We start from the raw sequence: 45,493 nt of genomic DNA on the forward strand, positions 1-45,493 counted from the left end.
CGTGCGTCCGGGCCCGGGACGCCGGCCCCCTCCGGCGGCGCCGATCCCTCAGGTCGCGTCCTCCGCGGCCGAACAGCAGGGGAGACACACACCAACGTGGACGGTGCGGGCCCTGCAGGACCGCAGCCGGGAGAGGTCGACGATGCAGCTGCACGCCGTGGTGGCGGCGCCCGAGGACGTGGTCCGGGCGACCGCGTTCGAGGTCGCTCCGGCCCTCGTCGCAGCGACCGTCCCCGACGTCCCCGAGCAGACCGGGGGCGGCCTGCTGTCGCGCTGGCGACGTCGGCCCGTCGAGCAGCCGGGTCCGGTGGCGTCGTTCGTCGCCGCCACACCGGAGTCGGTGTTCGTGAAGATCGCCAAGTTCGGCAACGTGACCGCCGACGTCGCGGCCGACCTGAGGTCCGACCTCGAGGCGGCGGCCGCCGAGTGGCGCGCTCCCGTGCTCCGCGTCAGCAAGGTCGTGGTCGCCGAGGCCGCGCCGTACGACGTCACGGCCGAGCTCGAGGGCGACGTCGACGCGCTGCGTGACATCTACCGCAACGTCATCGAGGTCGCGGCCCTGCACCGCTTCTACCTCGACCGCCGCAGCTTCCGCCCCGAGGTGGTCCTCGGCCGGCTCGACGTTCCGGACGGCGAGGTGCTGCCCGACGCGGTGGCCGGCCTCGAGGTCCCCCACGTCGGTCCCTGGTGGACGGCCCCGCACCTCACCCTGCTCCGCGCGTCCTTCTCCGGTGGCGCGGGCTTCGCCGAGGTCGCCCGCATCGGCCTCGACGACGACGCCGGCGAGGCCGAGATCCGCATCCTGGCCTGACCGCGGCCGCTTGACCGGCCCGCCGGGCGCGGGTCAGGGTGCGCGCATGCCCTCGACGCCTGCGCCGTTCGACCTCACCGGACGGGTCGCCTGGGTGACCGGCGCGGGAGCGCCGGACGGGATCGGCTTCGCCACGGCCGCGCTGCTCGGCGAGCTGGGCGCGGCCGTCGCCGTGGGCGCCACCACCGACCGGGCGCACCACCGCGCCGAGGAGCTGGCGGCCCGGGGCGTCCGCGCGGTCGGCGTGGTCGCCGACCTGGCCGACGAGGCGGCGGTCGCCGAGGCGCACGCCCGCGTCGTGCGGGAGCTCGGCGCGCCGACCGTGCTGGTCAACAACGCGGGCATGACGAGCACCAGCGCGCCCGCCGTCGACGTGGCAGCGAGTGGGGGCGCGGAGTCCGGCACGCCGGAGGAGCTCACCTACCCGCAGTGGCGGGCCGCGCTCGCCCGCAACCTCGACACCGCCTTCCTGGCCACGCGCGCGGCCCTGCCCGCCATGCGCGAGGGGCGGTGGGGGCGGGTGGTGATGGTCGCCTCGGTGACCGGCCCGGTGATGGCGATGCGCGGCGAGGCGGCCTACGCCGCGGCCAAGGCCGGCATGGTCGGGCTGGCCCGCGCGACCGCCGTCGACCACGGCCGCGACGGCATCACCGCCAACGCGGTCGCCCCCGGGTGGATCGCCACCGGCAGCCAGACCGACGACGAGGTGCGCCAGGGCCGCCGCACCCCGCTCGGCCGCAGCGCGAGGCCCGAGGAGGTGGCGGCTGCCGTCGCGTTCCTCTGCTCACCCGGCGCGTCCTACGTCACGGGCCAGTGCCTCGTCGTCGACGGGGGCAACGGCGTCGCCGAGGAACGGGCCTGAGCCGATAACCGCGTGACGTGCGCCGCGAGGGGTGCCTAGCCTGCCCCCATGGCTGCCCGGCTGCACGCCCTCGTCGTCCGCTCGACCGCGCCCGAGGCGGCCGCCCGCTTCTGGGCCGACCTGCTGGGGCGCGAGCGCGACGGCACGTGGGTGCCGCCCGGCGACTCCCCGCTCGGGCTCCGGTTCGAGGCCACCGACGCACCGCGGCAGGGCCCCAACCCGTTCCACGTGCACCTGACCAGCAACGACCGCACCCAGGCCGAGACCGTGGAGCGAGCGCTCGCCCTCGGCGCGATCCACCTCGACGTCGGCCAGCTGCCCGACGAGCCGCACGTCGTCCTCGCGGACCCGGGCGGCGACGAGCTGTGCGTCATCCCCGAGGGCAACCGCTGGCTGGCCGGCACCGGGTTCCTCGGCGAGCTCGCCGCCGACGGCACCCGCGACCTCGGCGTGTTCTGGAGCCGCGCACTCGGCTGGCCGCTGGTCCACGACGAGGACGGCGAGACCGCGATCTCACCGCCCGGCGGCGGGTTCACGATCGCCTGGGGCGGCGAGCCGCTCAACGCCAAGCACCGCCCCGACCGGACGTACCTCGAGCTCGAGGTCGACGACCTCGACGCCGACGTCGAGGACCTCGTCGCCCTCGGCGCGAGCGTCGTACGCCGCCGTGCCGGTGAGGTCCAGCTCGCCGACCCGGACGGCAACGAGGTGCGGGTGCGCGTCGGGGGGCAGGCCTAGCGCTGCAGCTCGACGGCCTCGGGGGTGTGCAGGCGCACCATGAAGCGACCGGTGTGGGCGGGCACCGTGCCCCGGGTGGCCCGGGAGACCACGATCATCGCCAGCACCGAGGCCGGCACCGACCAGGCGGCGGGCTGGCCGAGGAGGGCCGCGAGCCAGGTGTCGGCGGGAGGCGCGGCGAGGGTCCAGGCGACGGCGGTGCCGGAGCCGAGCCCGCCGACGAGCAGGCCGGTCACCGCCCCGGCGGGCGTCAGCCCGCGCCACCAGATGCCGAGCATCAGCAGCGGGGCGAAGGTGGAGGCCGTCACCGCGAAGGCCAGGCCGACGGTGCGGGCGAGCGCGACGTCCTGCGCCGGGAGCGATGCCAGCAGCGGCACGACGACCGCGAGGGCGGCCGCGACGCGGAAGGCCGCGACGCCGCCGAGGCGGAAGGACCCCCACCGCCGACCGGTGACGTCCTGCGACAGCACGCCCGCGACCGCGATCGTCAGCCCCGAGCTCGTCGACAGGAAGGCCGCGAACGCCCCCGCGGTCACCAGCCCGGTCAGCACCGCGCCGAGCGGGCCGCCGACCACGAGGCTCGGGAGCTCGAGCACCAGGACGTCGGAGCCGGCCGCCACGAGGTCGGGCGCGTAGACCCGGCCGAGGGCGGCGTAGACCGGCGGCAGCACGTAGAAGATGCCGAGCAGCACGAGCACGGCGAGCGTGGTGCGGCGGGCCGCGCGGCCGTCGGGGTTGGTGTAGAACCGCACGACCACGTGCGGCAGGCCCATCGTGCCGAGGAACGTGGCGATGATGAGCGAGTACGTCGTGTAGAGCCCGATGCCGCCGCCGGGGGAGGCCAGCGGCACCGACCACGACGTCGGCGCCGAGGCCGTCGGGTCCGCCGCGCCGTCGGAGGCCCAGACCGCGAGCAGCACGAAGACCGGCACCAGCAGGGCGGTGAGCTTGAGCCAGAACTGGAACGCCTGCACGAAGGTGATCGACCGCATCCCGCCCGGGCTCACCGAGGCCAGCACCACCAGCGCGACCACCAGCGAGCCCGCCCACGGCGGCGCGCCGATCGTGGCGCGCAGCGTCACCCCGGCTCCCTGGAACTGCGGCAGCAGGTAGAGCCAGCCGATGCCGACGACCAGCACCGAGCAGAGGGTGCGGACGGTGCGCGAGCCGAGCCGCGCCTCCGCGAAGTCGGGCAGCGTGTAGGCCCCCGACCTGCGCAGCGGCGCGGCGACCAGCACGAGCAGCACGAGGTAGCCCGCGGTCCAGCCGATCGGGTACCAGAGCATCTCCGCGCCGAAGGTGAGCAGCAGCCCGGCGACGCCGAGGAAGGACGCTGCCGACAGGTACTCCCCGCCGATCGCGCTCGCGTTGAGCCGCGGCCGCACGGTGCGGGAGGCGACGAAGAAGTCGCTGGTGGTGCGGGAGATCCGCAGGCCCCACGTGCCGATGGCGAGGGTGGCCAGCGAGACGAGCACGACCGCGACCACGCCGGGCACGACGTCGGTGCCCACGTCTCAGTCCTCCTCGGGCAGCACGGTGCCCACCAGCTCGGCGAAGTCGCGCTCGTTGGACTCCGAGCGACGGACGTACCACCAGCCGAGCAGCACCAACCACGGGTACGCCAGCACCCCCAGCAGCACCCACGCCAGCGGCATCTGCCCGACCCGCGCCCCGTCGAGCGCCGGCACCAGGTGGAACAGCAGCGGCAGCGAGCCCAGCGTCACGCCGAGCACCAGCAGCACCCGCAGCGCGAGCGCGAGCTGCTCGCGCAGCAGCGAGCGCATGAAGACCTCGCCGAGCTCGGTCTCCGCGTCGATCTCCGAGGCCCGCCCGGTGCGTACGACGTGGGCGCGCCGGCGCGGCGGCCCGGTGACCCGCACCCGGGGCGGGGGCGGCTGGCTCACGGTCCCCTCCTCGTCAGCAGCGCGCGCAGGTCGCGCGTGTGGCGCCGGCTGACCAGCAGCTCGACGCCGCCGACCACGACGCTCACGCGCCCGGCCTCGCTGCGCACCTCCTCCACGTGGGGCAGCGCGACCAGCACCGAGCGGTGGATCCGCACGAAGCCCGCGTCGGCCCACTGCTCGGCGAGGGAGGACAGCGGGGTGCGGACGAGGTGGGAGCCCTCGGAGGTGTGGAGGCGGGCGTAGTCGCCCTGCGCCTCGACGTGGGTGATGTCGGACCGGTTGACGAAGCGGGTCACGCCGCCTCGCTCGACCGGGATCTGCACGTCGCCCGACGGCGCCGGGCCGCCGGCCTCGACCACACGGCGCACGGCCTCGGCGAGGCGCTCCTCGCGGACCGGCTTGAGGACGTAGTCGACCGCGCGCAGCTCGAACGCGGCCACCGCGTGCTCCTCGTGCGCGGTGACGAAGACGACGGGCGGGGGAGTGCGGAAGCGGGAGAGGACCTGGGCCAGGTCGAGGCCGGTGAGCCCGGGCATCTGGATGTCGAGGAAGACCGCGTCGACCTCCTCGGCCTGGAGCACCCGCAGCGCCTCCGTGGCGGAGTCGGTGCCGCGCACCTCGCCGATGCGCGGGTCGCGGCCGAGCAGGAAGGTGAGCTCGTCGAGCGCGGGGCGCTCGTCGTCGATGGCGAGGACTCTCAATGGGCTCATCTCGGGGTCCCTGTGCGGGCCGCAGCGGAGCGAGGACTCGCATGGGGTGTTTTCATACCTGCACTCCGGGGGCGAACTTCGGCACCCGGACGACCACCTTGGTGCCGGCGCCGGGTGCGGTCTCGACGACCAGACCGTAGTCGTCGCCGTAGGCGTTGCGCAGCCGCGCGTCGACGTTGCCGAGCCCGACCGAGTCCATCGACGCGTCACCGGCCAGGGCCCGGCGGACCCGCTCGGGGTCCTCGCCGGTGCCGTCGTCCTCGACCTCGATCACGCACTCCTGACCGACGTCGCGCGCGGTGATCGAGAGCCGCCCGACGCCGTCGTCCTTGTCGGCGCTGGCCTCGAGGCCGTGGCGCACCGCGTTCTCCACCAGCGGCTGGATGCAGAGGAACGGCACGGCCACGGGCAGCACCTCGGGCGCCACCTGCAGGGTCACCTGCAGCCGGTCGCCGAAGCGGGCCTGCTCGAGCAGGAGGTAGCGCTCCACCGAGCGCAGCTCCTCGGCCAGCGTCGTGTAGTCGCCGTGGCGGCGGAAGGAGTAGCGGGTGAAGTCGGCGAACTCGAGCAGCAGCTCGCGCGCCCGGTCGGGGTCGGTGCGCACGAAGCTGGCGATGGCGCCGAGCGAGTTGTAGATGAAGTGGGGGCTGATCTGCGCCCGCAGCGCGCGCACCTCGGCCTCCATCAGCCGGGTGCGCGAGGCGTCGAGCTCGGCGAGCTCGAGCTGTCCGCTGACCCACGAGGCCACCTCGTCGGCCGCCCGCACGAGCCCGCCGGTGGTGTGCGGCGCCCCCACGACCAGCGCCCCGACGAGCGTGTCCTCGACGACCAAGGGGCTGACCACCGCCTGCCGCACCTGGCAGCCACCGTCGTCGCAGCGCAGCGTCCGCTCGTCGACGATCATCGTGCGCCCGGTCTCCGCGACCTGCGCGATCGTGGCCGGGAGCTGGCTGCGGTGGTGGCTGCCGAGCCCGTCCCAGGCCAGCAGCCCGCTGGTGTCGCCGAGACCCGCGGCCGGGGTGTCGAGCAGCGCCCGCAGGTGCCGGACGCTGCGCTCGGCGCTGGCGACGGTCAGGCCCTCGCGCAGCGCCGGGCTGGCCAGCGAGGCGTGGTGCAGCGTGCGGAACGCGGCCCGGTCGGCCTCGCCGCCCAGCGACGTACGCCGCCACCTCCACCTCGCCACGCACCAGACCCTAGGTGCCGCAGGGGCTCAGCGCTCGCAGCCCCGCTCGCGCTCGGCGACGCAGCGGTCGCGACCGGTCGACCCGTCGGCGGCGTCGTTGCCGGCACCCCCGACCAGGGTGTCGTCGCCGGTCCGGCCGGCGAGGGAGTCGCGCCCGCCGTCGCCGCGGACGTGGTCGCGGCCCTCGCCGCCGTCCAGGGCGTCCTGGCCGTCGCCACCGCGGATCCGGTCCGGGCCGCCGCGACCCTCGATGGTGTCGTTGCCGCCGTCGCCGGAGAGGCGGTCGCCCGCCTGGCCGCCGCGGAGGCGGTCGGCACCGGGGCCGCCCACCATCGTGGTACGGGCGCGGCAGTCGAAGACGTAGGACTCGAAGAAGCTGTCGTAGACGTTGAGAAGCCGGTCGCGGCCGCGACCGCCGACCAGGTCGCCCACGCACCCGGAGAAGGCGAGGTTGTTGCCGCGGGCGTCCCCGACCATCGACACCCAGGGCACGTAGAACGTGGCGTCCTGGATGCCCGCCACGGTGCTGCGCTGGCCGTCGATCGCGAAGGTGCCCTGCTCGAGGTCGAGGTCCATCGACCCCGACCGGTTGGCCGCGGTGAGCGTGTTGCGCCCGATGCCGCCGTCGATCCGGCTGCCCGGTGCGATGGTCGCGGGCTCGACGACGATCGCGTCCTGCCCGGCTCCGGTCTCGATGTCCAGCGTGGGCGTGCCCCCCGCGGGGCTGACGTCGACCGTGTCGTTGCCCGGGGTGCCGCGGTAGGTCACCCGGCTCGTGCCGGCGGTGAGGGCGACGGTCTCGACGCCCGTGGCCCGCCCGGTGCCGGCCGGCGTGGTGAAGGTGCCTGCCGCCATGTCGAGGGTGATGTCGCTGTCGCCGGCGTCGAGGTACATCCGGTCCACGCCGTCGCCGGCGTCGAACGAGGCTTCCGCGCCCACCTGCACCGATCCCAGCGAGACGCCGTCGTCACCGAGCCCGAGGGAGACGACGTCGCGGTTGACGGTGCCGGCCGACCCGGTGTGCACGAAGTCGCCGGCCTCGCCCGTGTCGACGGTGTCCCGGTCGGTGTCGGGCCCCGGCGCCGTGGACCCGCCGGGCTGCGTGGTGCGCTCGCCGGCGAACACGGTCTCGTCGGACCGCCCGCCGGCGAACACGTCGGCCCCGGAGCCCAGGACCACCGTGACGTAGTAGCCGGGCGTGAGGGCGGTGGCGTCGACGACGTCGTCGCCGCTGCCCGCATCGATGCTCAGCAGGTTCGCGTTGCCCGGTCCGCCGCTCACGCAGACGAGGTCGTCGCCGCCGAGCGCGTCGACGACGCCCGCCGGTCCCGTCACGATGACGTCACGCCCTGCCGTACCGGTGACGGTCGTCCCGGTGCCCACGATGGTCGCCGCCTCCCCGCGGCAGGTCTCGCCGGCGGCGCTCGCCGTCGCGGGCGTGAGCAGCGCCACGCCCAGCAGCGCTGCAGTCGTCAGTGGCGTCGTGCGGCGCACGGGTCCCCCAGGTGGTCGGTCAGCGGAAGTCGATGAGCAGCATGTCGGCGTCGGTGCCGTCGCTCACGACAGGTCCCCCCTGTGACGGCGCGTCGCCCTCGGAAGTTGTCGACTCGTCCCTGTCGACGACGACCGCGCGGTAGCAGCGCGTCACGTAGGGGATCCGCATCCCGTCCATGCCGCGGCCGTAGTCGTCGTAGAAGGCCAGCACCTCGGCGAGGTGGTCCTCGCGCTCCGCCGGGTCCATGACGGCGAAGCTGGAGCGGGAGCGCGCCATGTCGATGATCGACTCGCGGTCGATCTCCTGCCAGTGCTTGAACGTCGCCTCCTCGACGAAGCCGAAGAGGTCGCTGTGCACGACGTGCTCCGACGACGAGGTGTCGAGGTCCTGGCGGCCCAGCAGGTCGCCCATCCGTCGCACCCACGGGATCCGCTCGTCGCGGCTGTTCCACACGAGCGCGAGGTGGCCGCCCGGCTTCAGCACGCGCGCGATCTCGGGGAGCGCGCGCTCGGGGTCGAACCAGTGGAACGCCTGCGCCACGACCACCACGTCGACCGAGCGGTCGTTGGCGGGGATCTCCTCGGCCGTCGCCGGCTTGGCGCTCACCTCCGGGACCCGCTCGCGCAGCACGGCGAGCATCTGCTCGTCGGGCTCGGTCGCGAAGACCGCGTGGCCCTGGTCGACGAGCTCGCGGGTGAGCTTGCCCGTGCCGGCGGCGAGCTCGAGCACGACCTTCGCCTCGCCGCCGACCAGCCACGCGGCCGCCTCGGCGGGGTACGTCGGCCGGCCCCGGTCGTACGCCTCGGCGACGGCGCCGAACGACCGGGCGCGGTCGGTGGTGGCTGGGGTCTCGGGGTGCTGGTCGCTCATCGGGGTCAGGCTACCGACGTCGCCGCGCCCCCCACGTCAGCGCCGGCGCTCGCAGCCGGAGACCCGCTCGCCGCTGCACGTGTCGCGGCCGCTCGCGCCGACGACGCGGTCGCGGCCGGACCCGCCGAGCAGCGTGTCGTCACCGCGACCTCCCCAGAGCCGGTCGTCGCCGGCGCCGCCCAGCAGCACGTCGCTGCCCGCGTGCTGCGCGACGAGGCTGTCGTCGCCCGCGCCGCCCACCATGCGCACCCGGGTGCGCGAGGAGCAGTCGACCTCGTCCACCAGGCTCGGGTAGCCGTAGACGGTGAACAGCTTGTCGGCGCCGCCGCGGCCGTCCACGGCCGTGCGGCACGCCACGACCTCCACCCGGTTGGCCCGGCCGTCGCCCCGCACGTCCACCGAGCGCGCGGCCGCCCACACGTCCTCAAAGCCCCGCGCCGCGAGGTCGCCCGCGCGGTGCCGGGCGAGGTCGACCCGCAGCCGGCCGGTCGACTCGGCAGCGAGCCGGTCGTGGCCGACGCCCCCGTCGACCGCGCTGCCCGGTGCTGCCGCGGTGGTGGTCCGCAGCACGTCGTCACCGTCGCCCAGGGAGACGTCGAGGCGCACGGCCGGCGAGAGGTCGCGCAGCGCCACGTCGTCGCGGCCCGCGGTGCCGACGACCCCGACACGCGTGGTCGCCGCGCTCGCCACGAGGTCGAACGTCGTGAAGCCGGTGAAGCGCAGCGTGCCGCCACCTGCTGACGTCAGGGTGCCAGCGGCCAGGTCGGCGTCGACCTCGCCCCCGGGGAGCTGCGTCCACAGCTGGCCGTCGCCGTCGGAGCCGAGCGCGGTGGACGTGGTCGGCACCCCGGACCACAGCACCTCGGCGCCAGCCGACACCCGGACGACGTCCGCGTTGGCCACGCCGGGCTGCCCCGTGGTGACGCTCGGCGCGAAGTCGCCGGGCGACGCGGGCTCCACGTCGACGGCGTCACCCTCGGCGTCGACCTGGGTGCCGGACGGGGTCGGCTCGCCGGTGTCGACGTGGGACGCGCGTCCGGAGAACGTGTCGCTGCCCGAGCCGAGGCCCACCACGATGGTGCCCGTGGGCAGCCCCTCGCTCGACACGACGTCGTTGCCCGCCCCCGCAAGCACGCTCACCGACAGCGGGGTCGTGGACGACCCGCTGGTGGCCTGCCCACCCGGGCCGGCGGTGACGCAGACCAGGTCGTCGCCGGCGCCGGTCGCGACCTGCGCCGCGCCGTTGGTCACCACGACGTCCCGGCCGTCGGTCCCGGTGATGGTCGAGTCGAGGCTGCCGACCGCCGTGGCGGCCTGCCCCTGGCAGGTCTCACCCGCCGCCGTGGCGGTGGTGGGCGCCGCGAGCAGGACGCCCGCGATCAGGACGCTTGCAGCGGCCACGGACGTACGCATGTGTCTCCCCCTGACGGAGGGGCCGGCTGCCGCGCTCCGGGCGCCATCCTCGACATCCACGACGCGCCCGGTCAATGGTGCCCGCCCCACCGTCGAGGAGGTCCGACGCGGAGCCGGTGGCCCTACGCTGCCCGCGTGAGCTCGTTCGACCGCCTCGACGCGGCGCCGGTGCAGGACACCGTCGCCCGCCTGGAGTCCCGCGTGCGGGCGCGGTTCCCCGACCGTGGTCTCCTCGCGGTCGTCGGCGAGCTGGGGGTGCTGACGGCCGACGTGGCCGCCGGGTCCGCCACGGTGCGGGTGCGGCTGCGGTGGGTGCGACTGGCGTCCCGCCTGGCCGCGGCCGTCGTGCTGCTGGCGAGCGTCGTGGTCTTCGTGCTCGCGTCCCGCGACGCGGTGAGCGCCGGCCCCGACCGGTCGTTCGAGTGGGTGCCGCTGATCGAGTCGACGATCAACGACCTCGTGTTCGCCGGCCTGGCCCTGTGGTTCCTCTACGCGCTGCCGCAGCGGCTCGAGCGCGGCCACCTGCTCGACCTCCTCCACCGGCTCCGTTCGCTGGCGCACATCGTCGACATGCACCAGCTGACCAAGGACCCCGAGCGGTTGCGCCCCGACTTCGTCCGGACCGGTGCGTCGGTGCGCTCGGACCTCACGCGCAGCGAGATGGAGCACTACCTCGACTACTGCTCGGAGACGCTGTCGCTCATCGGCAAGGTCGCCGCGCTCTGCGCGGAGGAGTCGCGCGACGCGCTGGTGCTGACGACCGTCAGCGACCTCGAGATGCTCACCACCGGCATGTCGCGCAAGATCTGGCAGAAGATCTCGCTGCTGCCCCGGCTACCGTCCTCCCCATGACCGACCCGCTCGCCTGGCTCACCGACCTCGAGGGCGTCCGCTCGGCCTACGCGGGCACCCGCGACGGGATCGACGTGATGCTGCGCGACCGCGGCCTGCGTCGTACGTCGCCCGAGACGACCGCCGAGTCGCTGCTGCGCGGCGCGCACGCGAGCGCGGTCCTCGAGGGCTCGGCCTCCACGCTGGAGGAGGTCCGCGCCGGCGAGGGTGACGAGATCGCGACCGACGCCGTGCGGCTCTCGGCCTCGATGCTCGCGCTCGCGCCGCTGCTCAAGACCGCACCGCTGCAGGCGATCGCCCGGCTGCACGCCGTCGTCGGTGCCTCGTCGCTTCCCGAGGACCAGCTCGGGCGCCCGCGCGACGCCGCGTCGGCCGACCGCCTGCGCGGGGTCGCGGAGCTGCTGTTGTCCGGCACCGGGGCGCCGGCCCTGCTCGTCGCCGCGGTGGCGCACGCCGACGTCGCGACGGCCGCACCCTTCGCCTCCCACAACGGCATCGTGGCCCGGGCGCTGGAGCGGCTCGTGCTGGTCGCCCGCGGGGTCGACGCCAAGTCGCTGCTGGTGCCCGAGTCCGGGCACCTGGCCCACCGGGCGGCCTACGAGTCCAACCTGCGCGCGTACAGCAGCGGCGGGCCGTCAGGCGTGCACGCGTGGGCGCTCTACGGCGCCGAGGCGTTCTCGGCGGGCGCGGAGGCCTCGCCGCTGCGGGGCTGAGCGACAGGCGTGGAGACGGCGTGCGAACGGCACCCGTTCACGTGGACCGGGTGCCGTCGCTGACACGTGTAGGCCATGGCTACCAAGCGTGCTGTCGCAATCGCTGCCTCGGGCAAGTCCCGAGTGGCCAGCACCCCATCGGATGGGTGGATCGCCGCGTGGGTACCCGGCACACGTGCTGCTCTGTGGAGTTCTTCCTCCAGTTGTAGCCCGCCCGCGGGGCACCTTCAAGCCTTGACTTTGCCGAGCGCCGGTGGGTCGCCGGTGGGTCGCGCTCAGGCCTCGTGCCCGCGCCTGCGGCGGTTGGCCCACACCACGCCGCCGGCTGCGACGGCGCCCCCGACGGCCAGTGCGGCGAGCGTCGGCCGGGCCGCAGGCACCGGGATCCGGCGTCGCAGCGCGACCGGGCGCACGAAGCTGAGGACCGGCCAGTCGTGGGCCACGGCGATGCGGCGCAGCTCCTTGTCGGGGTTGACCGCGAAGGGGTGGCCCACGACCTGCAGCATGTGCACGTCGGTGACCGAGTCGCTGTAGGCGTAGCACTGCGACAGGTCGTAACCGACCTGCTCGGCGAGCTGCTCGATCGCCCGCGCCTTCTCCTCGGCGTAGGCGTAGTAGTCGATGTTGCCGGTGTAGCGGCCGTCGGCGATCTCCATCCGCGTCGCGATCACGCGGTCGACGCCGAGCATCTCGCCGATCGGCTCGACCACCTCGACGCCGCTGGCCGAGACGATGACGACGTCGCGGCCGGCCGCGCGGTGCTCCTCGAAGAGGGTGACCGCCTCGTCGTAGACCAGGGGCTCGACGATGGTGGTGAGGGTCTCGTGGACGATGTCGCGGACCGTGGCGACGTCCCAGCCGGCGCACAGCTGCGACATGAACTTGCGCATCTTGTCCATCTGGTCGTGGTCGGCGCCGCCGGTGAAGAAGACGAACTGGGCGTACGCCGAGCGCAGCATCGCGCGCCGTGAGATGAGCCCGCCCGCCTGGAACTCGCGGCTGAAGGCCAGCGTGCTCGACTTGGCGATGATCGTCTTGTCGAGGTCGAAGAAGGCCGCGGTGGGGCGGGTCATGCCGCCATCGTAGGCGCGCGGCGAGGGCCGGCAGGCCCGGATCGCGGACCACCTTCCGTCCACAGGGTGCCGTCATGGGCGCTCCTCCACATGCGACGGCAGCGACAGGTGCCGGGCGTCGGTGCCGGCGGTGAGGGTCGCTGCCATGGCCGTCCTCCTGCTCACCTCGTCCGCCGCCGTCCACGACTCCGTCGTCCCGCTGTGCGCCGCCGCCGGCGTCGAGGCCTCGGTGTGCCGTGAGCCGGTCCTCGCGCTCGCCGCCTGGGGCGCTGCCGAGCTCGTGCTGGTCGGCGACGACCTCGCCGCGGCCGTGGCCGAGCTCGGTCCCGCGCGCCGCGAGGGGGTCCACGTCGTCGGAGCGGCGCCCCCCGATGCCGCCTTCCGGGCCGCCGTGCGGCTGGGGGCGGGGTCCGTCCTCGACCTGGCGGTGGGTCCCGGCGCGCTCGTCGGGCTGCTGTCCGACCTCGGCGAGCAGGGTGCGCCCGGCCGCGTCGTCGGCGTGGTCGGCGGGGCGGGCGGCAGCGGCAGCACCACCCTGGCGTGCGCGCTCGCGCAGTGGTACGCCGCCCGCAGCCCGTCGCTCCTCGTCGACGCCGACCCGCTCGGCCCCGGGCTCGACCGGCTCGTCGGCATCGAGGACGCCCCCGGCGTGCGGTGGGAGGCGCTCGAGGACACCGCCGGACGCCTCGGTGCGCGCGAGCTCCGCGAGGGCGTGCCGCGCCGCGACCACCTCGGCGTGCTGACGTGGTCGGGCCTGCGCCGCCGGCTCGACCTGCCCACGGTGCGCCGGGTGCTGCCCGCCGCCGCGCGTGGGCACGCGCTCGTGGTGGTCGACCTGGCCCGCCAGTCGGCGGTGCTGGGCGAGCTCGCCGACCGCTGCGACGACCTGCTGGTGGTGACGCCGGCGACGGTGCAGGGACTGGCGGCCACCGCGCGCCTCGTCACCGACCTCGGGCGCCGCGACCGCGCGGGGCTGGTGGTACGTCCCGGAGGACTGTCCGACGCCGACGCCGAGCAGGTCACCGGCCTGCCGGTGGTGGCGGTGCTCGGTGACCAGCGCGGCGTCGCCGGAGCCGTCGACCGCGGTCACGGGCCGCTCACCGCCCGCGGGCCGCTGGCCCGGGTCGCCCGCGACCTGCTCGGGCGCCGGCTCGCGGAGGCGGCGTGAGCGCCCCGGTGCCGGCCGCGGTCGTCGACGACGTACGCCGCCGGCTGGCGGCGGGCCCGGGTGAGCTGACGCCCCACCGCGTCGCCGAGGCGCTGCGGGCGTCGGGGGCACCGGTCGGTGACGCGACCGTCCTCGCGGTGCACGACCTGCTGCGGCGCGACGTGCTGGGTGCGGGCCCGCTCGAGGAGCTGGTGCGGCTGCCTGGCGTGACCGACGTGCTGGTCAACGGGCCCGACGAGGTCTGGATCGACCGCGGGCGCGGCCTCGAACGGTCAGCGGTCGGCTTCCCCGACGACGCCGCGGTGCGCCGCCTCGCCCAGCGGCTCGCCGCCTCCGCCGGAAGGCGGCTCGACGACGCCTCGCCCCACGCCGACGTCCGCCTCGCCGACGGCACCCGCTTCCACGCGGTGCTGGCTCCGGTGGCCCGCGGCGGGACGGCCCTGTCCCTGCGGGTGCCGCGCGGCCGGGTCTGGACGCTGCCCGAGCTGGTCGCGGAGGGTGCGCTGCCGCCCGAGGGCGCCTTCCTGCTGGAGGAGGTCGTCGACGCGCGATGCGCCTTCCTCGTCACCGGCGGCACCGGCACCGGCAAGACCTCGGTCCTCTCGGCCCTGCTCTCGCTCGTCGACCACGGCGAACGCATCGTGCTCGTCGAGGACGCGAGCGAGCTGCGCCCCGACCACCCGCACGTCGTCGCGCTGGAGGGCCGTCCGCCCAACATCGAGGGGGCCGGGGAGATCACCCTCCAGACCCTCGTGCGCCAGGCCCTGCGGATGCGGCCCGACCGCCTGGTGGTGGGGGAGGTGCGCGGCGCCGAGGTCGTCGACCTGCTCGCCGCGCTCAACACCGGCCACGGTGGCGGGTGCGGGACCCTCCACGCCAACTCCGCGGCCGACGTCCCTGCGCGGGTCGAGGCGCTGGCGCTGGCGGCGGGGCTCCCGCGCGAGGCCGCCCACAGCCAGCTCGCGGCGGCGCTCGACGTGGTCGTCCACCTGGGCCGCGGCCGCGACGGGAGGCGCCGGGTGCTCGAGCTCGCGGTGCCCGAGCGCGGTCCCGACGGCCTCGTGGTGATGCGTGCCGCGGCCCGGCTCGAGACCGACCGCGTGGTGCCCGGGCCCGGGTCGGAGGCACTCGCCGAGCGACTCGGCTCGGTGGCGTGGTGAGCGCTGTGGTGGCCGCTGTGGTCGCCGCTGTGCTGCTGGGAGCGGCCGTCGTGGTGCTGCTCCCGGCACGACCGACGCTGCCCCCGGTCGCACGGCCTCGGCGCGGCCGGTCGCGGGCACGGTCGTCACGTCGCGGGGCCGCCGCCGACCGCGCCGCGGTGCTGGAGGTCTGCGACGTGCTCGCCGCGGAGCTCGCCGCCGGCCTTCCCCCGGCGACCGCCCTCGCCACTGCGCAGGAGCGCTGGGAACCCCTCTCCGTCGTGGTGGAGGCGAGCCGCCTGGGAGCCGACGTCCCCGAGGCGCTCCGGGCGCTGGCCCGGCAGCGGCCGGGGTCCGACGACCTCGTCCGGGTGGCCGGTGCGTGGCAGGTCGCCCAGCAGTCGGGCCACGGGTTGGGCGCCGCGCTCGAGCGCACCGCGACCGGCCTGCGGGCGCGCCGTCGCACCCGTCGCCTCGTCGACTCCGAGCTCGCCTCCGCCCGGGCCACGGCACGGCTGGTGGCCTGCCTGCCCGTCGCGGTGCTGGTGATGGGGTCGGGTGCGGGGTCCGACCCGTGGGCCTTCCTCCTGCGCGAACCGGTCGGGTGGGGCTGCCTGGTGCTCGGTGTCGGGCTGGTCGGCCTCGGCCTGTGGTGGATCGAGCGCCTCGCCGACCGGGTCGTGGCGCCGTGACCTGGCTGTGCGTCGGGCTGGGCCTCGCTGCGACGTGGCTCTGGCTGCCTGCAGGACCGCCGGGACCACCGCTTCCTCGCCCACGCGCCCGTGGCCGGGCGGGGATCGTCCGCCCCGCCGTGGTCGTGGGCGCAGGCGCCTGCGCGTGGGCGTTCGTCGGGGGTGCGCTCGGTCCGGTCGCCGGCGCGGCGGGAGCCCTCACCGCCGGGTGGGTCCTCGCGCACGCCGAGCCGTCGTCGGTGCGCCGCGAGCGGGAGGAGGTCGAACGCACCCTCCCGCACCTGGTCGACCTGCTGGCCTCGACCCTGCGCGGCGGCGCCGATCCCGTCGCCGGCCTGGCCGTGGTCTGCCAGGCGGCCCCGGGCGCGGCAGCCGACCGGCTGGGCGTCGTGGTCGAGCACGCGCGGTGGGGTGCGGCGGGTGCGGAGGCGTGGTCGGCGGTGCTCGACGACGACGCCCTGGCGCCGCTGGCGCGGGCGATGGTCCGCGCCCAGTCGTCGGGGTCGTCGGTGGTGACCGCCGTCGAGCGGCTCGCCGACGAGCTCGAGCGAGAGGGCCTGATGCGTGCCGAGGACGCCGCCCGCCGGGTGGGCGTGGCCGCAGCGGTCCCGCTCGGCACCTGCCTGCTGCCGGCCTTCCTGCTGCTCGGCGTCGTGCCGACGGTGGCGTCGCTCTTCGGTCAGATGGCGCCGTGACGGCCCACCGGACGTCCACAGACCCCGCCTCGCGGCCCTCCTCCACAGCTCGTCGCGCACCCGGGTGCGCGCGACGCCCGGCCGCCCGAGGCTCGTCGTGTGAGGCCCACCGGGGGCCCTCGGACGATGGGGAGACAGATGACCGGACAGATGACCAGGCAGACCGCCACCACCACCCGCACGCACGTGACCCGCGACGAGCGCGGCATCACCACCGCGGAGTACGCCGTCGGCACCGCAGCCGGCGCGGGTTTCGCAGCCCTTCTCTACAAGCTGCTGACCGGCAGCTTCGGCGACCAGCTGCTCCACCGGCTCTTCGACCACGTCATGGGCCTGCTGGGGATCGGCTGATGGGTGCGCGGGCCCGGCGCGATCGCGGTGCCGCCACCGCCGAGCTCGCGCTCGGGATCCCGCTGCTGGTCGCGCTGACCGCCGGCTTGGTCTGGATGCTCGCGGTCGGCGCGGCCCAGGTGCGGGTCGTCGACGCCGCCCGTGAGGCCGCGCGCGCCGTGGCGCGGGGCGACGACGAGGCAGCGGCCCGCGCCGTCGCGCTGCGCATCGCCCCCGAGGGCGGCCACGTCGAGATCGCGATCGCCGACGGGCGGGTCCAGGCCACCGCGACGGCGCGCGTCGTGGGCCCCGGCGGGCTGCTGGGCGCCCTGCCCGGCGTCACCGTGCAGGCCGAGGCCGTCGCGCTCGTCGAAGAGGAGGCGGGCGCCCCGTGAGCACCCGCAGCCGCTGCGACAGGGGCGGGGCCACGGTCCTGGTCGTGGCGATGGCGGGGGTGCTGCTCTTCGTGATGACGGGTCTTGCCGCAGCCGGTGGACTCGTCGTCGCCCAGCGCCGGGCGCAGGCGGCGGCCGACCTCGCCGCGCTGGCGGCTGCGGGCCGCCCGGAGGAGTCGTGCGCCGCCGCGCTGTCGGTGGCCGTGGCGAGTGGCGCGCGCCTCGACGGATGCGTCGCGAAGGGGAGGCAGGTGCGGGTGGTCCTTTCCGTGGCCGGCCCCGCCGTGCCATGGCGCGAGGTGCGGGTCACCGCCGAGGCGAGGGCCGCTCCGTCCTGACACCTGACCAGGACGGACCGGCCCGACGGATCAGCCCTGCCAGTAGCCGGTGCGCCAGCCGTAGCCGTTGTCGGCCTCCGGCTGCGCGGCCGCCTGGCCGCCCGGGCTGAACACGATGCAGGCGTCCGCGCCCCGCGTGGCCGAGGTCGTCCAGACGGTGCCGTTGGCCTCGCGGTTGTTGAACCGGTAGCGGTCCACCCGGCCCGAGGGGTGGAACACCCGGACGGCGCGGGCGCCGTCGCTCGCGCGGACGCCGAGCTGCTGCTTCCAGTCCGAGGGACCGAAGGTGCGGGTGGCGATGACGTCGAAGGTGCCGTAGCACCAGAACGAGTCGGCCTTGCGTGCCTGCTTCGGCGCCTCAGCGGCGGCACCAGCAGGGGTGTGGACGGCGACGAGCGAGATGACGGCCGAACCGACGGCCACCGCGCTTCTCTGACGGATGCTCATGTCTTCCCCCGAGGGATCACGCCTCCGCGGGTTGCGGGGGCTCTGTCGGGGTCGGAGGCTAGTGCACGCCGCTCAGACGGTGCCGCGCTCCGGGTGGTCCTCGTCGCGGCGCTCGGCCTCGACGCGGTCGAGCTTCTCGTTGAGCCGGCTCAGCTCCTTGTGCTCCTTGCGCCGCGCGATGCCGCGCCGGGTGCCCCACTTGAGGATGGAGAAGCCCCACAGGATGGCCGCGCCGGCGGCGACGCCGACGAGGAAGCTCTCCAGCGTGGTGACGTCGAAGCCGAGCAGCTCGCCTCCGGTGCCGGGCTCGCTGACGAAGACGGCGGAGAGGATCGCGATGCCGCCGAGGATCATGAGGGCCAGACCGAGGAACACCATGACGCGAATCTAGCGCTCCGCCCCCTCAGCGCGGGGCACCCGAGAGGAGGGCATCGAGCAGCTGGATCGCACCGACCTTGTCGAGGGGGTTGTTCTGGTTGCCGCACTTCGGCGACTGGATGCACGAGGGGCACCCCGAGGCGCACTCGCAGCTCGCGATCGCCTCGCGGGTCGCCGAGAGCCACGCGACCGCGGTGTGGAAGCCGCGCTCGGCGAAGCCCGCACCGCCGGGGTGCCCGTCGTAGACGAACACCGTGAGCAGACCGGTGTCGGCGTGCCGGGCGGTGGAGACCCCGCCGATGTCCCAGCGGTCGCAGGTCGCGAAGAGCGGGAGCAGGCCGATCGAGCAGTGCTCGGCGGCGTGCGCGGCCCCCGGCACGTCGAGGGAGGCGAGCCCGGCCTCCGCGACGACGTCGTCCGGCACGGTCCACCACACCGCGGAGGTGCGCAGCGTGCGCTCGGGCAGGTCGAGCGGCTCCTCGGCGAGCACCTCGCCGCCGGGCTGGCGGCGCTTGAGGAACGACACCACCTGGTGGGACACGTCGACCTCGCCCAGCGACAGCTCGCACCCGGCCCAGGACCGGCGCTCGCGCGTGGACACGATGGAGATGTCGGTGACCTCGCGTGCGGTCGTGCTGTAGGTGGGGTCGTCGCGTCGCATCACCGCGACGTGGTGCTCGAGGTCGAGGTCCTCCACCAGCCAGGTCTCGCCCTGGTGGACGTAGACCGCGCCGGGGTGGGCCTGGTTGTGGGCGCCGGAGGAGTCGACCGTGCCGACCACGCGGCCGGTGTCGGCCTCGATGAGCTGCACGGCCGACCCGCCGGCGGACCGGATGTCGGCGAGGTCGGCGGCCCGTCCGCGGTCGGTCCAGAACCAGCCGCGCGGCCGCTTGCGCAGGAGCTGGAGCGCGACGAGATCGTCGACGACCTCCCGCGCGGACGTGCCGAAGAGGGGGAGGTCGGCCTCGGTCAGCGGCTGCTCCTGCGCCGCGGCGCACAGGTGGGGGCCCATCACGTGGGGGTTGTCGGGGTCGAAGACCGACGCCTCCACCGGTGCGCCGATGAGGGTCTCGGGGTGGGTGACGAGGTAGGTGTCGAGCGGGTCGTCCTTGGCCACCAGCACGCCGAGCGCGTCCTGCGCGCCGCGACCGGCCCGTCCGACCTGCTGCCAGAACGCCGCACGGGTGCCGGGGAAGCCTGCGATCAGCACGGCGTCGAGGCCGCTCACGTCGATGCCGAGCTCGAGGGCGTTGGTGGCAGCGAGGCCCATCAGGTCGCCGCGTCGCAGGGAGGCCTCGAGCGCGCGGCGCTCCTCGGGGAGGTAGCCGCCGCGGTAGGCCGCGACCCGGCCGGGCAGCGACGGGTCGACCTCGGCCAGCAGCTCGGCCGCGGTGAGCGCCACCTGCTCGGCGCCGCGCCGCGAGCGGATGAAGGCGAGCGTGCGGACGTCCTCGGCCACCAGGTCGGCCAGCAGGTCGGCGACCTCGGAGGAGGCGGCGCGCCGCACCGGGGCGCCGTTCTCGCCGCCGTGGGAGGTGAACGGCGGCTCCCACAGCAGCAGCGACACCGCGCCGCGGGGACTGTCGTCCTGCGTCAGGGCGACGACGTCGAGCCCGGTGAGCCGCGACGCCGTGACCTCCGGCTGCGCGACGGTGGCGGAGGCGAGCACGAACGTGGGGTGCGCGCCGTACATCGCGCACACCCGCCGCAGCCGCCGCAGCACGTGGGAGACGTGGGCACCGAACACGCCGCGGTAGTGGTGGCACTCGTCGACGACGACGTACTGCAGCGACCCGAGCAGCCGCGACCAGCGGTGGTGGGCGGGCAGCAGCGAGCGGTGGAGCATGTCGGGGTTGGTGAGGACGTACTCGCCGAAGTCGCGCGTCCAGTCGCGCTCCTCGCGCGAGCTGTCGCCGTCGTGGGCGGAGAACCGGACGTCGAGGCCGAGCGAGGTGAGGCTCGCCAGCTGGTCGTGGGCCAGGGCCTTGGTGGGTGCGAGGTAGAGCACCGACGCCCCGCGCTCGCCCCGGGGACCCCGGGCCGCGCGGACCGCCGAGAGGGCGGGCAGCTGGTAGGCCAGCGACTTCCCGGACGCGGTGCCGGTGGCGACGATGACGTGGTCGCCGGCGTGGGCCACGTCGGCGGCCACCACCTGGTGCCGCCACGGGCGCGCGACGCCGTGGGCCGCGAACGCACCGCGGACGTCGTCGGGGACCCAGGCCGGCCAGTCGGCGTGGACCGCCTCCCGCGGGGGCAGCACCTCGAGGTGGCGCAGCCGGTCCTCCCGGCCCGGGACCGCGGACAGGCGGCGCACCAGGGCGTCGACGCCGTGGGGGGCGCGGGGCAGGGCGGACGTCACCCGACGAGTCTGGCAAACGCCACCGACGCCGGGGCCGCCACGCCTGCGACGGCAACTGTTGGGGACACCTGCGCGACGGGAGGGACTCGTGGTTTGATACGACCCGATAGAAACTCAGGGGCACGCCCGCGTGCCTCGTAGACGCACTGTCCGCACACACTCCGGGGGCCCAGTCGTGGATCTCACCCTTGCTACTCGCGAGGTGGACGGCCGCGCCGTCGTGTCGGTCGGCGGCGAGATCGACGTCTACACCGCGCCCAAGCTGCGCGACTGCATCACCGAGCTCGTCGGTGCCGGCACCTACGACATCGTGGTCGACCTGGAGGCCGTCGAGTTCCTCGACTCCACCGGCCTCGGCGTGCTGGTCGGCGGCCTCAAGAAGGTCCGCGCCCACGACGGCTCGCTCGACCTGGTCTGCACCCAGGAGCGCCTGCTCAAGATCTTCCGGATCACCGGCCTGGCCAAGGTGTTCGTCATCCACGACTCCGCCGGCCTCGCACCTGGCGCCTGACGGCGCCCCGCCAGCAGCACCTCACACCCCTCCGGACAGGTCCAGAGGGGTTTTTCGCGTCCCGCTCCCAGGTGCCCGGTGTGGCGTGGATCACCCTGCCCCGTGATCTGGGTCACGTCTGCGTAGACTCCGGCGCACTCACGATCCAATTCTCAGGAGGACGCGCACATGGCCGGGATCATGCCCGCAGTCGTTGGTCCGGACCTCGCAGGCGGCAACCTCGTCCTGGTCGTCATCGTCGCCCTGATCGCGCTCGGCGCGCTCGGGATGGCGGCGATGTTCCGGTCGCAGGTGCTCGCCGCAGGCGAGGGCACGGACAACATGAAGACCATCGCCCAGGCGGTCCAGGAGGGCGCGGACGCCTACCTCCAGCGGCAGTTCCGCACGCTGGCGGTCTTCGCCGCGATCGCGTTCTTCGCCCTTCTGGCCCTGCCCGCAGACGACACCACCGTCCGGATCTTCCGCTCCGTGTTCTTCCTCGTCGGCGCCGGCTTCTCCGCCGCCGTCGGCTACCTCGGCATGTCGCTGGCCGTCCGCGCCAACCTGCGCGTCGCCGCGGCCGCCGAGACCGAGGGCCGCGAGCGGGCGATGAACATCGGCCTGCGCACCGGCGCCACGGTCGGCATGCTCACCGTCGGCCTCGGGCTCCTCGGCGCCAGCGTCGTCGTGCTGCTGTTCAAGGACGAGGCGCCGTCGGTGCTCGAGGGCTTCGGCTTCGGTGCGGCGCTGCTCGCCATGTTCATGCGCGTCGGCGGCGGCATCTTCACCAAGGCCGCCGACGTCGGCGCCGACCTGGTCGGCAAGGTCGAGCAGAACATCCCCGAGGACGACCCGCGCAACGCCGCCACCATCGCCGACAACGTGGGCGACAACGTGGGCGACTGCGCCGGCATGGCCGCCGACCTGTTCGAGTCGTACGCCGTCACGCTCGTCGCCGCGCTGATCCTCGGCTCGCAGGCGTTCGGCGACAAGGGCCTGGTCTACCCGCTGCTGATCCCGGCCATCGGTGCCCTCACCGCCGTCCTCGGTGTCTTCATCACCACGCCGAAGGCGGGCGTCAGCGGCCTGGCCACCATCAACCGCGGCTTCTACGTCTCCGCCGCGATCGGCGCGGTCGCCAGCGTGATCCTGTCGTTCGTCTACTTGCCCACCGACTTCGCGGACCTCACCGGCGTCGGCGCCAGCGTGCTCGACCAGATCTCCGCCGAGACGCCCGACGGCAGCCCCGCGCTCATCGCGTCGGTCGCCGTCGTCATCGGCATCGTGCTCGCCGCGGCGATCCTCGCCCTCACCGGCTACTTCACCGGGACCGAGTTCCGCCCCGTCAAGGACGTCGGCAAGACCTCGCTCACCGGCCCCGCCACCGTGATCCTGTCGGGCCTGTCGGTCGGCTTCGAGTCAGCCGTGTACACGACCGTCGTGCTCGGTGCGGCCGTGTTCGGCGCGTTCCTCCTCGGCACCGGCTCCCTGACGATCTCGCTCTTCGCGGTGGCGCTGGCCGGCTGCGGCCTGCTCACCACCGTCGGCTCGATCGTCGCGATGGACACCTTCGGTCCCGTCTCCGACAACGCCCAGGGCGTCGCGGAGATGTCCGGCGACGTCAGTGAGAACGGCGCGCAGATCCTCACCGACCTCGACGCCGTCGGCAACACCACCAAGGCGATCACCAAGGGGATCGCGATCGCGACGGCCGTGCTGGCCGCGACCGCGCTGTTCGGCTCGTACGCCTCGACGGCGCTGGAGGAGCTGGAGAAGTCCAACGCCGACGGCACCGAGCTGTTCAGCCTCTTCGTGTTCGACCCGTCGGTCCTGGTCGGCATCCTGCTCGGCTCGGCCGTCGTGTTCCTCTTCTCCGGCCTCGCCATCAACGCGGTCGCCCGCGCCGCCGGTGCGGTCGTGATGGAGGTGCGCCGCCAGTTCCGCGAGATCCCCGGGATCATGGAGGGCACCGGCCGACCGGAGTACGGCAAGGTCGTCGACATCGTCACCCGCGACTCCCTGCGCGAGCTGGTCACGCCCGGCGTCCTCGCCGTGATGGCCCCCATCGCCGTGGGCTTCGGCCTCGGGTTCACCGCCCTCGCCGGCTTCCTGGCCGGCGCGATCGGCACCGGCACGCTGATGGCGGTCTTCCTCGCCAACGCCGGTGGTGCGTGGGACAACGCCAAGAAGCTGGTCGAGGACGGCCACCACGGCGGCAAGGGCTCCGACGCGCACGCCGCGACCGTCATCGGCGACACCGTCGGCGACCCGTTCAAGGACACCGCCGGCCCGGCCATCAACCCGCTGATCAAGGTGATGAACCTGGTCTCGCTGCTCATCGCGAGCGCGGTCGTCTCGCTCAGCGTCGGCGACGACCAGAACGACGCCCTGCGCATCGTCATCGCCCTCGTCGCCGCGGCGATCATCGTCGGCGTCGTCTACATGTCGAAGCAGCGCGAGTCGTCGATCACCGACGAGGCACCCGCCTCGACGACCGTCTGACCGCACACCCGGGTCCACGGCCCGTCGCTCCTCCCCGGAGCGGCGGGCCGTGGCGCGTCTCAGCCCCCGCCGAAGTGCGGACGCGACAGCTCGTGGGTCAGCCCGCCCAGCGCGGTGCGGTCGTCCGCGTCGCCGGCGTGCGGGCCCTGCAGCCACTGGGCGAACGACCAGATCTCCGACAGTCGCCACTCGAGGTCGAAGAGCCGGACCAGCCGGACCATCTCCCGGTCGTGCGGCACGTCGCGGCCCTCGTGCACCAAGGTGGCGAGGTCGCGCTCGCGCGGGGCCAGCACCAGTGACTCCCAGTCGATGAGCCACGTCCGCCCGCGCGCCAGCCACTGGTTGCGCACGTGGGGCTCGCCGTGCGTGACGACGTACGCCGCCGGGTCGGCGAGGTCGAGCAGCCGCGCGTGCTCGCGCACCCAGCCGCCGACCTGCGTGAGGTGCTCGACGAGGAGCGTGCGCGCCGCCGGACCGAGGGGTCCCGTCCACTCGTGCTGCAGCAGGTCACGCAGCAGAGCGGGCAGGTCGGGGTCGAGCTCGGTGCGCCAGGTGCGGGCCGTGGCCGGTGCCGGGCACGCGTGCAGGCGGGCCAGCAGGTCGGGCAGCTCGGCCACCGACGCGCGGGGTCGCTCACCGTCGAGCCAGCCCGTGACGCTGGCGGTCCGCCGGCCGACGGGCACGGTGAGACCGCCCGCCGCGTGCGGGAGCGACGGCCACACGAAGTCGAGGTCGAGGGCCGCGGCCGAGGCGTACGCCGCCTCCAGGCTCGCCGGGGTGTGGCGCGGCAGGGGCGGGTCCAGGGTGGCGAACAGGGTCGGCTCGCCGGCGACGTCGACGCGCCAGTGGTGCGCGCCCCACCCGACCGGCAGGTGCTCGACGGCGTCGGCACGGGGTTCCCAGTGGGCCCGCACGACCTCGAGGACGTCGGCGTCGGACACGTCGGGAGGCGGCTCCAGCACGTCGCCATCCTGCCGGTCCGCGGTGGGCTCAGCCCAGGGGAGGCGCGAACCGGAACAGCGCGCCCCCGGTGGGCTCGGTCGCGGCGACCACCTCGCCCCCATGCGGCGCACGAGTCCCGCGACGATCGCCAGGCGAGCCCGTGACCGCCGGTGGCGCGACGCCCGCGGCAGCGCTCGTGGAGCACGCCGGGCTCGAAGGCCACCGCGCGGCCGGGTCTGGGAGGCTGGGGGCATGTCGTCCGACCTCGACCTGATGGCCCCGCTGCGCGAGGCGCTGCTCGCCGCCGACTTCACCTACGACCGGGTCGCCGAGGCGATCGGCGAGGACGCCCACCGCGCTCTCGGACGCAACGAGACGCGCCCCGCCCTGCGGCGTACGACGTCGGGGTCGGCGCTCGACACGCTGGTCCGGCTGTTCCTGCTGCAGACGACCGTGCCGCGCGAGGACGCCGACGCGGCGCTCCCTGGGCTCGTCGACCGGCTGTGCGCCACCGGGCTGCTCGAGCAGAGCATCAGCGAGGTCGCCGCGCGCACCGACTGCCGGCCCTACGCGGTCGACGACCGCGACCTCTGGATCGTCTCCGACCTGACCCCCGGCCTCGACGGAGCGCCGGTCGCGGTCGGTCCCGACCACGTCCTCGGCATCTCCAGCGCCTCCACGAGCCTGGCGCAGCTGACCATCCGGGAGCCGGTCGGCAGCGCCCTCGACCTCGGCACCGGGTGCGGCGTGCAGGCGCTGCACCTCGCCGGGCACGCCGGGCGCGTGGTGGCCACCGACGTCAACGCCCGTGCGCTCTGGATGACCCGGCTCAACGCGGCGCTCAACGAGGTGGAGGTCGACGTGCGCGACGGCTCGTTCTTCGAGCCGGTCGCGGGGGAGCGGTTCGACCTGGTCGCCACCAACCCGCCGTTCGTGATCTCGCCGGCGACCGGCGAGCGCCTGGTCTACCGCGACTCCGGGCTGCCCGGCGACCGCGTCGTCGAGCACATCGTGCGCACCGGCCCCGACCACCTCACCGACGGCGGCTGGCTCCAGGTGCTGGCCAACTGGGCGATCGTCGACGGCACGCCGTGGGACGAGCGGCTGGCCTCGTGGCTGCGCCCCGACTGCGACGCCCTGGTGGTGCAGCGCGAGACCCTCGACCCGGCCTCCTACGTCGAGCTGTGGCTCAAGGACTCCGGCCACCACGGCGGGCGCGACTACGCCGAGCGCTACGACACCTGGCTGTCGTGGCTGGAGCAGGCCGGCATCGAGGGCGTCGGCTTCGGCTGGATCAACGTCCGCCTCGGCGGCACCGGTCGCCACGACCTGCAGGAGTGGCCCTACGACGTCGAGCAGCCGATCGCGCCCGCGATCCGCGACTGGGGCACGGCCGCGGGCGACCTGGCCGGGCTCACCGACGCCGACCTGCTCGGGCTCCACCTGCGCGCCCGCGAGGACGTCCAGCAGGAGACCGTCGGCCGGCCCGGCGCGGAGGACCCCGAGGCGATCGTGCTGCGCCAGCAGCGCGGCTTCCGCCGGGCCCGCACCGCCGACACGGTCGAGGCCGCGCTCGTCGGCGCCTGCGACGGCGACCTGTCGGTCGGCCAGCTCCTCGGCGCCCTCGGGTCGCTGCTCGAGCGCGACGCCGACGACCTCGCGGCGACGTACGTCCCGGTCGTGCGCGACCTGCTGGCCGAGGGCTTCCTGGAGGCCTGAGACCGGGGTGGCCACGCCGCCCGGGGTGGCCATCTGGCGATGTGGCGCTACCGTTGCCGCGCCGAGCCTCATCTCGGCGGCAACAAGAGGGAGCAGTGAAGAAGTGGCAAAGCTCGTCATCGTCGAGTCTCCGGCCAAGGCCCGCACCATCGGCGGGTACCTCGGGTCGGACTACGTCGTCGAGTCCTCGATCGGTCACATCCGTGACCTGCCCAACAACGCCGCGGACACGCCCGCCAAGATCAAGGACAAGCCGTGGGGGCGCCTCGCGGTCGACGTGGACAACGGCTTCGAGCCCTACTACGTCGTGCCGCGCGACAAGAAGAGCCACATCGCCAAGCTGAAGAAGCTGGTCAAGGACGCCGACGCCCTCTACCTCGCCACCGACGAGGACCGCGAGGGCGAGGCCATCGCGTGGCACCTCCTCGACGAGCTGAAGCCGCCGAAGGGCCTGCCGGTCCACCGGATGGTCTTCCACGAGATCACCAAGCCCGCGATCCTCGCCGCGGTCGAGAACCCGCGCGAGATCAACGACGACCTCGTCGAGGCCCAGGAGGCGCGCCGCATCCTCGACCGCCTCTACGGCTACGAGGTCTCCCCGGTGCTGTGGAAGAAGGTCATGTCCGGCCTGTCCGCCGGCCGGGTGCAGTCGGTGGCGACCCGCCTCGTGGTCGACCGCGAGCGGGAGCGGATGCGCTTCAAGGTCGCCTCCTACTGGGACCTCGACGCCACCTTCGACGCCGGCACCGGCCACGAGCCGCGGATGTTCCCGGCCAAGCTGCACAGCATCGACGACGTCCGCGTGGCGCGGGGCGCCGACTTCGACAACACCGGCGTGCTCAAGAGCAGGGGTGAGCGGGTCCACCTCAGCCGCGCCGACGCCGAGGCGCTGGCGACCGGCCTGGCCGACACGTCGTACGCCGTGCGCTCGGTGGAGTCCAAGCCCTACCGCCGCTCGCCGTACCCGCCGTTCCGCACCACCACCCTCCAGCAGGAGGCCAGCCGCAAGCTCGGGATGAGCGCCAGCGTGACGATGTCGGTCGCGCAGCGCCTCTACGAGAACGGCTTCATCACCTACATGCGTACCGACTCCACGACGCTCTCGGGCGCGGCGGTCGGCGCGGCGCGCGACCAGGTGCGCGAGCTCTACGGCGCGGAGTACGTCCCCGACTCGCCGCGCACCTACACCTCCAAGGTGAAGAACGCCCAGGAGGCGCACGAGGCGATCCGCCCCGCCGGCGACACCTTCCGCACGCCGGCGCAGACCGGCCTGTCCGGCGAGCAGTTCCGGCTCTACGAGCTGATCTGGATGCGCACCGTCGCCTCGCAGATGAAGGACGCGGTGGGCAACTCGGTGACCATCCGCCTCGGCGGTGCGGCCGCCGACGGGCGCGACGTCGTGTTCAGCGCGAGCGGCCGCACGATCACCTTCCACGGCTTCCTCAAGGCCTACGTCGAGGACATCGACGACGCGTCCAAGCGCCGCGACGACGCCGAGACCCGCCTGCCCAACCTCACCGAGGGCGCGGCCGTGTCGGCGGCGACGCTCAGCCCTGAGGGCCACGAGACCAAGCCGCCGGCGCGCTACACCGAGGCCACGCTGATCAAGGAGCTCGAGGACCGCGAGATCGGGCGCCCGTCGACGTACGCCTCGATCATCGGCACCATCCTCAACCGCGGCTACGTCTACAAGAAGGGCACCGCGCTGGTCCCGGCGTGGCTCGCCTTCTCGGTCGTGCGGCTGCTGGAGGAGCACTTCCCCCGCCAGGTCTCCTACGAGTTCACCGCCTCGATGGAGGACGTGCTCGACGACATCGCGGGCGGTCGCCGCGACCGGGTCACCGAGCTCGGCGAGTTCTACTACGGCGCCGGCGACGTGACCGGCCTCAAGACGCTCGTCACCGAGCTCGGCGACATCGACGCCAAGGAGATGGCGACCTTCCCCATCGGGGAGGGCATCGACCTGCGCGTGGGCCGCTACGGCCCCTACGTCGAGGGCCCGGGTCCCGACGGTGGCGACGCGGCGCCGGTGCGCGCCAACGTGCCCGACGACCTGCCGCCCGACGAGCTCACCGTCGCCAAGGCCAAGGAGCTGCTGGCCAACCCGGCCGGCGAGGAGCAGGTCGTGGGCGAGCACCCCGACACCGGCCTGCAGATCGTGGCCAAGAACGGCCGCTTCGGCCCCTACGTCACCGAGGTGCTCCCCGAGGACGCGCCCAAGTCGGCCAAGCCGCGCACCGGCTCGCTGTTCAAGTCGATGACCCTCGACACGGTCACCCTCGAGGAGGCCGTCAAGCTCCTCGACCTGCCGCGCATCGTGGGCACCGACGAGGACGGCACTGAGATCACGGCGCAGAACGGCCGCTACGGGCCGTACCTGAAGAAGGGCACCGACTCGCGCAGCCTGACGTCGGAGGACCAGATCTTCGACATCACCCTCGACCAGGCCAAGGCGATCTACGCCCAGCCCAAGCAGCGCGGTCGCGGTGCGGCCACCCCGCCGCTCAAGGAGCTCGGCAACGACCCGGTCTCCGGGCAGCCGGTCATCGTGAAGGCGGGCCGCTTCGGCGAGTACGTCACCGACGGCGAGTACAACGCCACGCTCCGCAAGGACGACACCGTCGAGTCGATCACCCTCGAGCGCGCCGCCGAGCTGCTCGCCGAGCGGCGCGAGCGCGGCCCCGCCAAGGGCGCGAAGAAGGGCGCCAAGAAGGCCCCGGCGAAGAAGACGGCGGCCAAGAAGACCGCCGCGAAGAAGACGGCGGCCAAGAAGACCGCGGCCAAGAAGACCGCCGCGAAGAAGGCGCCGGCCAAGAAGTCCTGAGGTGACGGTGGAGCGCACCGCCCGACCTACCGGCCGTACGCTCCACTGTCGCCGGCCTGCCGGCGGCACTACGCTCCGCCCATGGGGGAGACGACGACACTGCCGGCGCGACCGGCGAGGCACGACGAGTGGCTCGACCGGCGCTGGCGGCTGACGGGCGCCGGGATCGCACTGGCCGCGCTGGCGGTCGCGGTCGTCGTGCTGCTCACCGGCGCGCAGCGCACCAGCTTCGGATCCCTGCTCGAGGGCGTGGCGGACGGCGACGTCACGCACGTCGAGGTCGGTGGCCGTGCCGACGGCGGTGACTGGTCGGGCGTGCAGGTCGTGGAGGTGCGGTGGCACCACTGGTGGGACCGGTACGCCGAGGTCGCGATGGTGCGGGGGAGCGACAGCGCGGGCGCGAGTGACACGTCGTACGTCACCACCCGTGACCCCCGCGAGGTGCTCCGGGCCGTGGACCCCACCCTCGACGTCGTCGACGCGAGCCCTTCGGAGAGGTCGGGCTGGACGGTCGCGGACTGGCGGGTCCCGAACGGGACCGTCGCGCTGGTGTGCGTTGCGGCCATGCTGGCCGTGCTGCTCCTCATCGTCGGGGGCCCGGAGCCGCGTCGGGCGACCCGCTGGGCGTGGTTCTGGATCTGGCTGCTCGGCACACCGATCGGTGCGCTGGCGTTCCTGCTGCTCGGGGGACCGCTGGCGCGCGGACAGCTCAGCCCGGGCGCTCGCCGACTGACCGGCGGGTGGGCGTTCCTCGCTACCTGGTTCCTGTTCGCTGCGTGGCGGGAGCGGATGTCGGCCTGAGCCCGATTCAGCCTTTGGTCTGAGTTTCGGCAACGCGGATCTGGGCCATGCACTGGGCATGACCCGAGCCCTGACCGCCCGTGCCGCCGCGCTCGCCCTGCTCGCGAGCCCGCTGCTGGTCCTCACCGCCACCGCGCCCGCCGACGCCGCGGTGACCGTCTTCCCGGTCCCGACGAGCGCCGCCGGTCTCGGACGGATCACCACCGCTCCCGACGGGAGCATGTGGTTCGCCGAGGAGGACGCCAACAAGGTCGGCCGGATCACCACGGCCGGCCAGGTCCAGGAGTTCGCGCTGCCGCCCACCGACTCGTCGGTGGAGGGGCCGGTCCAGAGCCTCGACGTCGGCCCGGACGGCTCGGTGTGGGTGGTGACCGAGCACGGGGAGGACGTGGTCCGGCTCTCGAGCACCGGGCAGCTCCTCGACAGCTGGACCTTCGAGAACTACGACGGCTGCGTCGGTGACACCTGCCCCTACGGCGGCGAGGTCCGGGTGGACCCGGCCGGCAAGGCCTGGGTCACGATGAACTACGGCAGCTCCTTCATCGCCGTGGTGACCCCGACCGGCGGGCCGATCGCCTACAACAACTCGCCCGAGTGCGACGACGTCCTCGGCGAGGCGGCCGACGGCTCGATGTGGTGCCAGAACGGGTCGCCGCAGGCGCAGGACACGATCACCCACGTCGGCGCCGACGCGGCCAGCGGGACGACGTACCCGCTGCCCAGCGACGCGTCCTACCCCAACGCCCTCGCGGCCGGCCCGGTCGGCTCGATCTGGTTCACCCGCAGCTGGACCGGCACGTTCGCCACCAGCCCCTCCCACGGCTCCGTGGGCTACCTCGACGCCGCGACCGGGGCCACGCAGATCTGGGGCACCGGCTCGCGCTCGGCCCCGCAGGACCTGGTCAAGGGCCCGGACAACCAGATGTGGTTCACCAACGCGGGCGCCGTGCCCGGCATCGGGCACGTCTCGGCCACCGGCGTCGGCGCCGTGAGCTCGGTCGGCAACTACCAGCCGACCTCGCTCACCTTCGGCCCTGACGGCGCCATCTGGTTCACCGACGCGACGAACAACGCGATCGTGCGCGTGACCACCGACCAGCTCCAGACCACGAACGTCGACCTCGGCGACGGCGTCACCATCGTCCCGCCGACCGTGCCCACCCCGCCCCCCGCGCCCGTCCCGGCGGCGGTCGTCGGCACGATCGCGAAGGTCAAGGGCGTCACGTCCGTGCGACGCGGCAAGGTCGCGGTGCCGGTGACGTGCCCCGAGGGCGCGGCCACCGGGTGTCGCGGCGTCGTCGGTCTCGAGCTGGCCAAGGGCGGGAAGTCCCTCGGCGAGGGCAAGGCCTACGTCGTCAGGGCAGGCAAGAAGGCGAAGGTCAAGGTCGCCCTGTCGAAGAAGGGCCTGAAGCGGCTGCGACCGGGCAAGGTCGTCAAGGTGCGGGTCGAGCTGACCGCGAAGGGCTCGAGCAAGGTGCTGGCGAAGCGGACCATCAGGGTCCGCCGGTCCTGACGCGCAGGGGTGTCCCACCCCGCCCGTAGGGTGTGCGCGTGACTGCAGGCGTGTTCTCCGACCACGGCCTCTTCGTCTGCTTCGAGGGCGGCGAGGGTGCCGGCAAGTCGACGCAGTCACGGCTCCTGCGCGACTGGCTGGTCGAGCGGGGCGAGACGGTGCTGCTCACCTTCGAGCCCGGCGACACCCCCGTCGGCAAGGAGCTGCGCCGCATCGTCCTCGATCCCGCCACCGGCGACCTGTCCGACCGCACCGAGGCCCTGCTCTACGCAGCCGACAAGGCCGAGCACGTCGACCACGTCGTGCTGCCGGCCCTCGCCCGGGGAGAGGTCGTCGTCACCGACCGCTACGTCGACTCCACGCTGGCCTACCAGGGCGCCGGCCGCACCCTCGCCGTCGCCGAGGTCGAGGCGGTGGCTCGCTGGGCCACGGGTGACCTGCGGCCCCACCTGACCGTCGTCCTCGACCTCGAGCCCGAGGCCGGGCTGGGTCGCTTCGAGGAGCGCGACCGGATCGAGGGCCAGTCGCTGGGGTTCCACCAACGGGTCCGCCAGGGGTTCCTCGACCTCGCCGCCGCCGACCCCGAGCACTACGTCGTCCTCGACGCCCGCGCGCCGATCGAGGACATCGCGGCCGCGGTCCGGGCGCGCGTCGAGCCGCTGCTGGAGCACGCGTGACCACCACGTCCGGCGGCACCCGGCCGGTCTGGGACGACCTGGTCGGCCAGCGTCCGCTCGTCGAGGTCCTGCGCCAGGCCGCGGGCGGCGAGGGGATGACCCATGCCTGGCTGTTCACGGGCCCGCCCGGCTCGGGCCGGTCCAACGTGGCGCGCGCCTTCGCGGCCGCGCTGCAGTGCGTCGACGGCACGGGGTGCGGGCACTGCGAGGCGTGCGGGCTGGTGATGCGCGGCTCCCACCCCGACGTGACGCTGGTGCGCTCGGAGACGTCGGTGCTCAAGATCGCCCACATGCGCGAGCTGGTGCAGTCCTCGGCCCGGTTCCCCTCCATCGGGCGCTGGCAGATCATCCTCATCGAGGACGCCGACCGCCTCGGCACGCCGGAGAACCCCCGCACCGGCAACGCGCTTCTCAAGGCGATCGAGGAGCCGACGCCCCGCACGGTGTGGCTGATGTGCGCCCCCACCCGCGCCGACGTGCTGCCCACGATCGCCTCCCGCTCGCGCCACGTCACGCTCGCGACGCCGACGGCGCCCGAGGTGACCGACTTCCTCGTCCGGCAGGGCTTCGAGCCGGCGATGGCGTCGTTCGCCGCCCGGGCCAGCCAGGGCCACATCGGCCGCGCCCGGGCGCTCTGCGTCGACGAGGACGCCCGTCGCCGGCGCCGCGAGGTGGTCTCGCTCCCGGCGCGGCTGACGTCGATCGGCGCGGTGATGTCGGCGGCGACCGAGCTCGCCGAGATCGCCAAGGCCGAGACGGCAGCCATCACCGCCGACGCCGAGGGACGCGAGCTGCAGCAGCTCCAGGCGATGTTCGGCAGTGAGCGCAAGGACCTCGCGTCCCGCGCCTACCGCAGCGCCCTCAAGGCGCTGGAGGACGAGCAGAAGCAGAAGGCCAAGAGGCGCGTCCTCGACGTCATCGACCGCGCCCTGATGGACCTCGTCTCGGTCTACCGCGACGCGATCGCCGTCGCGGTCGGGGCCCCCGGAGAGCTGGTCAACGAGGAGATCCGCGCCGATGTCGAGGTCGTGGCGCGCGGTGCCAGCCCGGAGGAGCTGCTGCGCATGATCGACGCGATCTTCACCGCCCGCCAGCAGATGCTGGAGTTCAACGTCCCGCCGCAGCTGGCACTGGAGTCGATGGCGACCGCGCTGCGGCTGCCCGGAGGTCGTTCGTGAAGAAGGTCATGGCGCTGCTCGCGGTGCTCGCGCTCGTGCTGTCGGCGTTCCTGGTGGCCGGCCTGGCGCTCGGGGGAGGCGGCTCGTCGGACACCCCCTCCGCCCGCCCGACGCCGTCACCCACCACGCCGCCCCCGCCGTCGGTGACCGAGCCGCCGTCGCCGGCGCTGGCCGACCTCTACTCCCAGCGCATCGACTGGGCGCCGTGCGAGAGCAACGCCGACCAGGACTGCGGCACCCTCACCGTCCCCGTCGACTACGCCGACCCGTCCGGCGAGACCATCGACCTCGCGCTCCTGCGCGTGCCCGCGCGCGGGGCCCGGATCGGCTCGATGGTCGTCAACCCGGGTGGTCCGGGTGCCCCCGGCACCTCCTACGCCGCCGCCGCGAGCCTGGTCTTCCGCGGCCCGCTGCTCGACGCCTTCGACGTCGTCGGCTTCGACCCGCGCGGCACGGGCCGCTCCGCACCGGTCGACTGCCTCACCGACGAGGAGCTCGACGCCTACGTCGCCGGCGACCCCGACCCCGACACCCCTGCCGAGGTCGCCGACTACAAGGCGTCCGTGCTCGGCTTCGGCGCCGCCTGCGCGGCCCACACCGGCGCGCTGCTCGACCACGTCTCCACGATCGAGGCGGCCCGCGACATGGACGTGCTGCGCTCGGCCCTCGGGGAGGAGAAGCTGACCTACCTCGGCGCCTCCTACGGCACCAAGCTCGGCGCCACCTACGCCGAGCTGTTCCCCGACAAGGTCGGGCGGTTCGTGCTCGACGGCGCCGTCGACGTCTCGCTCGACCTCGAGACGATGTCGCTCGACCAGGCCGCGGGCTTCGAGACCGCGCTGCGCGCCTACGTGCAGAACTGCCTCGACTCCACCGACAACTGCTTCCTCGGCGACACCGTCGACGAGGGGCTGGCGACCATCACGGGGCTGCTGGCCGACATCGAGGAGCAGCCGCTGCCGGCGGGCGACCGCGAGCTGGCGATCGGCAACGCCTTCTACGGCATCGTGGCTCCGCTCTACAACCGCGACTACTGGTTCTTGCTGAGCACCGCCCTGTCGTCCGCGCTCGACGGGAAGGGGTCGGCCCTCATGCAGCTCTCCGACCTCTACTCCTCGCGCGGCACCGACGGCACCTACGACAACAACTCGATGGAGGCGATCTACGCGATCAACTGCCTCGACGACCCGAGCTCGATCCCGTTCGGCAAGGTCGCGGCGGAGGTCCCGGCCTTCGAGGAGGCCTCGCCCACCTTCGGCGACGTCTTCGCGTGGGGGCTCACCGGCTGCCGCGGCAGCAAGGCGCGCTCCAGCGAGGAGCCGCTCGACATCCGCGGCGAGGGCGCGGCGCCGATCCTGGTGCTCGGCACGACCCGCGACCCGGCGACGCCGATGAAGTGGGCGGTGGCGCTGGCCGACCAGCTCGACTCCGGCGTGCTCGTCGAGCGCGACGGCGACGGCCACACGGCCTACAACTCCGGCAACGAGTGCATCGACACCACCGTCGAGGACTACCTCGTCGACGGCACGGTGCCGGACGACGGCACCCGCTGCTGACCAGCGGGGCCGTCGGCCGGCGGGTGGCTCAGCCCTCGAGCGCGGCGTCGAGCGTGATGTCGACGCCGGTGAGCGCCTTGCTGACCGGGCAGCCGGCCTTGGCCTTCTCGGCGGCGTCCTTGAACCCGGCCTCGTCGAGGCCCTCGACCTCACCGCGCACGGTGAGGGTGATGCCGGTGAGCTTGAAGCCGCCGGCCTCCTTGTCCTCGCCGAGCGAGACGTCGGCCGTGACCTCCAGCGCCTGCGGCGTGCCGCCGGCCTCGGCGATCAGCGCCGAGAGCTGCATCGCGTAGCACGAGGAGTGCGCGGCGGCGATCAGCTCCTCGGGGCTCGTGGTCCCGCCGGCGTCATCTGCCGCGCGCTTGGGGAACGAGACGTCGTAGGTGCCGACGCCCGAGCTCGTGAGCTCGACCTGGCCGGAGCCGTCCTGCAGGCCGCCGTTCCAGGCGGTACGGGCGGAGCGAGTGGGCATGGATCCTCCTCGTTGAAGTCTGAACGGACTCCTCGACCCTAGCGATGCCCACCACACCCGGACGGGGGCCTGATTTCGGTCCCGGGCCCGCTGCTCCGTATACTCGCCCGCGGCCGTCGAGCGCTGCTCGCAGGCCACGCCGCCTTAGCTCAGTCGGTAGAGCGAGTCACTCGTAATGACTAGGTCGTCGGTTCGATTCCGACAGGCGGCTCCGACTCCCCCGGGGACCCGAGACCCTGGGGGGAGTCTTCATGTGCTGGGCGATCGCCCAGGTCGGGGCACGCGTCCGCCTGGAGCCGTTCGAGCAGGTCGTGCGCCGACGGGGCACGGCCCTTCGTCGGTGTGAGGTCCTTCGCCGCAGCGGACACCAGCCTCTGCGCCGCCTCACGCACCTTCACGTTCGCATCCATGGAGAACGCGCGCAGCACCGCGAACGCCGTGTCCGCGTCCACGCTGTAGAGCTGCACGAGCACGCCCTTGGCCTGCTCGATGACCGCGCGATGACCTGCGAGGTCTGCCACCGCCGTGTCCACCTCCGCCGCCACGGCGTCGTGCCGGACCTCGGTGAGGTCGATGAGGTGCCCGCACACGGCCGGCGACCCGTCGTCCGCACGCTCGACGTGACCGGCCGCGATGACGACCCGCTCGCCGTTCCTCGCCGTCACGATGCGGTGCAGGAACGAGAACGGCTCCTCCCGCTCGAGCGCCGACTCGCGCGACTCCCACGCCATGGGACGGTCGGCCGGGTGGATGTGCCGCATCACCAGCTCGGTGGTCGGAACGACCTCCCCCGGCTCGAAACCGTGGATGCGGTACACCGCGTCGGTCCAGGTCCACTCGTCCGTGTCCGGCCGGTACCGGTAGCGGCCGACCAGCGCAGCACGGGACGCGAGGAAACCGTCGCCCGCCCTCCGTTGGCCCATGGCGAAATTCTGCCCGCGCGGACCGATCCGCTCAACTGGCGTGAGCGACGTGCCCGTGGACGCGCACGGACGGTCCGGGCCGCCGCTTCTTGACCACCCGGACCTGGACCCCCGTGCATGCGCGCATCCTGCGGCGGGCGTGCGCTCCCGTACCCGACCACGCGGGCGACGATGCTGCCAGTCCGGCCTAGCCCACCCGAAGGGACCGTCAGCGGGCGGGGTCGACGACCAGCTCGACCTCGACCTCGTCGCCAGCGCCGCGACCGGTCTTCTTGCGGGTCTCGGCGTTGAACGAGACCAGGTAGCGCCCGCCCATCACGCCGATCGTCGTGGCGTAGGAGTAGTCGCCGTCGATCGTCACGAGCACCGGCACGCGCTTGCCGCGCTCGAAGGACAGCACGACCTCCTCGGGCACGACGATGCCGACGTTGTTGCCGCCGGTGGCCTCGAGGACGGTGCGGAAGACGGCCATGCCTGGCTCCTTCGGGTCGGGTGGCGAGACGCTACGGGATCAGTCGGTGATGTCGACACCCCTCCAGAACGCGACCCGCCCGCTGATCTCCGCGGCCGCAGGCTTCGGGTCGGGGTAGTACCACGCGGCGTCGGGGTTGACCTTCCCGTCGACCTCGAGGGAGTAGTAGGACGCCTGGCCCTTCCACGGGCAGGTGCTGTGGGTGGTGGAGGGACGCAGCACGTCCTCGCGGACCGACCCAGCGGGGAAGTAGTGGTTGCCCTCGACCACGACCGTGTCGTCGCTCTCCGCGACCGTGACGCCGTTCCAGGTTGCCTTCATGGCTCCAGTGTGGCGCGACGCACAAGGGGTCAGGCGGTCCGCGCCACACTGGGGCCATGAGCCTCGTCCTCGTCACCGGCGCGTCCACCGGCCTCGGCCTCGCGACCGCGTCCGCCCTGCTCGACGACGGTCACGACGTCGTGCTCCACGCGCGCAGCGCCGAGCGGGTCGAGGACCCGGGCGTGCTGGAGCGCGTGCACGGCACGGCGTACGCCGACCTGTCCGACCTCGACGCGACGATCGCGCTGGCCGAGGAGCTCGACCACTTCGGCCGGTTCGACGCGGTCGTCCACAACGCCGGCACCATGGACCGCTCGCTGGCGACGCAGGTCAACGTCGTCGCGCCCTACGTGCTGTCGGTCCTGATGCGGCCACCCGCACGCTCGGTCGTGCTGAGCAGCGGCATGCACCTCTCGGGCAGCACCGACCTCGCCCGCGGCGGCAGCTACTCCGACACCAAGCTGTGGGTCACCACCTTGGTCATGGCGTGGGCGGGGCAGCGGACTGGGCAGCGACCGGACACCCTCTGGCACGCCGTCGACCCCGGTTGGGTGCCCACGCGGATGGGTGGCGCGGGCGCGCCCGACGACCTCGTCGAGGGCCACCGCACGCAGGTCTGGCTGGCGACCGCGCCCGAGGGGGACATCGACCCGCCCACCGGTGGCTACTGGCACCACCACGCGACCCGCGCGCCGCACCGGTCGACGCTCGACCCGCAGTTCCAGCAGACCGTGCTCGACCACCTCGCCGAGCGCACCGGGGTCCGCTGACGGCCCGGGCCGAATTGGTTGTCGAACGCAACCGTGTGTAGGTTGCACAGATGCCTTCCCCCGTCCCCACCGCCGCCCGCCCCGGACTGGCCATCGCCGTCCTGTGCGCGGGCGGCCTCAGCGTCGCGCTGACCCAGACCATGGTGATCCCGATCCAGAGCGAGCTCCCGCAGTTCCTCGACACCTCGGCGTCGAACGCGTCGTGGGTCATCACCATCACCCTGCTGGCGGCCGCGGTGACCATGCCGGTCGCCGGTCGCATCGCCGACATGGTCGGCAAGCAGCGGGTGCTGACCGCCAGCGCGGCCCTGCTGTTCCTGGGGTCTGCGGTCTGCGCGGTGTCCGACTCGCTCGCCCCGATCCTGGCCGGGCGTGCGCTCCAGGGCCTCGCGATGGGCTTCATCCCGGTGGGCATCTCGTTCATCCGCCAGTTCGCCCCGCCGGAGATGGCCTCCACAGGCGTCGCCACCATGAGCGCCACGCTCGGAGTCGGCGGTGCGATCGGCCTCCCGCTGGCGGCGTGGATCGCCGACTCCGGCGACTGGCACACGCTGTTCTGGGTCGCCTCCGGGTTGGCCGCGGTCATCACGGCGCTGACCTGGTTCGCCGTGCCGCACGTGCACGACGGCTCGTCCGGCACGCTCGACGTCGCCGGGACGCTCGGTCTCGCGGTCGGCCTCTCGTCGTTCCTGGTCGGCGTCTCCAAGGGCAGCACCTGGGGCTGGGACGACTCCCTGACCTGGTCGTTCCTCGTGTTCGGCGTGGTCGCGCTGGTGGCGTGGGGCGCCTTCGAGCTGCGTCAGGACGAGCCCCTCGTCGACCTCCGCACCACCGCCTCGCCGGCGGTGCTGCTCACCAACCTCGCGGCGGTCGCCGTCGGCTTCGGCATGATGGCGCAGTCGATCGTGGTGCCGCAGCTCCTGCAGATGCCCGAGGCGACCGGCTACGGCCTCGGCCAGTCGATCCTCGCCGCGGGCCTCTGGATGGCCCCGGGCGGGTTGATGATGCTGGTCTTCGCGCCCGTCTCCAGCGGCCTGATGAAGGGCCTCGGCCCGAAGGCGACGCTGATGATCGGCGCCGCGGTGCTCGGTGCGGGCTACCTCGTGGCCCTGGTGATGATGGCCGCACCCTGGCAGCTGCTCGTCGCCTCCTGCGTGGCCTCGGCCGGCGTCGGCATCGGCTACGCCGCCATGCCCACGCTCATCCTCGACTCCGTGCCGGCGCACGAGGCCGGCTCCGCCGTCGGCGTCAACGGACTGATGCGCTCGACCGGTACGACGCTGGCCGCGGCCGTGATGGCGACCGTGCTGACGAGCAGCACCGTCGACCTCGGCGGCGTCGCCGTGCCGACCGAGTCGGCGTTCCGCTGGTGCTTCGTGATCGGAGCGGTCGCCGCCTTCGTCGGTGTCGCGATCGCGGCGTTCGTCCCGACCGTCCGGCGCCGCCGCGACGCGATCGGCGCCGACCTCGCCGCGGCCGAGGCCTGAGGCCCGGGGCCCGGGGCCGTGGTCACCGACGACACCCTCGCCGCCCTGCGCCACGAGCTCGTCCGCCTGGGCCGCCTGCGCGAGACCACGGCGTCGGTGACCGGCCTGGACGTCTCGGCGTTCCGGATCCTGTGGGTCGTGGTCGAGCACGGTCCGCACACCCTGCGCGGGCTGGCCGACCAGCTCCAGCTCGACCAGTCGACGATCAACCGCCAGGTCCACGCCGCCGAGGGCCACGGCCTGCTCGAGCGGTACGCCGAGCCCGGCTGCCCGGGGATGCTGGTGCGGGCCACCGACGCCGGCGCGGCGTCCTACCGGGCGGAGTCGACGGCGCGGGCCGAGGGCCTGCGCGCGATCGTGGACACCCTCGGGGAGGGCTCGGTGGCGCGGCTCGCCGCGGACCTGGCCGGGTTCAACGACGCGATCGACGCCGCGATCGGTGCCGGGCGCGGGGCAGGGCTCAGCCGAGCGTCGAGCGACGTGCGACGAGCTCGGGGGTGAACACCAGCTGCTGGTGGTGGTGGTCGGGGTTCTCGGCCTCGTCGAGCACCAGCTCGGTGGCCCGGCGGCCCAGCTCCTGGCGCGGCTGGCGCACCGACGTGAGCGGCACCGCGGCGGCCGCGGCGTACTCGATGTCGTCGTAGCCCACGATCGCGAGGTCACCCGGGACCGACGCCCCGGCCGTGCTGAGCTGCTGGAGCAGGCCGAGGGCGAGCAGGTCGTTGGCGCAGAACGCGGCGGTCGGCCGGACCCGGTTGCTCATCCCCATCACCCGCTCGCCGGCCGAGCGTCCCTCGACGACCGTCAGCCCCTCGGTCGCGACGACCGTGAGCTGGTCGTCGGGGAGCCCGGCGTCGGCCCACGCACCGCGGGCGCCGGCGAGGCGGTCGCGCACCTGGCCGATCGTCTCCGGTCCGCCGATGAACGCCACCCGCGTGTGGCCACGCTCCACGAGGTGCTCGACGGCGAGCCGGCCGCCGAGGACGTCGTCCACCGCGACGGAGCAGAACGCCTCGTCCTGGCGGGTGCGGTCGACGATGACCAACGGGGTGCCGTTGCGGCGCACGTCGCTGAGCACCTGAGCCTGCGGGTCGACGGGCGTGACCAGCACGCCCTGCACGCGCTGCTCGACCAGGTGGGCGAGGTAGTCGCTCTCACGGGTGGCGCGGTTGTCGGAGTGGCACAGGAAGAGGGACAGGCCGGCGTCCTCGGCAGCGCGCTCGGCACCCTCGGCGACGTCGGTGAAGAACGGGTTGCGGGCGTCGAGCAGGACGTAGGCGAGCGTGCGGCTGTGACCGGCGCGCAGCTGGCGCGCGGACTCGTTGCGGACGAAGCCGAGCTCGCGCATCGCGTCCTCGACACGGGACCGGGTGGCGGGGGAGACCCGCTCGGGCCGGTTGAGCACGTTGCTGACGGTGCCGAGGGAGACCCCGGCACGGGCCGCGACGTCCTTGACGGAGGAGGCACGTGCCACGACGCTCCCCTCCCGTGCGTTGAAACGATGAACGCTGCCGTCCGGAGCGTACGACATGTGCGACCAATTCGTGACCCAGTGACGCTTGACACGTGTGACGGCCCTCACCTACCTTTCGTTGAAACCTTTCAACGAAGGAGCACCATGGCCACCGCAGCACCGGTCCTCGAGCTCGACGACGTGTCCAAGTCGTTCGGCCCCGTGGTCGCCCTGCGCTCGGGCAGCCTGCGCGTGGACGCCGGCTCGATCCACGCGCTGATCGGCGAGAACGGCGCCGGCAAGTCGACGCTCGTGAAGGTCGTCGCCGGGGTGCACCGACGCGACGGCGGGGTCTTCACGCTCGGCGGCGAGGCCGTCGACTTCGGCTCCACCGCCGATTCCAAGCAGGCCGGCGTCGCGGTGATCTACCAGGAGCCGACCCTGTTCCCCGACCTGTCGGTCACCGAGAACATCTTCATGGGCCGCCAGCCGCTGGCCCGCGGCCGCCGCATCGACCGCCACGCGATGGTCGCCGAGGCCGAGCGCCTCTTCGACCGCCTCGGGGTGCGGATCGACCCGCGCCGCCCGGCCGAGGGGCTCTCGATCGCCGACCAGCAGATCATCGAGATCGCCAAGGCCATCTCCCTCGACGCCCGGCTGCTCGTCATGGACGAGCCGACCGCCGCCCTCAGCGGCGTCGAGGTCGAGCGGCTCTTCGCCGTCGCCCGCAGCCTGCGCGACGAGGGTCGCGCCCTCGTCTTCATCTCGCACCGCTTCGACGAGGTCTTCGCCCTCTGCGACACCGTCACCGTGATGCGCGACGGCTCCTACGTCGACACCCGTCGCGTCGAGGACACCACGCCGTCCGAGCTGGTCTCGCTCATGGTGGGTCGCGACGTCGACGAGCTCTTCCCGAAGGTCGCCGCCGAGATCGGCGAGCCGGTCCTGCAGGTCCGCGGCCTGACCCGCGCCGGCGTCTTCCACGACGTCGACCTCGAGGTCCGCGCCGGCGAGATCGTCGGCCTGGCCGGGCTGGTCGGCGCGGGCCGCAGCGAGGTCGCCCGCGCGGTCTTCGGCGTCGACGGCTACGACGCCGGCTCCGTCACGATGTCCGGCAAGCCGGTCAAGGCACGCGACCCCCGCGCGGCGATCCGCGCCGGCATGGCCTTCATCCCCGAGGACCGCCGCAAGCAGGGCCTGGTCATCGACTCCTCGGTCAGCAGCAACGTCGCCGCCGTGATCCGCCGCGGGATCGCCCGCGCCGGGCTCCTCACCGGCGCGATGGAGAACCGCGCGGCGGGGCCGTGGGCCGGCCGGCTCGAGGTCAAGACCAGCGCGCTCGACATGACCGCCGCCACCATGAGCGGCGGCAACCAGCAGAAGGTGGTCATCGCCAAGTGGCTGGCCACCGACCCGCGGCTGCTGATCATCGACGAGCCGACCCGCGGCATCGACGTCGGCACCAAGGCCGAGGTCCACCGGCTGCTCTCCGAGCTCGCCGGGCAGGGCCTGGCGATCCTGATGATCTCCTCCGAGCTGCCCGAGGTCCTCGGCATGGCCGACCGCGTGCTCGTGCTGTGCGAGGGGCGGATCACCGCCGAGCTCGACCGCGCCGACGCCACCCCCGAGGCCGTGATGCACGCGGCCACCCACCACCTGGAGGACGCCCAGTGAGCCACACCGACGTCGAGCGCCCCCGGCCCGAGGCCGAGGTGTCCACGGGCGAGGCGCTGCTGGTCGAGCCGAGCCGGCTCTCGCCCGGACGCCGTGCCCTGACCACCGTCCTGCGCTCGCGCGAGCTCTCGATCTTCCTCGTGCTGGTCGCCGTGGTCGTGCTGGCCACGACCAAGAACAACGGCTTCCTCTTCAGCTCCGACGGCTGGCGCAACTTCCTGCTCAACCCGTCGATCCTGCTGCTCCTCGCCGTCGGCCAGGCGGTGGTGATCATCACCCGCAACGTCGACCTGTCGGTCGGGTCCACCATGGCGCTGACGGCCTACCTGACCGGCCGGCTCTTCGTCGAGCAGCCGAACCTGCCGATCGTCGTGGTGGTGCTGGCCTGCCTGGTCCTGGGCGGCGCGCTCGGCCTGGTCAACGGCCTGCTCGTGGCCTACGGCAAGGTGCCGGCGCTGGTGATCACCCTCGGCACCCTCTACATCTACCGCGGGATCATGCTCACCTGGGCCGGCAGCGACCGGATCAACGCCGGTGACCTGCCCCGCGACTTCCTCGCCCTCGGCACCCGCACCGTCGTCGGGATCCCGGTCCTCACGATCATCGCGGTCGTCGTGCTCGCTGCGGTCGGCTACTACCTGCACACCGCGCGAGGTGGCCGCGAGCTCTACGCCATCGGCTCCGACCCCGACGCCGCGGTCCTCTACGGCCTGCCCGTGTGCCGTCGCCTGCTCGCCGCCTTCGTCCTCAGCGGCGCGCTGGCCGGTCTCGCCGGCGTGCTCTACACCGCCCGCTACGGCACGGTCAGCTCGAGCGTCGGCTCCGGCATCGAGCTGCAGGCGGTCGCCGCGGCGGTGATCGGCGGCATCGCCATCTTCGGCGGCAGCGGCACGGTCTGGGGCGCGGCCATCGGGGCCTTCCTGCTCATCACCATCAACCGGGCGCTGCCCAGCCTGGGCATCGAGGACTTCTGGCAGCGCGCCGTGGTCGGCGTGCTGATCCTCGGCGCGATCGTCCTCGACCGCGTGCTGTCCCGGCGCCAGGCCCGCAAGCTCGCAGAATCGAGGGACCACGCATGAGCACCCGGACGTACGCCGACTACTCGGCGCCGCTGTGGAAGCGCTGGCTGCTGACCCGCGAGACGGCCGTGATCGTCCTGACGGCCGCGGTGGTCCTCTACTCGCTGGCCAACGTGCCCAACTTCGACGGGCCGCTGACGCTGAAGTTCCTGCTGCAGGACATCGCGCCGATCCTGCTGATCGCGCTGCCGATGACGCTGATCATCATCACCGGCGAGATCGACCTGTCGGTGGCGAGCATCATGGGCCTGAGCAGCGTGCTCCTCGGCGTGCTCCACGACGCGGGGTTCTCGGTGCCGACGGCCGCGCTGCTGGCGCTGCTCGCCGGCCTGGCGTGCGGCGCCCTCAACGGCTTCCTCATCGCCTACGTCGGGCTGCCGTCGCTGGCGGTCACCATCGGCACGCTCGCGCTGTTCCGCGGCATCGCCGTCGGCCTGCTCGGCACCAAGGCGATCACCGACTTCACCGAGAGGTGGGCCGACCTCGCCACCGACACGATCGGCGAGACCCGGATCCCGCTGGTGATGATCCCCTTCGCCGTCCTCGCCGTCGCGTTCGCCGTGCTGCTCCACTTCTCGACCTTCGGCCGCGGCGTCTACGAGATCGGGCTCAACGACGAGGCGGCACGCTTCACCGGCGTCGACGTGGCCCGCACCAAGCTGGTCCTCTTCCTGCTCTCCGGTGTCGTCTCGGCCCTGGCCGGCATCTACTTCACGCTCCGCTACGGCTCGGCACGCGGCGACAACGCCACGGGCTACGAGCTCCAGGTGATCGCGGCGGTGCTGCTCGGCGGCGTCTCGATCTTCGGCGGCCGCGGCCGGCTCCACGGCGTCCTCGCCGGGGTCGTGCTGATCGGCGTCATCTCCAGCGCACTCCGCCTGGAGTCGGTGACGGTCAACGTCACCAACATCATCGTCGGCCTCCTGCTGGTGGCCTCGGTGATCCTCCCCAGCGTCCTTGGGTGGGCCGGCTCGCGGCTGCCCCGCAAGGCACCCAGCAAGGACCCGGCGACCGCCGGCGTCTGAGACATCCGAGAGGTAGACACAGATGAAGTTCCAGAAGAGGCGGCCCGCAGCCCTCGCCGCGCTGCTGCTCACGGCGTCCTTCGCCTTCACCGCGTGCGGTGGCGACGACGGCGGCGACGGCGGCTCCGCCGGTGGCAGCGGCGGTGGTGGTGACCTGAGCATCACCATGCTGCCGAAGAACCTCGGCAACGCGTACTTCGACACCAGCACCGACGGTGCCGAGAAGGCGGCCGACGAGATCGGCGCGGACTTCGAGGAGGTCGGTCCCGACACCGCCAGCCCCGACGCGCAGGTCTCCTACATCAACACCGTCGCCCAGCAGGGCAAGGACGCCCTGATCCTCTCGGCCAACGACCCCGATGCGCTCTGCGACGCGATCGACGAGGCCCGCAGCGCCGACGTCAAGGTCGTGACCTTCGACGCCGACACCAACCCCGACTGCCGCGACCTGTTCATCAACCAGGCCACGGCGGAGGGCATCGCGTCGAAGCAGCTCGAGCTGATCGCCGACCAGATCGGCGGCAAGGGCGAGATCGCGATCCTGTCGGCCTCGGCCAACGCGACCAACCAGAACGCGTGGATCGACATGATGGAGAAGGAGCTGGCCGACAACCCGGACTACTCCGGCATCGAGCTCGTCGACACCGTCTACGGCGACGACGAGGACCAGAAGTCCTTCGACCAGACCGAGGCGCTGCTGCAGAACCACCCCGACCTCAAGGGCATCATCTCGCCCACCACGGTCGGCATCGCCGCCGCGGCGCGTTACCTGTCCGACAGCCAGTACAAGGGCAAGGTCGCGCTGACCGGCCTCGGCACCCCCAACCAGATGCGCGAGTACGTCGAGGACGGCACCGTCACCTCGTTCGCGCTGTGGAACCCGGGCGACCTGGGCTACCTGGCCACCTTCGCGGCGGCCGCTCTGGTCGACGGTGACATCACCGGCGAGGAGGGCGACTCCTTCGAGGCCGGCGACCTCGGCACCTTCGAGGTCGGCGCCGACGGCACCGTCCTGCTCGGCGAGCCCTTCACCTTCGACAAGTCCAACAT

General features: G+C 73.7%; 45 protein-coding genes and 1 tRNA gene. 29 read left to right on the forward strand and 17 right to left on the reverse strand.

From position 1 onward, the window contains the following. Positions 1 to 142 precede the first annotated feature (142 nt). The 3 genes from ACFFJG_RS11905 to ACFFJG_RS11915 are packed head-to-tail and all read left to right on the forward strand — an operon-like array spanning position 143 to position 2,411. Positions 143 to 811, forward strand: coding sequence for a 2'-5' RNA ligase family protein (locus ACFFJG_RS11905; RefSeq protein WP_378518942.1), 669 nt, complete (start codon positions 143 to 145; stop codon positions 809 to 811). Positions 812 to 857: 46 nt separating this feature from the next. After that, a complete protein-coding gene (locus ACFFJG_RS11910; RefSeq protein ID WP_378518943.1) occupies positions 858 to 1,673 on the forward strand; it encodes an SDR family NAD(P)-dependent oxidoreductase in 816 nt (271 codons plus the stop codon). A gap of 48 nt (positions 1,674 to 1,721) precedes the next feature. Beyond that, positions 1,722 to 2,411, forward strand: a complete 690-nt coding sequence (locus tag ACFFJG_RS11915; protein ID WP_378518944.1) for a VOC family protein — start codon at positions 1,722 to 1,724, stop codon at positions 2,409 to 2,411. Here the strand turns inward: ACFFJG_RS11915 and ACFFJG_RS11920 are convergent. The 7 genes from ACFFJG_RS11920 to ACFFJG_RS11950 are packed head-to-tail and all read right to left on the reverse strand — an operon-like array spanning position 2,408 to position 9,986. Continuing rightward, positions 2,408 to 3,922, reverse strand: a complete 1,515-nt coding sequence (locus ACFFJG_RS11920) for a sodium/solute symporter (protein ID WP_378518945.1) — start codon at positions 3,920 to 3,922, stop codon at positions 2,408 to 2,410. The two genes, ACFFJG_RS11915 and ACFFJG_RS11920, sit on opposite strands and share 4 nt — an antisense overlap. 3 nt (positions 3,923 to 3,925) lie before the next feature. After that, positions 3,926 to 4,315, reverse strand: coding sequence for a hypothetical protein (locus tag ACFFJG_RS11925; protein WP_378518946.1), 390 nt, complete (start codon positions 4,313 to 4,315; stop codon positions 3,926 to 3,928). Then, entirely contained in the window at positions 4,312 to 5,025 is a 714-nt protein-coding gene (locus tag ACFFJG_RS11930; protein WP_378518947.1) for a LytR/AlgR family response regulator transcription factor, read from the reverse strand. The genes ACFFJG_RS11925 and ACFFJG_RS11930 overlap by 4 nt, the downstream gene beginning before the upstream one ends. A gap of 52 nt (positions 5,026 to 5,077) precedes the next feature. Further along, the gene (locus ACFFJG_RS11935; protein ID WP_378518948.1) at positions 5,078 to 6,208 is read right to left on the reverse strand and encodes a sensor histidine kinase; all 1,131 of its coding nucleotides are present in this window, start codon (positions 6,206 to 6,208) and stop codon (positions 5,078 to 5,080) included. 27 nt (positions 6,209 to 6,235) lie between these two features. Beyond that, the gene (locus ACFFJG_RS11940) at positions 6,236 to 7,702 is read right to left on the reverse strand and encodes a calcium-binding protein (RefSeq protein WP_378518949.1); all 1,467 of its coding nucleotides are present in this window, start codon (positions 7,700 to 7,702) and stop codon (positions 6,236 to 6,238) included. A gap of 19 nt (positions 7,703 to 7,721) precedes the next feature. Beyond that, positions 7,722 to 8,573, reverse strand: coding sequence for a class I SAM-dependent methyltransferase (locus tag ACFFJG_RS11945; RefSeq protein WP_378518950.1), 852 nt, complete (start codon positions 8,571 to 8,573; stop codon positions 7,722 to 7,724). A gap of 36 nt (positions 8,574 to 8,609) precedes the next feature. Further along, positions 8,610 to 9,986, reverse strand: a complete 1,377-nt coding sequence (locus ACFFJG_RS11950; protein ID WP_378518951.1) for a calcium-binding protein — start codon at positions 9,984 to 9,986, stop codon at positions 8,610 to 8,612. 135 nt (positions 9,987 to 10,121) lie between these two features. Here ACFFJG_RS11950 and ACFFJG_RS11955 point away from each other — a divergent pair, with 135 nt between their 5' ends. Further along, positions 10,122 to 10,838: a hypothetical protein gene (locus tag ACFFJG_RS11955; protein ID WP_378518952.1), complete on the forward strand. Its 717-nt coding sequence runs from the start codon at positions 10,122 to 10,124 to the stop codon at positions 10,836 to 10,838. After that, positions 10,835 to 11,551: a Fic family protein gene (locus tag ACFFJG_RS11960; protein ID WP_378518953.1), complete on the forward strand. Its 717-nt coding sequence runs from the start codon at positions 10,835 to 10,837 to the stop codon at positions 11,549 to 11,551. The genes ACFFJG_RS11955 and ACFFJG_RS11960 overlap by 4 nt, the downstream gene beginning before the upstream one ends. Before the next feature lie 275 nt (positions 11,552 to 11,826). Here ACFFJG_RS11960 and ACFFJG_RS11965 read toward each other — a convergent pair whose 3' ends face one another. After that, positions 11,827 to 12,624, reverse strand: coding sequence for an HAD family hydrolase (locus ACFFJG_RS11965; protein ID WP_378518954.1), 798 nt, complete (start codon positions 12,622 to 12,624; stop codon positions 11,827 to 11,829). Positions 12,625 to 12,769: 145 nt separating this feature from the next. Between ACFFJG_RS11965 and ssd the strand changes: the two genes are divergently transcribed. The 7 genes from ssd to ACFFJG_RS12000 all read left to right on the forward strand — a co-directional run bounded on the left by ssd (position 12,770) and on the right by ACFFJG_RS12000 (position 17,381). Next, positions 12,770 to 13,792, forward strand: a complete 1,023-nt coding sequence (ssd, locus tag ACFFJG_RS11970; protein ID WP_378518955.1) for a septum site-determining protein Ssd — start codon at positions 12,770 to 12,772, stop codon at positions 13,790 to 13,792. Beyond that, the gene (locus ACFFJG_RS11975) at positions 13,789 to 14,952 is read left to right on the forward strand and encodes a TadA family conjugal transfer-associated ATPase (RefSeq protein WP_378518956.1); all 1,164 of its coding nucleotides are present in this window, start codon (positions 13,789 to 13,791) and stop codon (positions 14,950 to 14,952) included. The genes ssd and ACFFJG_RS11975 overlap by 4 nt, the downstream gene beginning before the upstream one ends. Then, on the forward strand, positions 14,949 to 15,623 hold the full coding sequence (locus ACFFJG_RS11980) for a type II secretion system F family protein (protein ID WP_378518957.1): 675 nt from the start codon (positions 14,949 to 14,951) through the stop codon (positions 15,621 to 15,623). The genes ACFFJG_RS11975 and ACFFJG_RS11980 overlap by 4 nt, the downstream gene beginning before the upstream one ends. A gap of 125 nt (positions 15,624 to 15,748) precedes the next feature. Next, positions 15,749 to 16,318, forward strand: coding sequence for a type II secretion system F family protein (locus tag ACFFJG_RS11985; RefSeq protein ID WP_378518958.1), 570 nt, complete (start codon positions 15,749 to 15,751; stop codon positions 16,316 to 16,318). 150 nt (positions 16,319 to 16,468) lie between these two features. Further along, the gene (locus ACFFJG_RS11990) at positions 16,469 to 16,669 is read left to right on the forward strand and encodes a DUF4244 domain-containing protein (RefSeq protein ID WP_378518959.1); all 201 of its coding nucleotides are present in this window, start codon (positions 16,469 to 16,471) and stop codon (positions 16,667 to 16,669) included. After that, positions 16,669 to 17,043 (forward strand): TadE family type IV pilus minor pilin, encoded by a 375-nt coding sequence (locus ACFFJG_RS11995; RefSeq protein WP_378518960.1) that lies wholly within the window; start codon positions 16,669 to 16,671, stop codon positions 17,041 to 17,043. Before ACFFJG_RS11990 ends, ACFFJG_RS11995 begins: the two co-directional genes overlap by 1 nt. Then, complete coding sequence (locus tag ACFFJG_RS12000) at positions 17,040 to 17,381, forward strand: Rv3654c family TadE-like protein (protein WP_378518961.1); 342 nt, start codon at positions 17,040 to 17,042, stop codon at positions 17,379 to 17,381. Before ACFFJG_RS11995 ends, ACFFJG_RS12000 begins: the two co-directional genes overlap by 4 nt. Positions 17,382 to 17,411: 30 nt before the next feature. On the opposite strand, the gene ACFFJG_RS12005 is transcribed toward ACFFJG_RS12000, so the two are convergent. The 3 genes from ACFFJG_RS12005 to ACFFJG_RS12015 all read right to left on the reverse strand — a co-directional run bounded on the left by ACFFJG_RS12005 (position 17,412) and on the right by ACFFJG_RS12015 (position 20,565). Next, the gene (locus ACFFJG_RS12005) at positions 17,412 to 17,828 is read right to left on the reverse strand and encodes a hypothetical protein (RefSeq protein WP_378518962.1); all 417 of its coding nucleotides are present in this window, start codon (positions 17,826 to 17,828) and stop codon (positions 17,412 to 17,414) included. Between the two features lie 72 nt (positions 17,829 to 17,900). Then, complete coding sequence (locus ACFFJG_RS12010) at positions 17,901 to 18,206, reverse strand: hypothetical protein (RefSeq protein WP_378518963.1); 306 nt, start codon at positions 18,204 to 18,206, stop codon at positions 17,901 to 17,903. Positions 18,207 to 18,231: 25 nt separating this feature from the next. After that, the gene (locus ACFFJG_RS12015; RefSeq protein WP_378518964.1) at positions 18,232 to 20,565 is read right to left on the reverse strand and encodes a DNA 3'-5' helicase SftH; all 2,334 of its coding nucleotides are present in this window, start codon (positions 20,563 to 20,565) and stop codon (positions 18,232 to 18,234) included. A 175-nt stretch (positions 20,566 to 20,740) separates the two neighbouring features. On the opposite strand from ACFFJG_RS12015, the gene ACFFJG_RS12020 reads away from it, so the two are divergent. Both ACFFJG_RS12020 and ACFFJG_RS12025 read left to right on the forward strand, forming a co-directional pair. After that, entirely contained in the window at positions 20,741 to 21,076 is a 336-nt protein-coding gene (locus ACFFJG_RS12020) for an anti-sigma factor antagonist (RefSeq protein WP_378518965.1), read from the forward strand. 168 nt (positions 21,077 to 21,244) lie between these two features. After that, the gene (locus tag ACFFJG_RS12025) at positions 21,245 to 23,557 is read left to right on the forward strand and encodes a sodium-translocating pyrophosphatase (RefSeq protein WP_446686225.1); all 2,313 of its coding nucleotides are present in this window, start codon (positions 21,245 to 21,247) and stop codon (positions 23,555 to 23,557) included. A 59-nt stretch (positions 23,558 to 23,616) separates the two neighbouring features. Here the strand turns inward: ACFFJG_RS12025 and ACFFJG_RS12030 are convergent, their stop codons facing one another. After that, on the reverse strand, positions 23,617 to 24,519 hold the full coding sequence (locus tag ACFFJG_RS12030; protein ID WP_378518967.1) for a phosphotransferase: 903 nt from the start codon (positions 24,517 to 24,519) through the stop codon (positions 23,617 to 23,619). A 232-nt stretch (positions 24,520 to 24,751) separates the two neighbouring features. Here ACFFJG_RS12030 and ACFFJG_RS12035 point away from each other — a divergent pair, with 232 nt between their 5' ends. The 7 genes from ACFFJG_RS12035 to ACFFJG_RS12065 all read left to right on the forward strand — a co-directional run bounded on the left by ACFFJG_RS12035 (position 24,752) and on the right by ACFFJG_RS12065 (position 34,767). After that, a complete protein-coding gene (locus tag ACFFJG_RS12035; protein ID WP_378518968.1) occupies positions 24,752 to 26,218 on the forward strand; it encodes a DUF7059 domain-containing protein in 1,467 nt (488 codons plus the stop codon). 103 nt (positions 26,219 to 26,321) lie between these two features. Beyond that, positions 26,322 to 29,042, forward strand: coding sequence for a type I DNA topoisomerase (gene topA / locus ACFFJG_RS12040; protein ID WP_378518969.1), 2,721 nt, complete (start codon positions 26,322 to 26,324; stop codon positions 29,040 to 29,042). A gap of 81 nt (positions 29,043 to 29,123) precedes the next feature. Next, a complete protein-coding gene (locus ACFFJG_RS12045) occupies positions 29,124 to 29,843 on the forward strand; it encodes a hypothetical protein (RefSeq protein WP_378518970.1) in 720 nt (239 codons plus the stop codon). A 58-nt stretch (positions 29,844 to 29,901) separates the two neighbouring features. Further along, positions 29,902 to 31,356 (forward strand): Vgb family protein, encoded by a 1,455-nt coding sequence (locus tag ACFFJG_RS12050; protein WP_378518971.1) that lies wholly within the window; start codon positions 29,902 to 29,904, stop codon positions 31,354 to 31,356. 38 nt (positions 31,357 to 31,394) lie between these two features. Beyond that, positions 31,395 to 32,033, forward strand: coding sequence for a dTMP kinase (gene tmk, locus ACFFJG_RS12055; RefSeq protein ID WP_378518972.1), 639 nt, complete (start codon positions 31,395 to 31,397; stop codon positions 32,031 to 32,033). Further along, positions 32,030 to 33,211 carry a DNA polymerase III subunit delta' gene (locus ACFFJG_RS12060; protein WP_378518973.1) on the forward strand — a complete coding sequence of 394 codons (1,182 nt, stop codon included), beginning with the start codon at positions 32,030 to 32,032 and terminating at the stop codon, positions 33,209 to 33,211. The genes tmk and ACFFJG_RS12060 overlap by 4 nt, the downstream gene beginning before the upstream one ends. Further along, complete coding sequence (locus tag ACFFJG_RS12065) at positions 33,208 to 34,767, forward strand: alpha/beta hydrolase (RefSeq protein ID WP_378518974.1); 1,560 nt, start codon at positions 33,208 to 33,210, stop codon at positions 34,765 to 34,767. The genes ACFFJG_RS12060 and ACFFJG_RS12065 overlap by 4 nt, the downstream gene beginning before the upstream one ends. 28 nt (positions 34,768 to 34,795) lie before the next feature. On the opposite strand, the gene ACFFJG_RS12070 is transcribed toward ACFFJG_RS12065, so the two are convergent. Further along, positions 34,796 to 35,239, reverse strand: a complete 444-nt coding sequence (locus ACFFJG_RS12070) for an OsmC family protein (RefSeq protein ID WP_378518975.1) — start codon at positions 35,237 to 35,239, stop codon at positions 34,796 to 34,798. A gap of 138 nt (positions 35,240 to 35,377) precedes the next feature. Here ACFFJG_RS12070 and ACFFJG_RS12075 point away from each other — a divergent pair. Further along, positions 35,378 to 35,450: transfer RNA gene (locus ACFFJG_RS12075), tRNA-Thr, on the forward strand. On the opposite strand, the gene ACFFJG_RS12080 is transcribed toward ACFFJG_RS12075, so the two are convergent. The 3 genes from ACFFJG_RS12080 to ACFFJG_RS12090 all read right to left on the reverse strand — a co-directional run bounded on the left by ACFFJG_RS12080 (position 35,419) and on the right by ACFFJG_RS12090 (position 36,955). Further along, on the reverse strand, positions 35,419 to 36,162 hold the full coding sequence (locus tag ACFFJG_RS12080) for a PAS and ANTAR domain-containing protein (protein ID WP_378518976.1): 744 nt from the start codon (positions 36,160 to 36,162) through the stop codon (positions 35,419 to 35,421). The two genes, ACFFJG_RS12075 and ACFFJG_RS12080, sit on opposite strands and share 32 nt — an antisense overlap. A 208-nt stretch (positions 36,163 to 36,370) precedes the next feature. Next, positions 36,371 to 36,634: a DUF1905 domain-containing protein gene (locus ACFFJG_RS12085; RefSeq protein ID WP_378518977.1), complete on the reverse strand. Its 264-nt coding sequence runs from the start codon at positions 36,632 to 36,634 to the stop codon at positions 36,371 to 36,373. Between the two features lie 39 nt (positions 36,635 to 36,673). Then, positions 36,674 to 36,955, reverse strand: coding sequence for a DUF427 domain-containing protein (locus ACFFJG_RS12090; RefSeq protein ID WP_378518978.1), 282 nt, complete (start codon positions 36,953 to 36,955; stop codon positions 36,674 to 36,676). A 56-nt stretch (positions 36,956 to 37,011) separates the two neighbouring features. On the opposite strand from ACFFJG_RS12090, the gene ACFFJG_RS12095 reads away from it, so the two are divergent. The 3 genes from ACFFJG_RS12095 to ACFFJG_RS12105 are packed head-to-tail and all read left to right on the forward strand — an operon-like array spanning position 37,012 to position 39,713. Beyond that, positions 37,012 to 37,725, forward strand: a complete 714-nt coding sequence (locus tag ACFFJG_RS12095; RefSeq protein WP_378518979.1) for an SDR family NAD(P)-dependent oxidoreductase — start codon at positions 37,012 to 37,014, stop codon at positions 37,723 to 37,725. 50 nt (positions 37,726 to 37,775) lie between these two features. Beyond that, the gene (locus tag ACFFJG_RS12100) at positions 37,776 to 39,212 is read left to right on the forward strand and encodes an MFS transporter (protein WP_378518980.1); all 1,437 of its coding nucleotides are present in this window, start codon (positions 37,776 to 37,778) and stop codon (positions 39,210 to 39,212) included. 18 nt (positions 39,213 to 39,230) lie between these two features. Then, positions 39,231 to 39,713, forward strand: a complete 483-nt coding sequence (locus ACFFJG_RS12105) for a MarR family winged helix-turn-helix transcriptional regulator (RefSeq protein ID WP_378518981.1) — start codon at positions 39,231 to 39,233, stop codon at positions 39,711 to 39,713. Here ACFFJG_RS12105 and ACFFJG_RS12110 read toward each other — a convergent pair. Then, entirely contained in the window at positions 39,673 to 40,686 is a 1,014-nt protein-coding gene (locus ACFFJG_RS12110; protein ID WP_378518982.1) for a LacI family DNA-binding transcriptional regulator, read from the reverse strand. The genes ACFFJG_RS12105 and ACFFJG_RS12110 overlap by 41 nt on opposite strands. 144 nt (positions 40,687 to 40,830) lie before the next feature. On the opposite strand from ACFFJG_RS12110, the gene ACFFJG_RS12115 reads away from it, so the two are divergent. From ACFFJG_RS12115 to rhaS, 4 genes are all read left to right on the forward strand, one after another. After that, positions 40,831 to 42,339, forward strand: a complete 1,509-nt coding sequence (locus tag ACFFJG_RS12115) for a sugar ABC transporter ATP-binding protein (RefSeq protein WP_378518983.1) — start codon at positions 40,831 to 40,833, stop codon at positions 42,337 to 42,339. Continuing rightward, positions 42,336 to 43,418 carry an ABC transporter permease gene (locus tag ACFFJG_RS12120; RefSeq protein ID WP_378518984.1) on the forward strand — a complete coding sequence of 361 codons (1,083 nt, stop codon included), beginning with the start codon at positions 42,336 to 42,338 and terminating at the stop codon, positions 43,416 to 43,418. Before ACFFJG_RS12115 ends, ACFFJG_RS12120 begins: the two co-directional genes overlap by 4 nt. After that, positions 43,415 to 44,443, forward strand: coding sequence for an ABC transporter permease (locus ACFFJG_RS12125; protein WP_378518985.1), 1,029 nt, complete (start codon positions 43,415 to 43,417; stop codon positions 44,441 to 44,443). The genes ACFFJG_RS12120 and ACFFJG_RS12125 overlap by 4 nt, the downstream gene beginning before the upstream one ends. A 22-nt stretch (positions 44,444 to 44,465) precedes the next feature. Continuing rightward, positions 44,466 to 45,493: rhamnose ABC transporter substrate-binding protein (rhaS, locus tag ACFFJG_RS12130; RefSeq protein WP_378518986.1), on the forward strand; the 1,028-nt coding region annotated here is incomplete at its 3' end.

It is taken from the genome of Nocardioides zeicaulis (assembly GCF_042432345.1).
Classification (GTDB): domain Bacteria; phylum Actinomycetota; class Actinomycetes; order Propionibacteriales; family Nocardioidaceae; genus Nocardioides; species Nocardioides zeicaulis.

What these genes read in the sequence shown, in the direction of transcription:
- ACFFJG_RS11905 (WP_378518942.1), top strand. Translation starts at nt 143, where the DNA reads ATGCAGCTGCACGCCGTGGTGGCGGCGCCCGAGGACGTGGTCCGGGCG.
- ACFFJG_RS11910 (WP_378518943.1), top strand. Translation starts at nt 858, where the DNA reads ATGCCCTCGACGCCTGCGCCGTTCGACCTCACCGGACGGGTCGCCTGG.
- ACFFJG_RS11915 (WP_378518944.1), top strand. Translation starts at nt 1,722, where the DNA reads ATGGCTGCCCGGCTGCACGCCCTCGTCGTCCGCTCGACCGCGCCCGAG.
- ACFFJG_RS11930 (WP_378518947.1), bottom strand. Translation starts at nt 5,025, where the DNA reads ATGAGCCCATTGAGAGTCCTCGCCATCGACGACGAGCGCCCCGCGCTC.
- ACFFJG_RS11945 (WP_378518950.1), bottom strand. Translation starts at nt 8,573, where the DNA reads ATGAGCGACCAGCACCCCGAGACCCCAGCCACCACCGACCGCGCCCGG.
- ACFFJG_RS11950 (WP_378518951.1), bottom strand. Translation starts at nt 9,986, where the DNA reads ATGCGTACGTCCGTGGCCGCTGCAAGCGTCCTGATCGCGGGCGTCCTG.
- ACFFJG_RS11960 (WP_378518953.1), top strand. Translation starts at nt 10,835, where the DNA reads ATGACCGACCCGCTCGCCTGGCTCACCGACCTCGAGGGCGTCCGCTCG.
- ACFFJG_RS11965 (WP_378518954.1), bottom strand. Translation starts at nt 12,624, where the DNA reads ATGACCCGCCCCACCGCGGCCTTCTTCGACCTCGACAAGACGATCATC.
- ssd (WP_378518955.1), top strand. Translation starts at nt 12,770, where the DNA reads ATGGCCGTCCTCCTGCTCACCTCGTCCGCCGCCGTCCACGACTCCGTC.
- ACFFJG_RS11990 (WP_378518959.1), top strand. Translation starts at nt 16,469, where the DNA reads ATGACCAGGCAGACCGCCACCACCACCCGCACGCACGTGACCCGCGAC.
- ACFFJG_RS11995 (WP_378518960.1), top strand. Translation starts at nt 16,669, where the DNA reads ATGGGTGCGCGGGCCCGGCGCGATCGCGGTGCCGCCACCGCCGAGCTC.
- ACFFJG_RS12005 (WP_378518962.1), bottom strand. Translation starts at nt 17,828, where the DNA reads ATGAGCATCCGTCAGAGAAGCGCGGTGGCCGTCGGTTCGGCCGTCATC.
- ACFFJG_RS12010 (WP_378518963.1), bottom strand. Translation starts at nt 18,206, where the DNA reads ATGGTGTTCCTCGGTCTGGCCCTCATGATCCTCGGCGGCATCGCGATC.
- ACFFJG_RS12025 (WP_446686225.1), top strand. Translation starts at nt 21,245, where the DNA reads ATGGCCGGGATCATGCCCGCAGTCGTTGGTCCGGACCTCGCAGGCGGC.
- ACFFJG_RS12035 (WP_378518968.1), top strand. Translation starts at nt 24,752, where the DNA reads ATGTCGTCCGACCTCGACCTGATGGCCCCGCTGCGCGAGGCGCTGCTC.
- ACFFJG_RS12045 (WP_378518970.1), top strand. Translation starts at nt 29,124, where the DNA reads ATGGGGGAGACGACGACACTGCCGGCGCGACCGGCGAGGCACGACGAG.
- ACFFJG_RS12050 (WP_378518971.1), top strand. Translation starts at nt 29,902, where the DNA reads ATGACCCGAGCCCTGACCGCCCGTGCCGCCGCGCTCGCCCTGCTCGCG.
- ACFFJG_RS12070 (WP_378518975.1), bottom strand. Translation starts at nt 35,239, where the DNA reads ATGCCCACTCGCTCCGCCCGTACCGCCTGGAACGGCGGCCTGCAGGAC.
- ACFFJG_RS12080 (WP_378518976.1), bottom strand. Translation starts at nt 36,162, where the DNA reads ATGGGCCAACGGAGGGCGGGCGACGGTTTCCTCGCGTCCCGTGCTGCG.
- ACFFJG_RS12085 (WP_378518977.1), bottom strand. Translation starts at nt 36,634, where the DNA reads ATGGCCGTCTTCCGCACCGTCCTCGAGGCCACCGGCGGCAACAACGTC.
- ACFFJG_RS12090 (WP_378518978.1), bottom strand. Translation starts at nt 36,955, where the DNA reads ATGAAGGCAACCTGGAACGGCGTCACGGTCGCGGAGAGCGACGACACG.
- ACFFJG_RS12095 (WP_378518979.1), top strand. Translation starts at nt 37,012, where the DNA reads ATGAGCCTCGTCCTCGTCACCGGCGCGTCCACCGGCCTCGGCCTCGCG.
- ACFFJG_RS12100 (WP_378518980.1), top strand. Translation starts at nt 37,776, where the DNA reads ATGCCTTCCCCCGTCCCCACCGCCGCCCGCCCCGGACTGGCCATCGCC.
- ACFFJG_RS12115 (WP_378518983.1), top strand. Translation starts at nt 40,831, where the DNA reads ATGGCCACCGCAGCACCGGTCCTCGAGCTCGACGACGTGTCCAAGTCG.
- ACFFJG_RS12125 (WP_378518985.1), top strand. Translation starts at nt 43,415, where the DNA reads ATGAGCACCCGGACGTACGCCGACTACTCGGCGCCGCTGTGGAAGCGC.